Genomic DNA, 56,699 nt, shown 5'->3' on the forward strand with positions numbered 1-56,699 from the left:
GTCGTGGCGCGCACCACGTCCGGCGACATCGGCGTCATGCCCGGTCACCAGCCGCTGCTCGGTGTGCTGGAGTCGGGCCCGGTGACCATCCGTACGAGCGAGGGAACGGTCGTCGCCGCGGTGCACGGCGGTTTCATCTCGTTCGCCGACGACAAGTTGTCGCTGCTGGCGGAGGTCGCCGAGCTGGCGGACGAGATCGACGCCCAGCGTGCCGAGCGCGCGCTGGAGCGTGCAAAGGCCGAGTCGGACGCGGCCGCCGAGCGGCGCGCCGACGTTCGGCTCCGCGCGGTGGCGGTGCGCTGAGCGCACCCGAGCCGATGGACCACCCTCAGCCGCGGCCCTGGCTGGACTTCTCCAGACCGGGTCGCGGCTGAGGCGATGCAGGTGCAGGTTGTATTCCGCTACGGGACGAAGCGAGGAGGTCGGTGAAGATGCTCCTCGCTCTGCTCGTGAGTGGAGTGGTCGTCGCACTGGTGGTGGTCGGGCTCTTCGTCTTCGGACTGCGACGCAGGCTCATCCAGCGTTCCGGCGGGACCTTCGACTGCAGTCTGCGCTGGAACGTCCCGGAAGACAGCGACCACTCCGGCAAGGGGTGGGTGTACGGCGTCGCCCGCTACAGCGGTGACCGGGTGGAGTGGTTCCGCGTCTTCAGCTACGCACCGCGACCGCGTCGCGCTCTGGAGCGTTCGGCGATCGAGGTGCTCTCCCGGCGTACGCCGGAGGGCGAAGAGGAGCTCGCGCTGCTGTCGGACGCGGTCGTCCTGGGTTGTCTGCACCGGGGCACGCGCCTTGAGCTGGCGATGAGCGAGGACGCGTTGACCGGTTTCCTGGCCTGGCTCGAAGCAGCCCCTCCCGGCCAGAGGGTGAACGTGGCCTGAGGGAGGCGCGGCGCACCCGGACGGGGCGGGTAGGCCCGCCCGGTGGTCCGTACACGGCTGAGGGGGCGGTGCATCGCACCGCCCCCTCAGAAGCTGTTTCACATCTTCTTTCCGCAGGTCGCGGCGGGTTGGGTGCTGTGGTGATGTCTTGTGCCGTTCGGTTGGGCGTCGCTGGGGCGGGAGCCGGACGGTGGCGGCGGTCCTGGAGCCGCTGCCCGTGTGAGGCCGGGGCGGTTTTGGGGCGCGGGGGTGGAGACGTGGAGGGCGGCCAGCCGGGAGCAGGCCCTGGAGGAAGCGGTAGCGGCGGGGTTGCCGTCTCGCGGTGGTGGTGTGCCCGTATCCGGTTGCTTCTGCGGGACGGGCCGCCGTCCACTGCAGGGATGCGGTGCCTGCCCGGGACCGGTTGTGCCGCCGGTGTGCGGGTGCGCACCCGTAAGGCGCGGCACAGCGACAATCACCCGCTCGCTCTATCCGTTTTTCACTTTATGTGATGTTTTGACACGTACGGTTGCTCTCCAGCAAGGAGGACCACACCTGACCTTCCATCACGCGACGCACCGCTCAAGGGAGTCGACATGCCCCGAGTACGAGAACCAGCCCCCACCCCGGGTACGCGTGCGGGCGCGCAGCCCGGTACCGCAAAGACCGCCGGGCTCAGCAGGCACTGGAGACTGGCCGTCATCACCGCCGCCGGTCTCGCCACCGTCACCGCCACCACCGCGGCCCTGCCCGCCGCCGACAGCGCCTCCGCCGGAGCGGAAAACGCCCGCGCCCATGCCGCCGCCCGGGTTCCCGCGCAGGCCGCCGCCGCCCGCGCTGGCGCCGGCCCCGCCCAGGACGGAGACAGGGACGAGGAGTACTGGGCCCGGCACGCCGGCAACCCCGACCAGCCCCACACCTCCGACACCGGCAAGCCCCAGCAGGGCAAAGCCGAGGAGGGCAAGGCCGAGGACGGGCAGGGCAAGGGTGACGGGCGCGGGGACGGGCAGGTCACGGACGACCCGGGCAGGGACGAGGAGGACGACGGCCGGGGCGAGGGCCGTGCTTCGGGGCATTCGCGCAGGGACGAGGGCCCGGCCGTACCGGTGGACTGCGACCCGAACGCGCTGATCGCCGCGATCACGGCTGCCAACCAGCAGGGCGGCGGACGCCTCAGCCTTGCTCCCCACTGCACCTACACCCTGACCGCCAACGACGGCGGCAACGGGCTGCCGGTAGTGGTGCAGCACATGGCGATCGACGGCAACGGTGCCACCATCGCGCGGGCCGCCAACGCCGACCAGTTCCGCATCTTCAACATCGGCTCCGGCGGCGACCTGAAACTGCGCCACCTCACCGTCACCCGCGGTAAGACCGCCGAGGACGAGAACGGCGGCGGCGCGTACGTCGGCCCCGCCGGCCGCCTCACACTCGACTGTGTCACCTTCGACCGCAACACCGTCGGCGCCACTGACAGCGACGACGGCGGTGCCATCTACAACGAGGGTGTCACCACCATCCGCGACTCCACGCTGAGCAACAACTCCGCCAACCAAGGCGGCGCCGTCTCCAACGACAACGGCAAACTCGAGATCACCACGTCCAGGATCACCGGCAACACCGCCGCCAACGTCGGCGGTGGCATCGACACCGACGACGGGACCACCACGATCAGCAAGAGCCTGCTCAAGAACAACTACTCCGGCAGCTTCGGTGGTGCCGTCGACGCCGACGGCGGGCAGACGGAGATCGACGACAGCGTCCTCGTCTACAACGTCGCCTCCTCCGGCGGCGGCGCAGTCGACACCGACTCCTCGCTCTTCATCCGCAGGAGCACCATCGCCCACAACACCACCCCCAGGCAGGGGGGCGCCCTCGAACTCGACTCTCCCGCCATGGTGGAGGACAGCAAGATCTACGACAACACCGCCACCGGCAGCACCGGCGGCGGCGGCATCTACACCAGCCCCGGCAGCGGTGACACGGTGTCCATCCGCCGTACCGTGATCAGCGGGAACCAGGCCCCCGGCAACGGCGCCTCCGGCGGAGGCATCTACACCGACTCCCTCGGCATGATCCTCAACCTGACCGACACCAGGATCACCGACAACACCTCCGACGACGCACCCGGTGGTATCGACAACACCGTCGGTGCCACCGTCAACGCCTACGGCACCAACACCATCGTCGACAACGTTCCCACCAACTGCACCGGCGTCGACACCACAATCTGCTTCGGATAACCACCACCCAAACCGCCACACCCCGGAGGGTGCACCGCCCGTACACCCGGCACCGCACCCCCACAGACCGCCCGCCCCCTGCCGCCACCGACTCCCGGCACAGGGGGCGGGCACCACCCCTCAGTGGGGTCGTAGATTGGGGTGTTTCTGAGCAACAGCAAGAGCCGCCGGGCCAAGCTGACCGCAGACAAGCACGCCGCGCTGGCCGGCCTCGGGCTGGAGTGGGGGGCAGCGGAAGGAGCGGCGTGATGACCGCACCCGAGGAAGAACAGCGCGTGCAGGAAGCCGTGCGGCGGCACGCCCGCACCATTTCACGGATGCGGAGGACGTCGTCTCGTTCGTGCTGTCCGATCCGGGGGTGCAGGAAGCGCGGGCCCGGGTGGAGCGTGCAGGACCGGGCCGCGCTGGCGGAGTTCCACGCCGACGGCCTGGAGCTGGCGCTGCTGGTGGGCGAGTTCGGCGCGCTGCTGCTGGCCGACTACATCAGCGTGGTGCCGGATGAGGACCACGACTCCGCCGCCGGGCGCGTCCTCGGGGACCTGGTGGCCGTGACAGTACCTGAGGCGCTGGTGCACGCGGGCGGCGGAGAGCGGGCCTCCTGCCGGCCCGGCTCCGCCGCGAGATGCGGGGCTGGGCCGACAGGGGACGGGCCGGCAGAGAAAGAAGAAAGCAGCTCGCGCCTACCGACCACCGTATCCGCCGTTGGCAGGCCGAAGGCCCGCTGAGAGGCCGCCGGGACTCCCGACGGCCTCCGCCCTTTCATACGGTGTCCGCATGCCCAGGGACGGGGTGCCCCGGCTCAAGCTGGTCGTGGTCACGGACAACGGCACAGGACCGAGACTGTGCCGGGATTGTGGTGGTCCGCTGATGCCTTCGGTGAAGGCATCAGCGGTGTTCGTCGGTGTGCCGGTCGCGGCACTGGCGGCGGATGCGGCGGGCGCGGGCAAGGACCGAGGCGGTGCAGGCCGGTGTGACGTCCACGTGTCCGGGGTGTGGTGCGTCGTGGACGGTCGGGGTCGAACATCCTGCCTCGGCAATGTACTGCTCTCCCGCCTGCCGCAAACGGGCCTGGCACAGGCGGCGCGCGGCAGGCGCAGGGTTGTGAGCCCGCGCATTCGGCGGCTGTCATCGTGCTTCACCGCGGGGCTGTGCGCCCCTGGCAGGTGCCTGGAGTCGGCTGGATGGTGCGGAGTGACGGCCTGCCGGGGCAAGTTGACGGCGTCAAGGTGCCGCACCCGGGTCCGCCGGGGGTGATGTCCGGATGCCCGCGATGATCGGGAGTGTGACCCGGGAACGCTACGACTATACCGGCTGCTGGAGGACGCGCCGGAGGTGTGGATCGGCTACGAGCGGGCCTTCTTCCACACTGTGCACCACCGCGTCGCCAACTTCATCGCTGGAACCCTCCTCCCGCACCAGACCAAGACCCCCGACGACCCCTATATCCGCACCGTCATGGCCCAGATGGGCGCGATCGAATCCACCCTTCAGCTGCCGGCCAACCTCGAGTGAAGCAGAACAGGAAGGCAGAAGGCGGGCCGCGACCGCACCGCAGTTGGCTCCTGACCCCAAGATCGCGGCCCCAACCCCTGTAATGCTGCCGAACTACCGCTACCCCTCCGACACCAGCGACATGGAATGGTTCCTGCTGGAACCCCTTCTCCCCGTTCCCGCATGCCAGACCGCCAAAGGCGGCGCGCCCGAGAAGTGGCCCCGCCGACGCGTGGTCGACGCCATCCGCTACATCACCGACAACGGCGCGAAGTGGAGAGCACTGCCCGCCGACTTCGGCATCCCCTGGCGCACCGTGTTCGGATACTTCGCCCGCTGGGCGAAGGCCGGCGTCCTCAAGCGGATCCTTGACCAGCTCCGCCGACGGCTGCGACTGCGCCGCCGACGCTGTCCCTGGCCGGTCCGGGTGATCGTGGACTCCCAGTCCGTCAAAGGCGCCGAGACCGTGTCGAACGCGACACGCGGATACGACGCGAACAAGCACATCAACGGGAGGAAGCGGCACCTCATCGTTGACCAGGACGGCCTGCTCGTCGACCTGCTCGTCACCCCCGCCGACGTCCAGGACCGCGACGCAGCCCATATCCTGCTCACCCGCCTCCACGCCGAGCACCCCGAAATCGTCCTGGTCTGGGCGGACAACGGCTACGGCGGAGAAGAGTTCAGCACCGGGGCCCAGGACACCCTGGGCATCACGATCAAAGTCGTCCCCCGGCCCAAGGACGCCAAGGGCTTCGTACTGCTGCCGAAGAGGTGGGTCGTGGAACGCTCGAATTCGTGGACGATGCGGGCCCGGCGCAACGCAAGGGACTACGAACGCCTGATGTCCCACGCGGAAGCCCACATTCAGTGGGCGTTCATCACCCTCATGACCCGCCGCCTGGCCCGCCCCCGCCGTCAGCCCGAGCTGGCCCCAACCACCTTCACGGCAGTCGCCTGAAAGCCCTCCTGCTGCCGCTCGGCTGCCCGTCCATCGACGCCCAGCCGAACGGCAGACCGGATCACCCACGCCCCACAACGCCATGACCTGCGGAAAGAGGATGTGACACAGCTTCTCAGCCACGCTCGGTCAGCCCAGCCCGGTACTGATCGCGTTCACCAGCTCACCGTTCGCGGTGTCCCCGCTGAACTCCCAGAAGAACGCACCTCCCAGGCTCTGGTTCTTCGCCCAGCTCATCTTGCCGCCGATGGTGGCGGGGGTGTCGTAGCTCCACCAGTTCGTGCCGCAGTGGGCGTACGCGGTACCGGCGACGGTGCCGTTCGCGGGACAGGAGTTCTTGAGGACCTTGTAGTCCTCGATGCCCTGCTCGTAGGTGCCGGGTGCCGGACCGGTCGCGGTGCCGCCGGGCGCGGCCTGGGTCACGCCCGTCCAGCCGCGGCCGTAGAAGCCGATGCCCAGCAGGAGTTTGGCGGCGGGTACGCCCTTCGCCTTGAGCTTGGCGATCGCCTCGGCCGCGTTGAAGCCGGCCTGCGGGATGCCCGTGTACGAGGTGAGCGGGGAGTGCGGGGCGGTGGGGCCCTGCGCCGCCCAGGCGCCGAAGAAGTCGTACGTCATCACGTTGTACCAGTCGGTGTACTGTGCGGCGCCGGCGTAGTCAGCCGCGTCGATCTTGCCGCCGTTGCCGGCGTCCGCCGTGATGGCGGCCGTGACCAGGTTGTTCGTACCGAACTTCGCCCGCACGGCCTGCAGCAGGTTCTTGAACGCCGCCGGGCCGCTGGTGTCGCACGACAGGCCGCAGGCGTTCGGGTACTCCCAGTCCAGGTCGATGCCGTCGAAGACGTCCGCCCAGCGGGGGTCCTCGACCAGCTGGTAGCAGGACTCGGCGAAGGCGGTCGGGTTCGCCGCTGCCTGCGGGAAGCCGCCCGACCAGGTCCATCCGCCGAAGGACCAGAGCACCTTGATGTGCGGGTATGCCTTCTTCAGCTTGCGCAGTTGGTTGAAGTTGCCGCGCAGCGGCTGGTCCCAGGTGTCGGCGACGCCGTCGACCGACTGGTCGGCGGTGTAGGCCTTGTCGTAGTCGGCGTAGGAGTCACCGATGGTGCAGCGGCCTCCCTGGACGTTGCCGAAGGCGTAGTTGATGTGGGTGATCTTCGATGCGGAACCCGAGGTGACCAGGTTCTTGACGTGGTAGTTGCGACCGTAGACGCCCCACTCGGTGAAGTACCCGAGTTTGACCTTCCCGCCGGGTCCCGGGCCGGGGCCGGGCCCCGGGTCGTCCCCGGCGGTCCGCACGGCGCGGGTGCCGCTGACCGGCCCCGTCTGGCCCGCGGTGTCACGGGCCTGCACGGTGTACGCGTAGTCGGTGCCCGCGGTCAGTCCGGTGTCGGCGTAGCCGAGGCCGGTGACCGTGGCGACCTTCGTGCCGTTCCGCAACACGTCGTAGTTCTTGATTCCGTGGTCGTCGGTGGCCGGGGTCCAGCTCAAGGTCACCGAGGTGCCGGTGATGCCGCTGGCCGACGGGGTGCCCGGGGCGGAGGGCGGGGCGTCGCCCGGGACGGTGTCCCCGTCACAGGGGCCGCCGTTGAGCCTGCAGCCCCCGGGGGAGCCGGAGCCCGTGCCGTTGAAGCCGAAGGAGACCGAGGCGCCCGGTGCGAGCGTGCCGTTCCAGCTCTTGTTCTTCGCGGTCCAGTGGGTGCCGGAGCTGGTGACGTCGGCGTCCCAGGCCGAAGTGACCGCGGTGCCGGAGGGGAAGTCCCACTCGACGGTCCAGGAGGCGATCGAGGTGGTGCCGGTGTTCTTCACCGTCCACTTGCCCTCGAAGCCGCTGCCCCAGTCCTGGACCTTCGTGTACGTGGCGGTGGCGGCGGCCGCCGCCACCGCCGGTGTGGCGAGACCGACCAGGGCTGCGAGGGGGAGCAACAGGGCGGTGAGACCCGCCGTCGCTCGGAATCTGAATCTGCTTCTGACGCGGGGGGTACTCGTGCTCAAGGGAGGCTCCTCGAGAGGCGGACGGACAAGTCGGGGGATCGGTCCGTGCGGGAGCACTCCGCGGGGCTCACCGCGGCGTGCCGTGCGGCGAGCGTAGGAAGGTCTGGACCAATCGTCAATAGGTCCAGACCAAAGCGGGATTGCTGGTGTGCTCGCCCCTCAGGCGCGCAACTCCTGGGCCAGCACTGCGGCTTGGACCCTGCTGCGCAACTCGAGCTTCCCGAGCAACCGGCTCACGTGCGTCTTCACCGTCGCCTCGGCCATCGTGAGCCGAGCGGCGATCTCCGCGTTCGACAGACCCTCGCCGATACAGACGAGCACTTCACGTTCCCGTCGGGTGAGGACGTCCAGCACGGCGGGATCCGCTGCCTCGGGTCGCGGCGCCGGCGCCGCGAACTGTGCGATCAGTCTGCGCGTCACGGCCGGGGCGATCAGACCTTCGCCGCGGGCCACCGTCCGCACCGCCTCGACCAGGTCCTTCGCCTCGGTGTTCTTCAGCAAGAACCCCGCCGCGCCGGCGCGCAGTGCTCCGAAGACGTACTCGTCGAGGTCGAAGGTGGTCAGGACGAGGACGTCGGCGAGCCCTTCGACGACCACTTGCCGGGTCGCCGACACCCCGTCCAGCCGCGGCATCTGCACGTCCATGAGCACGAGGTCCGGACGCAACTCCCGGGCGAGGTGCACCGCCTCCTCGCCGTCCCGGGCCTCCCCGACCACCTCGATGTCGGCGGCGCTGCCCAGGATCAGTACGAGCCCGGCCCGCACCGCACCCTGGTCCTCCGCCACCACTACCCGAATCATGCAGAGGGCTCCTTGTCGTCCACCATGGGCAGCACGGCCCGTACCCGCCAGATCTCTCCCCGGCCGCCGTGATCCGGACCCGATCCGGTCTCCGGGCCCGCCTCGAACACCCCGCCCAGCAGCGCCACGCGTTCCCGCATCCCCACCAACCCGGTTCCGGAGCCCGGGGCGCGCGGCCCCCGCTCACCGCCGTACGAGCTGGTCACCGTCACCGTCATGGCGTCCCCCGCCGCGCCGGAGAGGTGCACTGCGACATCGCCCGCGGCCGCGTGCTTCAGCGTGTTCGTGAGGGACTCCTGCACGATCCGGTACGCGGCGAGCGCCACCGGAGCCGGTATCGGGTGCTGCCGGTCCAAGGCGTCGTCCAGCGTGAAGCGCAGGCCGCTCGCCTCCCCGTTCGTGCGCGCCTGTGCGACGAGTGCCCCGAGACCGTCGAGGGTGGGGGCAGCGGCCGGTGCCGCGTCGCCGCTGCTGTCCCTGAGCAGCCCGATCAGCCGCCGCATCTCCGCGAGGCCCGCCACGCTGTTCTCCCGGATGACGGTGAGCGCCTTCCTGGTCGTGACGTCGTCGTCGAGCGAGAGCGCGGCGGTGGAGTGGATGGCGATCGCCGAGAGGTGGTTGGCGACCATGTCGTGCAGTTCGCGGGCCATCCGCGCGCGCTCGGCGACGACGGCCTGCGCACGGTCCATCTCGGCGAGCAGTGCGGTCTGCTCGGCTCGCAGCCGCGCGGTGTCGGCTGCCTGACGGTGGTCGCGCACCAGGACGCCGGTGATGGCGGGGGCGAACGTGACGAGCCCGACGAGCAGCCCGATCTGCAGCGCCTCCGGTTTCCGCAGCCAGGCCAGGAAGCCGATGGTCGCCGCGACGGTGACCAGTGTGGACCAGTAGTGGATGCGGCGGGCCGAGGCCGGTGTGCCGTACACCACCGACGCGTAGACGATGTCCGTGAACATCAACAGGGTCACGATGTTGCCCGGCGTCATGAGGTCGACCAGGACGGCGAGCGTCCCCACCAGGAGGGCCGCGCGCGGTGCGGACCGGCGCAGCAGCTCCGTCCCGGAGACCACGACGAGCGGTGCCAGCGCCGCCTCGGGGACGGCGAACGGACGGAGGCCGTCGTTCGTGTGCAGCCCGAGCGACCACAGGAGGAGGCCGCCGGCGAGCCCGGCGGCGGCGATGAAGACATCGTCGCGGTGGGGGCGGGGGAGGTTCACCACTCCATCAAACACTCGCAGGAGGTCGCTCGGCCTCCTCGCCCGGACTGAGCTGCCGCTACATCGAAGGATGTATCCACGGTTCGTCGCTGACGACGACGACCGGGCGCGGTGCGGCCGACAGGCTGGATCCGAACGAGAGGGGGCCCGTCGTGATCGTCACGCTGATCGTGGTCTGCGAGGTCGGTTTCTGGGTGCTGTTGTGCGCCGGCCTCGGCGTCCGATACCTGCTCCGTATGCGGCGTACGGGCATGGCCATCCTGCTGTGCGAGCCACTACTGGAACTCGTCCTGCTGGTCGCCACCGCCGTCGACCTCAAGAACGGCGCCGACCCGAGCTGGACGCACGGACTGGCCGCGCTGTACATCGGCTACACCGTCGGTCACGGCCACCGGACCATCCGGTGGCTCGACGGACGGGCCGCCCACCGCCTCGCGGGCGCCGCGCCGCCGGTCGAGCCCCCGGCCCACGGTATGGCACGCGCCCGGCACGAGGGCGCAGTGTGGCTCGGCACGCTGGTCGCCGCGGGCGTCGCCACCGCGCTGCTCCAGATCGCCGTCTGGTACGTGGGCGATCCGGCACGGACCGTCCCGCTCGCCGACTGGACGGCCACCGCCTGGAAGGCTGCGGGCGTCCACGGCGTGATCGTGCTCAGCTACGTGATCTGGCCGAAGAAGGCCCCGGGCGAGCGGGGCCGCGAAGCGGTCCGGGCGGAGCGCTGACCCCGGCGCCCGGGGGGCCTGGGTGCCGGTCCGCCGCGTCAGCGCTCCCCACCGGGGACCCAGAGCACGTCCCCGACCTCCTTGTTCGCGGTCCTCGCCAGGATGAACAGGAGATCGGACAGCCGGTTCAGATACGTCGCCGTCAGGGGGTTCATGGTTTCGCCGTGCACCTCCAGGGCCGCCCAGGTGGACCGCTCGGCCCGGCGCACCACCGTGCACGCCTGGTGCAGCAGCGCGGCGCCGGGGGTGCCGCCCGGCAGGATGAAGGACCGGAGCTTCTCCAGGCCGGCCAGGAACCGGTCGCAGTCGGCCTCCAGCTTGTCGACGTAGCCCTGCTCCACCCGCAGCGGCGGGTACTCGGGGTCCTCCACGACCGGCGTGGAGAGGTCCGCCCCCACGTCGAAGAGGTCGTTCTGGATCCGCATGAGAACCTTCACGACCTCCTCCGGCAGCTGTCCGAGTGCGATGGCCGTGCCGATGGCCGCGTTGGCCTCGTTGGCGTCCGCGTAGGCGGAGATCCGCACATCGGTCTTCGCGGTGCGGCTCATGTCGCCGAGCGCGGTGGTGCCCTTGTCGCCGGTGCGCGTGTAGATGCGCGTGAGATTGACCATGTGGCCAGCCTAGTTACGCGCCCGCCCGGCGGAAGACCCGAGTGCCCATGGTCACCCCGAGCCGTGCGAACCCGACCGTGACGAGGGACCCGTACAGCATGGAACCGGTGGTGTACGCCCCGGTGCAGGCGTCCCGCACGGCGTCCACGGCGTAGCGGAACGGCGCGAGGTGCGACAAGGCGTCGAGCCGGTGCAGAGCCAGTGCCATCGGCAGAACCAGCCCGGAGAGCAGCATGGACGGCATCGCCAGACCGTTGATCACGGGGCCGAACTCCTGGGGCGTCGCGACCCTGAGCGCCAGTGCGTACGGCAGCGAGGCGAGTGCGACGCTCAGCAGCGCGACGATGGCGAATCCGACCAGGACGCCGCCGAGGGGCGCCCGCAGGCCCATGGCCACGGCGACCAGCACCCGTAGTGCGGCCTGGAAGACGAACAGCGCCGCGTCGCGCAGCACTCGCCCGAGCAGCAGGGCCAGCCGGCTCACGGGGGTCACGCGCATCCGTTCCACCACCCCTGTCTGCTTCTCGACGATGAGCGCGAACCCGGCGTACGACGCTCCGAAGAGCGGCCAGCTCGCCGGGGTCCACAGCACCTTGATGGGGTGTATCGGGCGTGAGATGTGCGCCGGCCACGATGCGGTCACCGTCTCGCGGGAAGCCCTGGATCTGCTCGACGATATGGAGGAACTACTGGGGCGGAAGGTGCTGGAGTACGCGGTACGGCCGGCGGAGTGACCGCGTCCGGTGTGATGTCCGTCATCTGAGACGTGACGCGCATCTCTTCGCGGCCACACGGCCCCTCACGGGCGATAACCTCCGCCGGAGAGCCTGAAGATAAACGTCTGTTAAGGGGTGCAGCAGTGGCCAGGAAGCTCGCCGTCATCGGGGCCGGACTCATGGGGTCCGGAATCGCGCAGGTCTCCGCCCAGGCGGGCTGGGACGTCGTGCTGCGTGACGTCACCGACGCGGCCCTGACCCGCGGTCTGGACGGCATCAAGGCCTCGTACGACAAGTTCGTCTCCAAGGGCAAGCTCGAAGCCGCCGACGCGGAGGCGGCGTTGGCGCGCATCACCACGACCACCGACCTCGACGCCGCTGCCGACGTGGACATCGTGGTCGAGGCCGTCTTCGAGAAGCTCGAGGTCAAGCACGAGATCTTCCGCACCCTCGACAAGCTCGTGCGCGACGACGCGGTGCTCGCCTCCAACACGTCCGCCATCCCGATCACCAAGATCGCGGCCGTGACGGAGCGGCCGGAGCGCGTCGTCGGTGCGCACTTCTTCTCTCCCGTCCCGATGATGCAGCTCTGCGAGCTCGTCCGCGGCTACAAGACCAGTGACGAAACGCTGGCCACCGCGCGCGAGTTCGCCGAGTCGGTCGGCAAGACCTGCATCGTGGTGAACCGGGACGTGGCCGGCTTCGTCACCACCCGTCTCATCTCTGCGCTGATCGTCGAGGCCGCAAAGCTGTACGAGTCGGGCGTCGCGACCGCCGAGGACATCGACACCGCCTGCAAGCTCGGCTTCGGTCACGCCATGGGGCCGCTCGCCACCGCGGACCTGACCGGTGTCGACATCCTGCTGCACGCCACCGGCAACATCTACACCGAGTCCCAGGACGAGAAGTTCGCCCCGCCGGAGCTGATGCGCCGGATGGTGGACGCGGGTGACATCGGCCGCAAGAGCGGGCAGGGGTTCTACAAGCACTGACGGGGCATGGGCCGCACATGCCTGCACACCCTCACCCTTGCGGGTGAATTGGGTATCGGTTCGCTTACAGGCGGCAACTTCTATGTCCGTACGGCAGTCAGTTGTTGCAACAGAACGCATGTAGACAGAGCAGGCACAGAACAGACCTGACGGACAAAAGCACTCTGGGGAGCGCATATGCACATCAGGGGCGACCACGCCGAGCTGGTCGTCGGGGGCCGCCTCGACGTCCGGAGCGCGGCGGACGCCCGCACGGTCCTGCATTCGGCCGTTGATGACGGCGTCGGCGACCTGGTGCTCGACCTCTCCGGGCTCGACTCCTGGGACGCCACCGGGCTCGGGGTCATCATGGGGGCGCACCGACGAGCGGGCCGCTGCGGCCGACGGCTCGTCCTGCGCGGCGTACCACCGCAGATGCAGCGCCTCCTGGTGGCCACCCGACTTCACCGGATCCTGGCCATCGAGGGCGGGATCGCGGCGGAGTCGCTGCCCAGGGTCTGATGGGGCAGGGGCACGCGGTAGGTACCTACGATCCCCACGAGACGTGACGTCCCGGACGGTCCGGCACCCCGCCTGTTCCCCGATGCCCGGCGAAGGTCTAGGGTTCGGACGCCCGCCGATTGACACCCACCCGGCGGGCACCGGACCGGAAGCGAAGCGGATCGTGCAGACAGGCCGGGAGGGACTTCCGCACGAGACGCCATCTGGGGGCTTGAACCATGGACCCTAAGAGCCAGGGGCCGGAAGAGCACGGCCACGACGACGACCGCACCGAGGAGGCGGCGGGCGCAGCGCGTCCGGCGCGCGAACTGGTGGTATCCGACTTCGGGCAGCAGGCACCAGCGCTCGCCAGAACCGTCCGGCTGGTCTCCGGCGAGTTCCTGCTCACCGTGAATCCCGTCGACGGCAGCGAGATCGAGCCGTGCCGGCCCGGTCAGCAACCGGACGCACCACTGCGGCACACCGCCGGTCAGCGTGAGGAACTGCGACGTGCCGCGCGGCCGCCGGTCCCGCCCGGCCCCGCCGCCCTGGCGCTGCCCCTGCTGGAACGCGACGAGGAGCGCGGGCGGCTGGTCCGACTGCTCGGACGGGGGCGTTCGGTCCGGCTCAGCGGGCCGGCCGGCTCGGGCCGTTCGGCCCTGCTCGACGCCGTCGCCGCGGACTGCGCGGACGTCGCACCCGACGGGGTCGTACGCCTCTCCGGGTACCACCGTACGCCGATCGAGCTCCTGTACGACCTCTTCGCCGCCGTCCACAGCGCCCCGCAGCACCGCCCCGACCGGGCCGAACTGCTCGCACACGTCCGCGAGATCGGAGCCATCGTCGTTCTCGACGACCTGGAGTTCGGCGGCAGCGCGTTGGACGAGTTCCTGGACGCCACTCCCGAGTGCGCCTTCCTGCTGGCCGCGACCCCCGACGTCCAAGCGCCCTCCGCGGACTCTGCGCTCGAGGAGGTGTTCCTCTCCGGGCTCAGCCGCAGCACAGCGCTGGAACTGCTGGAGCGGGCAGTGGACCGGCCGCTCACCGACGACGAGGCGAACTGGGCGGGCGACCTCTGGTTCGAGTCCGAGGGCCTGCCGTTGCGGTTCGTTCAGGCCGGTGCGCTGTTGCGCCAGCGGGACGCGCTGCGGATCGGATCCGGCACGGAGGACGATGACGTCGACATCGACGACGTCTTCGCCGACGGGCGGGAGGTGCCCCTCCCGACCCTGGGGGAGGGCGCGGCGCCCGTCGCCCTGCTCGTCTCGCGTCTCGGTGAATCCGTCCGTGAGACCCTGCGCTTCGCCGTGGCGCTCGGCGGCGAGGTCCCCCACCAGGCACACCTCCCGGCGCTCATCGGGGACACCCACGCGGACGCCGCCGTCGGTGAACTCGCCGGTTGTGCGCTGCTCACCCCGATCGGCTCCCGCTACCGGCTGGCCGCGGGCGTCACGACCCAGCTGGAGGCCATCGGCTACGCGGAGGGCGCGGTCGCGCGCGCCCAGACCGCAGCCCAGCACTACGCCTGGTGGACCGCCCACCCCTCGGTGTCCCCGGAACGCGCCGCCGCGGAGGCCGACGCGATCCTCGCCGCGATGGGCGCGCTCGTTCCGGGCGGAGAGTCGGCGCACGCCAGCGCCGCCGTCCTCCTGGCCCGCAGCGCCGCACCCGCGTTCGCCGCGGGACTGCACTGGGGGGCCTGGGAGCGGACGCTGCGGATGGGGCAGGAAGCGGCACGGATCTCCGGCGAAGTCGCGGAAGAGGCGTACTTCCACCACGAGCTGGGCGTGCTCGCACTCTGCTCGGGCAACCTGGACCGGGCCCGCGCCGAACTCGAGGCGTCGATCGCGCTACGCGGCGCCCTCGCCGACAAGCGCGGCACGGTCGCCGGGCGGCGGGCGCTCGCCCTCGTCGGCGACCGGGAGAACGGACTCCTGCCGGGTGGACGCTCTCCCGCGGCCGAGGAGACCCCGACGGCACGGCACGAGGAGTCCGAGTCCCCGCTCAGAGGGGGCCCGGCCGGTACGCCGCCGCCCGAGACGCTGGTCACCCGGCGGGGCAGTCCGTCGGAGCCCGTGGCGGACGGACCGCGGCGCACCGTCCTCGCCGGCACGCGCCGCAACCTCGTCGCAGCAGGGGCCGGCGCCCTTCTGGCCGCCGTCCTCGGCACGGTGGTGACCCTAGGGGCCGCGTCCCACGACGACGAGCCCGCGAACCGGGTGAGGAACGAGCAGTCGGCGGCCGAGGACGCCGGCAACGACGGCCTGAACGCGGACGAGCCCACGGCCGATTCGACCCACCGCCCCGACGACACCGCCGGGGACGCCAGCCCGGGTGCTCCCGCCGGCGCCCAGCCGGGGGAGAGCCGCTCGGCGGGGCGGCCCTCGGCCGTACCGAGCCAGGGGGCCTCGACCGCGGCGGGCGGTTCCGGGACGACGGGACCCAGTGGTTCGCCGACGACCGGCGGCACGACGACGGGTTCCGGCGGCGGCACGACCACGGGCAGTACGTCGACGGGGTCGAGCGGTTCGTCGACGACCGGGGGCACGACCACGGGCTCCGGTGGTTCGCCGACGACCGGGGGCACGACGACGGGTTCCGATGGCGGTACGACCACGGGCGATACCACTTCCGGGTCCAGCGGCGGTGCGACCACGGGCGATACCACCACCGGGTCCAGTGGTTCGCCGACGACCGGCGGCACGAGCACGGGCTCCGGCGACACCGCGTCAGGCGGCAGCACCACCACGAGCGGCGGCACCAGTGCCGACGGTGGCACATCGACCGGAAGCCCCAGCGGCTCCGCGGCGAGCAGCTCGGTGGCCTGAACGGGCTGCAGCACTCCGTCCGCCTCCCGGCCGGGGCGTGCACGAGGGAAGCAGCCGTCCGCCCCGAGGCTGCGGGCGGTACCACGGGTGGTGGACCGTGCACCCGCCGGTCCACCACCCGTGGTGCCCGGCGGGGGCACTGGCGAATCGCGGGGCTCTGGTGCCCACCCGTCGACGGCGGAGGGCTCCCGCCCCGCCGGTGCCGGCTCGTACCGCCGGCTCGTACCGCCACGGAGGGGCTGCTTCGCCCGGCGGCCCAGCGGCCCGCCGGGCCGTGAACGGCCAGCGCCGCGGGGACCGCGAGGCGCCGGGCAGGGCCAAACCCGCGCCGGCGGGCTCGCGCGCCGCGGTGCCCTTCGACCGTGCAGCTCACGCCATGGCCGATTTGCGTCGCAGGGACGACCCGGGTGGCCGGCCGTTCCGCCCGTGGGACACGCGACGGACCGGGCCGTCGAGGCGTGGCCTCCGGGGCATCGGACGCCCGGCCCGCCCGCGCTTCGAAGGACGCCGTGGCCCTCAGAACAGGCGGAGCTTGTCGTCCTCGATGCCGCGCAGCGCGTCGTAGTCCAGCACCACGCACCCGATGCCGCGGTCTGTCGCCAGCACCCGGGCCTGCGGTTTGATTTCCTGGGCCGCGAAGACACCGCGGACCGGGGCCAGGTGCGGATCGCGGTTCAGGAGCTCCAGGTAGCGGGTGAGCTGCTCGACGCCGTCGATCTCGCCGCGCCGCTTGATCTCCACCGCCACCGTCGCGCCGTCCGAGTCCCGGCACAGGATGTCCACCGGGCCGATGGCCGTGGGGTATTCCCGCCTGATCAGGCTGTAGCCGTCGCCCAGGGTCTCGATCCGGTCTGCGAGGAGCTCCTGGAGGTGAGCTTCCACGCCGTCCTTGATGAGGCCCGGGTCGACGCCCAGTTCGTGCGACGAGTCGTGGAGGATCTCCTCCATCGTGATGATCAGTTTCTCGCCCGCCTTGTTGACGACCGTCCAGACGTCGTCGGCCTCCTTCAAGGTGCAGGGAGGGGACATCCAGTTGAGCGGTTTGTACGCCCGGTCGTCAGCGTGGATGGAGACGCTGCCGTCTGCCTTGACCAGGATCAGACGGGGAGCGGTTGGCAGGTGGGCGGTGAGCCGGCCCGCGTAGTCCACGGAACAGCGGGCGATGACGAGACGCATGGTCGGCAACGCTACTCGACCGACCTCCTCCTGCGCGATTCTCCCTCCCGGCGCCCGTGCACCACGCATGGCCGAGACCCTTCGGACCGCCCTTCTTGTCCCCTTCGTTATTGGCCGGTTGTGTTCGCATTCTCCTGGTGCCGACCAGACGGCGCGCTTACCGTGGAAGCAGGAGGTCGCCGGTCGTGCACGCAGTGTCGTCGTGATCGCCGTACTCGGCATGCGCCGTTGCCTTCTTCCCTGCCCGTAAGACCCCCCACCCCGGGGTCGCGAGAGGAGAACCCATGTCGCTCGACGTCTCACCGGCGCTGTTGGAACAGGCCGAGCGAGGCGAGGTCGACGAAGCTGCATTCGTCGACTGCGTCCGGACCTCCCTGCCCTACGCATGGGAGATGATCAGCTCTCTGGTGGCCCAGCTGAAGGTGGACGGCGGCGAGTTCGCTGACAACCAGACGCCCCCGCCGGACGAGCAGGCACGTGGTCAGCTGCTGCGCGCGCTCGCGAGCGACGCCATACGGGGAGCGCTGCAGCGGCACTTCGGAGTACGACTCGCCTTCCAGAACTGCCACCGCGTCGCGGTGTTCGCGCTGGACCCCTCGGCGGACGAGCGGATCGCCCGCTTCACCTCCGTACGGGCCCAGTTGCTCAACCAGTCGGCCGAACTGCGCGACTGCTGACGCTTATTGCTGCCGCTCCGCATCGCGGGAGAGTGCATGCGTAACGGAGCGGCAGCCCCGCTGGCGCGGCGGGGCTGCACGGTGCGGCCGTACGGGGTCGCACGGGTGCCGCCCGCAAGTCCCGCCGGGCCGACGGAATCTCAGCGGAGCAGGGGCAGCACCTCGGAGCCGAGCCGCTGCACGTTCTCCTCGGTGGCGGCCAGGTCTCCGGATCCCTCGACGAGCAGCGCGAAGCGCGAGATCCCGGTGCGGTCCCGGGTGGCCGCGAGACGGTCGGCCGCCACCTTCGGCGGACCCACGGGATGGATCCCGCACAGGAACTCGGTGTACGCCACCGGATCCCGCATCGCCCGCCTACGGCCGTCGACCGTGACATGGGCGTCGAGTCCCCGCTTCATCCAGCCGGGCACGGCTTTCATCAGCGTCTCCTCGGCCGCGTCACTGCTGTCCGCGATCTGTGCCACACCCGCCGACACATGGCTGACCCGTGCGATCGCGTCGGGCGTGTGGCCCGACGCGAGGGCGTGGCGGCGCCAGAGGGCCACCATGTCCGTCTTCTCCTCGTCGCCCGTGTGCATCCCGAGGAGCATGGGAAGTCCGCGCTCCGCGGCAAGCCGCACAGTCGCCGGGGAGGTGCACGCCACGACCACCTCGGGGCCCTGTGCGTCGACGCTCCCGTCGCCGTCGATCAGGTCGTCCGGCCGCGGTACGACGGGGACTTCACGGAACGCGAAGCGTTCGCCCGCGGCCGACACCCGGGGCTCGCGCAGCCAGCGCAGCAGCAACTCGAGCGACTCGGGGAAGCCCTCCTCGTACGCCGCGAGGCCGGACCCGAAGACCTCCAGGTCGACCCAGGGGCCGCCGCGCCCCACCCCGAGGGAAAACCTCCCCCCGGAGACGAGGTGCAGCAGCGCCGCCTGCTCGCCGAGCGCCACTGGATGGGCCGTCGGTAGCACGCTCACCGCCGTACCCACCCGGATGCGCTCCGTGCGCCCCAGCAGCAGGGCGGCCAGTGTCACCGCCGACGGGCACACCCCGTACGGAACGAAGTGGTGCTCGGCAAGCCAGACCGAATCGAGTCCGGCCGTCTCCGCGGCCTCTGCCGACCGCACCGCCCGGTGCAGTGCCTCCCCATGGCCCTGGCCCGGGAACTGGGCGGCCAGTACAAAAGCTCCAACGCGCATCGCCTTCTGCCTCCTTGCGGCCGACGCGGCATTCCCCCCACACAGGCAACAACGTCTGACACGTGCCAAAGGCACGGCCCCGCGCGAAGTTGTTGCGATTTTCCGGTAACTGATCCCTCCGGGTGTCGCGGTCGCCGGCCGGAGCGGCCCCGGAGCGGGCTCCCCGGCCCGTAGGCTGGAGGCGAACTGTCCGGTCTGCCCGTGAGGTGTCAGGTGTCCCCGCGTCGAAACCGTCCCCCCGGAGGCGAGAAGCCGACCGACCGCGCGAGCGACATGGGCGATCGCTACGGCGGGGTGCAGCGGACCGAGAGCTGGCAGGGCGAGGAGTGGTCGGTCCGGCACGTGGCGGGAGCGAGTGCCGTGGGCAAGCGCTACCGCTGCCCTGGGTGCGAGCAGGAGATCCCGTCCGGGATGCCGCACGTGGTGGCCTGGCCCGAGTACGGCGGTGTGGACGACCGGCGGCACTGGCACAAGGCCTGCTGGAACGCGAAGGACCGCCGCACCTCGCGGGTGCAGCGGTCCCGCAACGCGCCGCGCCACTGATCCGGGGCCCGGATGCGGGCGCGTCGTGCGGCGGCTCCCCTCCGGGCGGTGCCGTGCGCGTCTGTCTACACGTCGCGCCGCGAGAGGGAGAAGTAGGCCCCCGTCATCGTCACGGCCGTGACTCCCAGCAGGATCCACAGAGGGTCCCACCCGGACGGACCGGAGTCGGTCACCGGGGCGCTGTACAGCACGCCGAGCTGGTTCGGGATCGAGTACTCGAAGAGCGCCTGCTGCACGTCCCGCAACGACTCCGCGAACATGAACAGCGCCAGCACCAGCGGCAGCAGGAACACTCCGATCATGATGGTGATGGATCCGGCGGAATGCCGGATCAGGGCACCGACCGAGAGCGACAGCAGCCCGAGCAGGGCGACGTACAGGCCCACGCCGACCGTCGCGCGGAACCAGGCCTCCCCCGAACTCTCGCCCGAGTCCACGATCGCGGACTGCAGAGCGCCGACGATCGCCGCGGTGATCGTGGTGATCACGAAGACGAGACCGAAGAAGACGAGGGCCTTCGCCGCGAGCACCCGCCCGCGGCTGGGGCAGGCGGTCAGGGTCGTGCGGATCATGCCCGTGCCGTACTCGGACGCGATGGTGAGCACGCCCAGCGTGATCACGCAGATCGAGCCGAGCAGCACCCCGAAGAAGCCGAGGCTGAGGATGGACGCCTCGCCGAGGTCGGCGTCGGTGCCGGCGACCGCGAACGCGGAGAGCAGACCGATGCCGACCATCAGCACGACCATCACGCCGAGCGTCCACATCGTGGAGCGCACGGAGCGGATCTTCGTCCACTCGGAAGCGAGCGCGTCTCCCAGGTGGGCGGCCCGCACCGGGATGGGCGAGGCGTAGGTGCCCTGCGGGTGTGCGCCCTGCTGCTGGTACGGGGTCGTCATCGGGCGTCCTCGTCGTTGCTCTTGGTCAGGTCTGCGGGTGCGGGTGCCGCCGCTGCCGGGGGAGAGGCGGGCGACTGCGACGCCTGGGGCCCGTGCGGCGCTCCGCCCGGGACCTCGCCCGCGGCGGCGTACGGGTTCTGCCCGGGCGGCGGCGGGGCGTACCACCCCTGCTGAGGCACCTCGGGGATGACCGGCTGCGGCGGCGCGTAGCCCATCGGCTGCTGCATCAGCCCGGCCTTCTGGTCGTTGGCCGAGCGGTAGTCCACGGCGGCCTGGGTCATCCGCATGTACGCCTCCTCCAGCGAGGCCTGGTGCGGCGAGAGCTCCCACAGCCGGACGTCGGAATCGTGGGCCAGGTCGCTGATCGCGGGCAGCGCCAGACCGGTCACCCGAAGCGCGCCGTCCGGCTCCGGCATGACCTGCCCGCCGGCCTCGGTGAGGACGCTCGTCAACTTCTCCCGCTGCTGCGGCTCGGTGTGCGGGGTACGGACCCGCGCGAAGCCCGCCGAGTTGTGCGCGATGAAGTCCTTGACGCTCATGTCGGCGAGCAGCTGCCCCCGGCCGATCACGATCAGGTGGTCGGCGGTGAGGGCCATCTCGCTCATCAGGTGCGACGAGACGAAGACCGTCCGGCCCTCGGCCGCCAGCTGCTTCATCAGATTGCGCACCCAGAGGATGCCCTCGGGGTCGAGGCCGTTGACGGGCTCGTCGAACAGCAGCACCTGCGGGTCGCCGAGCAGTGCGGCCGCAATGCCGAGTCGCTGTCCCATGCCCAGTGAGAAGCCGTTGGAGCGCCGTTTGGCGACGTCCTGCAGACCGACGACGCCGAGCACCTCGTCCACCCGGCGGGAGGGGATGCCCGAGAGCTGGGCCAGTGACAGCAAGTGGTTGCGCGCGCTGCGTCCGCCGTGCACCGCCTTGGCGTCGAGCAGGGCGCCGACCTGACGCGGTGCGTTGGGCAGCTTTCGGAAGGGATAGCCGCCGATCGTGACATGGCCGGAAGTCGGCTGGTCCAGCCCGAGGATCATGCGCATCGTCGTCGACTTGCCGGAACCGTTGGGTCCGAGGAAGCCGGTGACGGCGCCGGGCCGCACCTGGAAGGAAAGGTTGTACACGGCCGTCTTGGCGCCGTAGCGCTTCGTCAGGCCGACTGCCTCGATCATTCTCCAGCCCCATCGACAGGTCAGGTCGTCGGGGCACGGGCCAGGCGCGGCCGCAAGCCCCCGTAAGAGTTAGGAGGATATCCAGGCCTTGACGGTTCCAGCCAAGACTCAAACGGCGGTGAATCCCCCGATCGCGCTTCCCCGGCCGACCGTCGAGGAAGCGCGTCCTCCCGGCGGTGGGGCACCCTGGTCCGCGCTCGTAGGGGCCGGGATCAGGCGTCCCGGTGCTTGAGGACCAGGAAGCCGCCCAGCAGCACTGCAGCGACCCACAGCACCATCACGCCAAGACCGCCCCACGGGCCGTAGGGGGCCGCTTCGCTGTTCATCGCCTGGGGCACCACTTGCATGATCTTCGAACCCGCTTGGTCCGGGAACCAGCGGGCCACGTCCTTCGCGTACGGAACGGCCGACAGGATCTGGGAGACCAGGAAGAAGAACGGCATGAGGATGCCCAGCGACAGCAGCGAACTCCGCAGCATCGCCGCCACGCCCATCGAGAACACCGCGATGAGACCCATGTAGAGGCCACCGCCGATCACCGCGCGCAGGACGTTCTCCGCGCCGAGGGAGGTGCGGTGCTCCCCGAGCAGGGACTGGCCGAGGAAGAACGCCAGGAAGCTCGTCGCCATGCCGATCCCCAGCGCCAGCGCGCCGGCCACCAGGATCTTGCCGAAGAGGAACGTGGCGCGCTGCGGCACGGCGGCCAACGAAGTGCGGATCATGCCCGAGCTGTACTCCGTGCTGACGACGAGGACGCCGAAGACGACCATCGCGAGCTGCCCCAGCACCATCCCGGAGAAGCTGACCAGGGTTGGGTCGAAGGTGGCCCGCTCGGCGTCCGGAAGGTCGTCGAAGGTCGTGGCCAGGAGCGCGCAGAGGAGCCCGCCCACGGCGACCGTCACGACCAGTGCGCTCGCGAGGGTCCAGGTGGTCGAGGCCACCGTGCGGATCTTGGTCCACTCGGACCGGAGTACGGCAGGTACCGATGCCATGGATCAGGCTCCCTCGTCGCGCGGGGCCCAGCGGGGGCCGTGGTCCCGGGTGGAGTGGGCGTGGTACTCCACCGTGGCCGCCGTCATCTGCATGAACGCCTCTTCCAGCGAGGCCCGCTGCGCGCTCAGTTCGTGCAGGACGACGCGGTGCTGCGCCGCCAGCTCGCCGAGTTGCTCCGTGGTGGCGCCGTCGATCTCCAGGGTGCCGTTGCCCGCCTCGACGGCCGGGATGCCCGCAGTGTGGAGTATGTCCCGCAACCGCTCCTGCTGAGGTGAGCGGACCCGCACATAACTGCGCGAGTTCTGGTGAATGAAATCAGCCATCGATGTATCGGCGAGCAGTCGGCCCTGGCCGATGACGATCAAGTGATCCGCGGTGAGGGCCATTTCACTCATCAGGTGTGAGGAAACGAAGATCGTGCGACCTTCGGACGCGAGGGTCTTCATGAGATTGCGGATCCAGTGAATTCCCTCGGGGTCGAGGCCGTTGACGGGTTCGTCGAACATGAGAATCTCCGGATCGCCGAGCAGTGCGGAGGCGATTCCCAGTCGCTGGCCCATGCCGAGCGAAAATCCTTTGGACTTCTTGTTCGCCACTGCCGTCAGCCCCACGACATCGAGCACTTCCGCCACCCTGCTCGCCGGGATCCGGTTCGCCTGGGCGAGGCACAGCAGGTTGTTGTAGGCGGTGCGGCCCCCGTGCATGGCCTTGGCGTCCAGCAGCGCTCCGACGTGCCTGAGGGGTTCCTGAAGGTCCCGGTAGTGCTTGCCGTCGATCCGGACCGTCCCGCTGGTCGGGTTGTCCAGATCGAGCACCATGCGCATCGTCGTCGACTTGCCCGCGCCGTTCGGCCCCAGGAAGCCGGTCACCATGCCCGGCCTGACCGTGAACGAGAGGTGGTCCACGGCGAGCGTGCTGCCGAAGCGCTTGGTGAGGCCTTCGAGCTCGATCATGCGTTCACGCTACGGGCGCCGTCGGTCGAGCGCCACCACATCAAGCGAACAGAAACAGGATATTTCCCCATCGCACGGATGGCCGGAACACGACGGAGGAGCCCTGCAACGCGCCCGCGCCCGGCACCTGTGAAAGGCGCCGGGCGCGGGCGATGCGCATGCGCTGCCAGGTCCCACCGGACGGCAGGACCGGGGATCAGCGGGACTGCTGGGCGGGAACACCCCGGGAGATCGGCTCGTCCTCCGCAGGCGCTCCCGTCGCGGCCACCGCCGCACCCGTCAGCGTGGCCAGCATCTCGCGGACGTTGGTCAGCTGGGCGTTGATGGAGTCGCGGCGGTTCGTCAGAGCGGCCAGCTCGCGCTCGGATTCGCTGCGGATGCGGTCCGCCTTCGCGTTGGCGTCGGCCACGATGTCCTCGGCCTGGCGCTGGGCGGTCTCGACCGTCTGGCGGGCGCGACGCTCCGCGTCCGTACGCAGCTTCTCGGCCTCCAGGCGCAGCTGCTCCGCGCGGTGCTCGATCTCCGCCAGGCGCTTCTCCGCCTTCGCCTGACGCGACGCCAGGTCGCGCTCGGACTGTTCGCGGCGCTTGGCCAGGTTCGTCTCGAAGTCCGCGGCGGCCTGGGCGGCCTTGGCGCGCGTCTCCTCGAAGAGCGCGTCCGCCTCCTCGCGCTTGGACTGCGCGTCCTTCTGCGCATCGGCACGCAGCGAGTTCGCCTCGCTCTGGGCCTTCTCGACGATCCGGACGCCCTCGTCCTCGGCCTTCTGCTTCCGCTCGGACGCGAACGCCTCCGCGTCGTTGCGCACCTGTTGGGCGGCCGACTCGGCGAGCTCGCGGTGCTGCTCGGCGGCGCGACGGGCCTCCTCGCGCAGGTCCTTCGCCTCCTCCTCGGCGAGGCGGAGGATCTTCTCGACACGCGCACCGAGTCCTGCGTACGACGGTTCCGCGTCGTTGACCTGGGCCTGGGCATTCTGCGTCTCGAGGTGGAGCTCCTCGATGCGCTTTTCCAGCGAAGTGATCCGTGAGAGTGCACTGTCACGATCGGCGACGAGTTTGGTAATGCGGTCGTCCACCTGACCGCGGTCGTACCCACGCCGCACGAGCTCGAAGCCGAAGGGGGAGGATGTGTCGCTCATGGGGTTCCTGTCGAATGAGACCGGTGAGGTGTTAGGAGGAATCCTAGGGGCCAGAGCGGCGTGTCATCGAGCAGATGCCCGTTTGATATGGAGAATGTCCAGCCTTTTGAGTGGCTAGCCGTCGGACGACTTGCCACTCGAACGGGTAACTCCCGCACTGGCGCCCGCCTTGACGCCGCCGTCCTTGCCGGTTGACGGCGCCTCGAACGACTCCAGCGCCTCCAGCACGTCCTGGACCCGGGAGATCTCCGCCTGGATGTCCTCGCGCCTGCGCACGAGCACGTCGAGCTCCCGCTGGCCCTCCTTGAGCATCCGCTCCGCCTCGTGCTCCGCGTCGGTCTTGATCTTCGCCGCCTCGCGGATCAGTTCGGCCTTCTTCTGCTCGGCCTCCTTGAGGAGCGCCTCGGCCTTCTTGACCGCGGCGATCCGGACCTTGCCGGCTTCCGAATTGGCCTCCGAGACCAGTTCCTTGGCCTTCGCCTGGGCCTCGGACTGCTGCTCGGTGGCGACCTTCAGCAGCTGGTCGCAGCGCTCGCCCGCAGCCTTCATCTGCTCGGCCGACTCCCGGCGCGCCCGCTCGTGCAGCTCCTCGACCTCGCCCTCGGCTCGGGTACGCAGTTCCTCCGCGCGCTCCCGGACGGACGTCGCGTCCCGGCGCGCACCCACCAGCAGATCGTCGGCGTCCGTACGGGCCTTCTCCACCAACGAGTTGCCCTCGACGGTCGCCTCCGCGACCAGCCGCTCCGCCTCCTTGCGAGCCGCACCAACCATGGTGTCGGCCTGCTCCTCCGCCTCGGCGGTGGCGCGCAGCGCCTCCTCCTGGGCCTTGCCGATGAGCTGGTCCGCCTGTTCGGCGGCGTCCGCCCGGCGCTTCGCCGCGTCCTTGCGTGCGGCGTCCAGGATCCGGTCGGCCTCTTCGCGCGCCTCGCTCTGCATCCGCTCGGCGGCGATCTCGGCGTCGGCCCGCACCTGGTCCGACTCGTCCCTGATGCGCTCAGCGGCCTGCTGCGCCGAGCCGACGGCCTCGGCGGCCTCGGCGCGCAGCCGCTCGGCCTCACCGGACGCCTCGGCGACGAGCTGGTCGACCTGTTCGGCGGCGTCCGCCCGGCGCTTGTCCGCGGCCTTGCGCGCTTCGTCCAGGACCTTCTCGCCGTCGGCCCGTGCCGCGGCCCGCAACTCCTCGGCCTGCGCCTCGCCGTCCGCCTTGACCTGCTTGGCCTCGGTCCGCAGTCGAGCCGCGTCCTGCTCCGCGAGCGACAGCAGCTCCGACGCCTCGGTGGTGATCCGGTCGGCCTCGCTCGTCGCCTCGCCGACCAGCCGGTCCGCCTGCGCCGCGGCCTCGGACCGGATCCGGTTCGCGTCCTCGCGTGCCTCCGCACGGGAACGCGCAGCGTCCTGCTCGGCGGACGCGAGCGCGTCCGCCGCCTCCGTCCGCATGCGCTGGGCGTACTCCGCGGCGTCCGCGCGCAGCCGCTCCGACTCCGCGATCGCCTCGGACATCGTCCGCTCGGCGAGCGACTTCGCGGCCTCCGTCTCCTCCTCGGCACGCGCCCTGAGGCGCCCCGCGTCCTCGGAGGCACGTTCGCGCTCCGCGTAGGCGTCGGCGCGGACACGGTCCGCCTCCTCCTGCGCCTCCGTCCTGGTGCGGTCCGCCGCGTGCTCCGCGGCACTGCGCAGCCCGGCGATCTCCTGCTCGGCCTGCTCCTGCAGCCCGGAGACGGAATCCCGCACCTGCTGTGCGGTCTGCTCGGCGGCGGTGACCATCTCAAGGGCCCGCCGGTCCGCGTCCTCGACGAGCCGCTGCGCCTCGGCCTGGGCCTCCTCGACCCGCTTGCGGGCCGCGGCCAGCAGCTCCTCGCTCTGCTCCCGGGCGTGCTCGCGCTCCTGACCGGCCTCGGAGCGGGCCGCGGTCAGCGTCTCCTCGGCCTCCCTGCGGCGCCGGTTCGCCTCCTCCTGTGCGGCGGCCAGCGCCTCGGTGGCCTCCTGACCGACCCGCTCGGCGGCCGCGGCAGCTTCGCTGCGGACCCGGTCGGCGGTCTCCTGCGCCTCCGTCTTCAGTCGCTCGGCCTCGCTGGCGGCCTCGGTGCGCAGCCGCACCGCCACGGCCTCGCCCTCGGCGCGCGAGGCAGAGGCGTCGGACGCGGCTTCGGTGCGCAGCCGCTCGGCCTCCTCCTCGGCCTGCGCCTGGAGCGTACGGATCCGCTCGGCGGCCTCGGTGCGCAGCCGCTCGGTCTCCTCCGCGGTCTCCCGGCGCAGCCGCTCGGCCTCCACCCGGGCCTCGGACAGTGCCTGCTCCGCGGCTTCGCTGCGCTCCTGCGCCTCGGTGTGCAGCCGGGTCAGCTCCTCGTCGGCCTCCCGGCGGCGGGCCACGGCGGCACGTGCCGCCTCCTCGCGGACCTCGGCGGCGGCACGCTCGGCGGTGGCCCTGGCCTCGTCCGCCTGTTCCTCGGCCTCGGCGCGCAGCCGCTCCGCCTCGGTGCGGGTGCGGTCCAGCGTCTCCTCGGCCTGCCGGCGCAGGGCGGTAGCCCGCTCGATCGCTTCCGTGCGCACCCGCTCGCTGTCCGCGGTGGCGCTGGACCGCACCTCGTCGGCGTCGGCCTTCGCCTTCGTGAGCAGTTCCTCGGCGGACTTCGCCGCCTCCTCGATCTGCTGGACGGCCTCCCGGCGGGCTTCGCTGCGGATCCGCTCGCCCTCGGCGACGGCCTCGGCGCGCAGGTGCTCCGCCTCGCCGCGCAGCCGGCGGGCCTCCTCCTGCAGCTCGACCGTCTTGGCGCGGTACTCCTTGGTGTCGTCCTTCGCCGCGCCCTTGAGTTCCTCGGCCGTGTCGTGGGCCTCGGCGCGCAGCCGGTCCGCCTCGGTCTCGGCCTCGCGGCGGATCCGCTCGGCCTCCTCGGCGGCCTTGCGCGTGGTCGCCTTGGCGTCGTCCGAAGCCTTGTTCAGGACTTCCTCGGCGGTCCTGGCAGCCTTGGCGAGCTGGGCGGCGGAGTCTTCGGCCGCGACGGTCCTCGCCTTCTCGGCGGCCTCGGAGACCAGCTTCTCCGACTCGCCGCGGGCGTCCGCGAGGGCCTGCTCGGCCTCCGCCTTGATCGCCTCGGCCTGCTTGGTGGCCTCCCCGACCAGACGGGCGATCTCGGACTTCGCGGTACGGGCCCGCTGCTCGTTCGCCGATTCGGCGTTCGCAAGGGTCTTGCCCGCGCTCTCCTTGGCCTCGGCGACCAGCTTCTCCGCCTCGGCACGGGCCTCGCGGAGCTTCTCCTCGGCCTCCTGCAGCCTTTGCTCCGCGGTGCGGCTGAGCTCCGCGGCCTGTTGGCGGGCCTGATCGGACTCGGCGGAGGTGGTCGACCGCAGGTGCTCCGCGTGACTGGTGGCCTCCTGCGCCTGGGTGGAGGCCGCGTTGAGGAGTCGCTCGGCGTCCTTCCGGGCGCGCAGCAGGATCGCCTCGGCCTCGGAGCGGGCGGCCTCGGCCTCGGAGCCGAGGCGCTGCCGGGTCTGCTCCGCGAGCCTCGCGGCCTCGGCGCGGGCGGTGGCCACGGCCTGGTCGGCCTCCGTGCGTGACTCGTCGAGGAGGCGGCGGGCCTGGGCCTCGGTGCGGGCGCGCAGCTGCTCGGCCCACGCCACGTTCTCGTTGACGTGCGCCTCGACGGTCTGGCGGCGTTCCGCCAGCTCCTGGTCGAGTCGCTGGCGGCGCTGGTTGGCCTCCGCGTGCAACTCGGCCTGGAGGCGGGCCTGGTGCTCGGCGTGCTCCTGGAGGATGCGCTGGGTCTGCGCACGGACCTCGCGCAGCTCCCGCTCGGCGTCGGAGCGCATCTGGTCGGCCTGGATCTGGGCATTGCGGAGCAGCTGCTCTGCCTGGTAGCCGATGTCGGCGCTGTCGTACGCGGGACGGGACGCGAGACTGCGCCGCGCCTCGTGGAGCTTGGCGCGCAACACCTCGACCTGGTATCCGAGGTCCTCGGCGTGCTGGACGGCCTTCTCCCGCTCGGTCTTCAGCCGGTCCATCTCGGCTTCGAACCGCGAGAGGTGGTCGTCGTCAGCTCGGTGGCTCTCCTGGCGTTCGTAGCCCCGCACTACGCGGTCCCATCCGTCCCCTGGTCGCAACTCTGTACAGACGAGCACCGTTCGCTGGGAACGGCCCCCCGGGGAATGGTGTCAGACTCACCGGGGACGCGGCTCGCCCCCGGCCCGGCCCCGGCCCGGAGCGGCCCACTCTACCGGGCCGGGAATCCGGAGGTCAGTGGTCCGCGGAGGACGGGTCGGCCGAGGTGACGAGTTCGGTGAGGACCCCGTGGCAGTCCTTGGGGTGCAGGAAAGTGATACGGGACCCCATGGAGCCGATACGCGGTTCGTCGTAGAGGACCCGGACGCCCTTGTCCCGGATGGACTGCGCATCCCCGTCGACGTCCGCCGTGCCGAAGGCGATGTGGTGGACGCCTTCACCGTTCTTCGCCAGCCACTTGCCGACCGCGGAGTCCTCGCGGGTCGGCTCCAGGAGCTGGAGGTAGGAGGCGCCGCCGTCCGAGGTCTCGTTGATCTTGAGCATGGCCTCGCGCACGCCCTGCTCCTCGTTGACCTCGGTGTGGAACACCTCGAAGCCGTACGTGGCCCGGTAGAACTCGACGGTCTCGTCGAGGTCGAAACAGGCGATCCCGATGTGGTCGATTCGCGTCAGCATGGGTCCAGTGGAGCGCTCCTGCCTGTGGTTACGCAACGTGCGCGCGATCACACCGGATGGCCGGTGACCCGACTGGGTACCGCTCAGTACAGTGCGAGTAAACCCTCGTTCACTCCTCAGCCGCCGCGCTGGAAGGGGATCCCCTCTCATGTCTGGAACGAACAGCACCACATCCGTGATCGTCGCCGGCGCCCGTACCCCCATGGGGCGGCTGCTCGGCTCGCTGAAGTCCTTCTCCGGAGCCGACCTGGGCGGGTTCGCGATCAAGGCCGCGCTGGACCGGGCCGGTATCGGTGGCGACCAGGTGCAGTACGTGATCATGGGCCAGGTGCTCCAGGCCGGGGCGGGGCAGATTCCGGCCCGGCAGGCCGCGGTCAAGGCCGGAATCCCCATGAACGTGCCCGCGCTGACCGTCAACAAGGTGTGCCTCTCCGGACTGGACGCGATCGCGCTCGCCGACCAGCTGATCCGCGCCGGCGAGTTCGACGTGGTCGTCGCCGGTGGCCAGGAGTCGATGACCAACGCCCCGCACCTGCTGCCGAAGTCCCGCGAGGGCTTCAAGTACGGGGCGGTCGAGATGCTCGACGCGATGGCGTACGACGGCCTCACCGACTCGCTCGAGGGCATCGCGATGGGCGAGTCCACGGAGAAGCACAACACCCGCCTCGGCATCGCTCGCCCCGAGCAGGACGAGATCGCCGCGCTGTCCCACCAGCGCGCCGCAGCCGCACAGAAGAACGGCCTGTTCGAGGCCGAGATCACGCCCGTGGAGATCCCGCAGCGCAAGGGCGAGCCCGTCCTCTTCAGCAAGGACGAGGGCATCCGTGCGGAGACCACCGCCGAGTCGCTCGGGAAGCTGCGCCCGGCGTTCGCCAAGGACGGCACGATCACGGCCGGCACCTCGTCGCAGATCTCCGACGGTGCCGCCGCCGTCGTCGTCATGAGCAAGGCCAAGGCCGAGGAGCTCGGCCTGGAGTGGATCGCCGAGATCGGTGCCCACGGCAACGTGGCGGGCCCGGACAACTCGCTCCAGTCGCAGCCCTCCAACGCCATCCAGCACGCCATCAAGAAGGAGGGGCTGGAGGTCTCCGACCTGGACCTGATCGAGATCAACGAAGCGTTCGCGGCCGTCTCGGTGCAGTCAATGAAGGACCTGGGGGTGTCCCCGGAAAAGGTGAACGTCAACGGTGGTGCGATTGCCCTCGGGCACCCGATCGGCATGTCGGGCGCGCGGATCGTGCTGCACCTCGCGCTGGAGCTGAAGCGGCGCGGCGGTGGGGTCGGCGCGGCCGCCCTCTGCGGCGGCGGCGGTCAGGGCGACGCGCTGATCGTCCGCGTACCGGCCAAGTAAGTCCTGCGACGAACGGAGTGCGCACGATGGTGGACGTCCCCGGGCTGGTCGCCCAGGCGCGGGAGGGTCGGCCGCGGGCCGTGGCCCGGCTGATCTCACTCGTCGAGGGGGCGTCCCCGCAGTTGCGCGAGGTCATGGCGGCGTTGGCGCCACTGACCGGCGGCGCTTACGTGGTGGGTCTGACCGGCTCGCCGGGGGTCGGCAAGTCCACGTCCACCTCCGCTCTGGTGACGGCCTACCGGCGGGCTGGGAAGCGGGTGGGCGTCCTGGCCGTCGACCCGTCGTCGCCGTTCTCCGGAGGCGCGCTCCTCGGCGATCGGGTCCGTATGTCGGACCACGCCTCCGACCCCGGCGTCTACATCCGTTCGATGGCCACCCGCGGCCATCTGGGCGGACTCGCCTGGGCCGCTCCGCAGGCCATCCGGGTGCTGGACGCCGCGGGTTGCGACGTGGTGCTCGTGGAGACGGTCGGGGTCGGCCAGTCGGAGGTCGAGATCGCCTCCCAGGCTGACACCTCGGTGGTGCTGCTCGCACCCGGAATGGGTGACGGCATCCAGGCCGCGAAGGCGGGCATCCTGGAGATCGGCGACGTGTACGTGGTCAACAAGGCGGACCGCGACGGCGCCGACGCGACCGCCCGCGAGCTCAACCACATGCTCGGCCTCGGCGAATCCAGGGCACCGGGTGACTGGCGGCCCCCGATCGTGAAGACGGTCGCCGCACGGGCGGAAGGCATCGACGAGGTCGTCGAGGCACTGGAGAAGCACCGCGCATGGATGGAGGAGCACGGCGTGCTCGCCCAGCGGCGCAGTCGCCGCGCGGCGCACGAGGTGGAGACCATCGCGCTCACCGCCCTGCGTGAACGCATCGGTGACCTGCACGGTGACCGCCGGCTCGAAGCGCTCGCTGCCAGGATCGTGGCGGGCGAACTCGACCCGTACGCGGCGGCTGACGAACTCGTGGCGGGCCTCACGGGCGAGTAGCCCGCGGGCAGGTGCGGGCCGCGGCCCGGTGGCGGAGGTACGGTCTCCGCGGCCGGGCCCTGCTCGCGCCGAGGGTGTTCCCGCTGCCGGGCCGGGCAGCCGCGCGCGCCACGGGAGACGGGCGCGCCACGGGGCGCCACGACCGCGCACCGGCCCGTGGTCGTACACCCTTTCGGGCGTGCGGGCGCGGGGCAGAAGCCGGGCGTTCCCGGGGTCGTGCCCGCCGCCCTGGACGCCCGCGTGACGGCGCGCCTCCGCGGTATCGGGGCGGGCCGACGGGCGGGCCGGGCGCCCAGGGGGCCGTCAGACCCTGCCGCGCCGCCCGCGCAGATGCTCGGCAACCGGCTTCAGCGATTCGTGGAGGTCGGCGAGCGCCTCCGGGGAGAGCATGTCGATGAAGTGCTGGCGCACCGACTCGACGTGGTGCGGGGCCACCTTCTTCATGGTCTCCATCCCCTGGTCGGTGAGGACGGCGTACAACCCCCTGCGGTCGGACTCGCAGTTCTCCCGCCGGACCAGGCCCGCGTTCTCCATGCGGGTGATCTGGTGGGAGAGTCGGCTCTTGGACTGGAGCGTGGCCGCTGCCAGATCGCTCATCCGCATGCGCAGGTCCGTGGACTCCGAGAGGTTGACGAGGATCTCGTAGTCGTTGTTGGTCAGGCCGAACGGTTGCAGGTCCTTCTCCATCTGGTACGTCAACAGTCTGTTGACATCCAGATAGGTGCGCCAAGCGCACTGCTCCGTATCGCTCAGCCAGCGCGTGGCCGTCTCGGTCTCCATATATGGATACTACCCTAAGAAGTTGAAAGACGGACGAAGTGGTGGATAGTGGCGTCCTGCACCCCGATCCCCCTATCAGGGGTGCAGACGTTCGACGTCACACTCCGCAGCCTACCGCTCACAAGCCGAAGCGACGTTGGAGGTCCCCAAGCTGGCCGGGAAGGCGGGGTGTGGACGCGTGTTGACCGAGAGGACCACCGTGGCCTCCGCCCGGCACCCCCGGCTCGTGCGGCACCGTGCCCGTCGCCTGCTCCGCCATCAGCGTCTCGGTCGACTGCAGCAGCACGGTCCCGGCGCCCACGAACTCGAACTGGTGCTCCTCGCCCGAGGCCCCGCCGATCCCGGTGAGCTGGCGCAGTCCGCCCATCACGCCGCTCATGTAGCCGTGGTCGTAGTGGTGGCACGGGGACGGGCAGTCCGCCCAGCCCACCAGGGCCTGTGGGTCGACGCGGATCGGAGGCTCCATGAACACCACCGGGCCGTTCGAGGCCGCGACGAACTTGCCCGTGCCGATCAGCGTCAGGAAGCCCGGCACGATCGACTGCTTCAGTGCCAGCGAGGGCTGGTACGCCAGCAGGTTCCCGGCCCTGATCGTCAGGTTGCCGTCGTCCAGGTCGTAGGAATTGACGTCGAAGGCCCGGTCCGCGAGCAGCATCTTGCCGCTGCCCTCGGCCACCACCCAGTCGCTCGCGTGCAGCGGGGAGTGGAAGCTCGTCCGCATCAGGCGGTCCAGTCGACCGTGGCCGATCCCGTTGAACTCGATCTGGCCGTAGTAGGCGATCATCTTGCCCTTCTGCAGGAACCACTGGGAGCCCTTGAGCTCCACGCAGAAGGTGTAGGCGTTGACGTTGTCGTCGCTCGGCAGCGTCATCGGGTCATGGGTCACGGGCGTGCTCACAGTTTCTCCTCCGACGCCTGGACGTACACGGCACCACTGCCGCTCAGCTCCAGCTGGAATGCCTCGCCCGAGCCGCGCCCCACCATGTCGCGCCAGCCGAGCGCCGTGGAGAGCTTGTTGCGTACGTCGCCGTGGTGGGCGACGTACGCCTGGGGGTCGACGTGGACCGGCCGGCCGGGGCTGATCGGCAGCTCGATCACACCGCCGTGGGCCATGACCGCGACGGCGCCGTGGCCCTTGAGGGTCGTCGTGAACAACCCCTGGCCCGTGACCTGGCCGCGCACCATGCCCATGATCCCGCCCTGCGAGCCCATGAACATCGTTCCCTGCTGGAGGGAGCCGTCGAAGGCCAGGAGCCGGTCGGCCTCGACGTAGAGGGTGTCGCCGGTGAGGTTGATGACGTGGATGTGGTGGCCGCCGTGGCCGAACATCACGGTGCCGTTCCCCTCGACCGTCATCAGCGGCGTGGCCTCGTCGGCCACCCGTCGTCCGATCATCGACATCAGGCCGCCCTGCCCGCCCGTCACGTTGGGGGTGAAGGACACCTGGCCCCGGTACGCGAGCATCGCGCCGCGCTGGCTGTACATCGTCTGGCCGGGCACCACCGTGGCCTCGACCATCTTCGAATTGATCTCGCGGAACGGCATCAGACGTCCCCTCCGATGGTGTTCCGCTCGCTCGGCTGCACGTAGACGAGCCCGTCGCCCTCGAACCGGATCTGGAAGGCCTCGCCGCCGCCCTCGCCCATGAGCGTGCGGAAGGTGACGCCCGACTGGAAGTTCTGCTGGAGGTTCCCCTGGTGCGCGATGTACGCGCCGGGGTCGACGGAGAGTGGGTACTGGCGCGTCACCCGGAGCACCACGGCCGGGCCGTCGGACATGATCGCCGCCTGACCCGTGCCCTCGACGGTCGTCGTGAACAGGCCGTTGCCGGTCGCGCCGCCGCGTAGCCCGGTGAAGCTCGTGCCCGTGCGCAGCCCGCTGTCGGTGCAGAGGAGGTTGCTCGACTCGACGTAGAGCTTGTCGCCGTGCAGCGAGACGAGGTTGATCTCGGACGCGCGGTCGGCGAAGTAACAGGTGCCCTGGCCCTTCACCTCCATCATGGTCATCTGCTCGCCGGTGAGGCGGCGGGTCACCATGCCGCGGATGCCCTCACCCCCGCCGGACAGTTTCTTGAACGCCATCTGGCCGTCGTACGCGACCATCGAGCCGTTCTTCGCCTTGACGGCGTCCCCGGTCATGTCGACGGCGAGCACCTTGCTGCCGTGAAGTCGAAACATTGCCACGGAGGTGAAGGTACTGGGCGGCGTACGTTCCGGGACAGGCCCCTCGGAATGAACGCGACCCCGACCACACCCTGAACCCACCCGGGCAAACCGCGGGAAAGGGGCAATGCCACAATGGGCGTGCTTGTGCGTGCGTTCACAAGATTGACCGCCTCCTTTCGAACCCCACCGAAGGTGCCTTTCGTGGACATCAAGACCGCCTCCGCCCTCCACCGCCTGCGACTCGTCTCCGCGCCCGAGGCCGTGTCCTTCCTCCTGCTGCTCGTGTGCTCGGTGCTCAAGCGCACGACGGAGTTCAACGCCGTCCCGGTCATGGGTGCGATCCACGGTGTGCTGTTCATCCTGTACGTGATCTTCTGGCTCGACGCCTGGAACCGTGCGAAGTGGGACGTCAAGACGGCTGCGGTCTACTTCGTCCTGTCGGTGCTGCCCTTCGGCGGCTTCTACGCCGAGCGCAAGCTCAGGAGGGCCGCCGAGGACGCCGTCATCGCCTCCCGGGCCCGCCGCGAGATGAAGGTGGGCTCGTGATCGTCGCCTTCTCCGTGACCCCGTTGGGCGTGGGCGAGGACGTCGGGGAGTACGTCGCCGACGCGGTCCGGGTCGTCCGGGAGTCCGGCCTGCCCAACCGCACGGATGCCATGTTCACCTGCGTCGAGGGGGAGTGGGACGAGGTCATGGACGTGGTCAAGCGTGCCGTCGCCGCCGTCGAGGAGCGGGCACCGCGCGTTTCCCTCGTGCTCAAGGCCGACCTCAGGCCGGGTGTGACGGACGGGCTGACCGGCAAGGTCGAGACGGTGGAGCGGCACCTGTCGGCCTGACTCGCCGGCGGACGGCCAAGCCCCCGGGAGCGGACGAACGCATCCGGGGGCTCTGCGTGCGGCGCCGGCCGCACCCGCGTGCTGCCGGAGGGCCGGGCGGGGGACGCGGTCGTCGGCGTCCGAACTTCGGAACCGGGCTGACCAGCATGTGACCAGTGGGTATGGTCGGTGCCGTGCCGAAGCCGCTCAGTCTCCCCTTCGATCCCATCGCCCGAGCCGATGAGCTCTGGCAGAAGCGCTGGGGTCCCGTGCCCTCGATGGCCGCGATCACCTCGATCATGCGCGCGCACCAGATCCTGCTCGCCGAGGTGGATGCCGTCGTCAAACCGTACGGACTGACCTTCGCGCGCTACGAGGCGCTGGTGCTGCTGACCTTCTCCAAGGCCGGTGAGCTGCCGATGTCCAAGATCGGTGAACGTCTGATGGTGCACCCGACGTCGGTGACCAACACCGTCGACCGCCTGGTGGCGTCGGGTCTGGTCGCCAAGCGCCCCAACCCCAACGACGGGCGCGGGACGCTCGCCTCCATCACGGAGAAGGGCCGGGAGGTCGTGGAGGCGGCCACCCGCGACCTCATGGCGATGGACTTCGGGCTCGGCGCCTACGACGCGGAGGAGTGCGCGGAGATCTTCGCGCTCTTGCGGCCGCTGAGGGTCTCGGCACACGACTTCGACGAGACGTGACCGCCCGGGTGGGTCGCGACCGGCGCCGCCCCACCCGCCCGAAGATCTCCCAAAGCGGGCGGTTACGCTCCTCCCATGAAGAAGAGCGTGCTGACCCGCTACCGGGTGATGGCCTACGTCACCGCCGTCATGCTGCTGATCCTGTGCGGCTGCATGGTGGCGAAGTACGGGTTCGGCGAGGGAGAGGACCTGACCCTCATGGTCTCCCAGGTCCACGGGGTCCTCTTCATCATCTATCTGATCTTCGCCTTCGATCTGGGCTCCAAGGCGAAGTGGCCCTTCGGCAAGCTGCTGTGGGTGCTGGTCTCCGGCACCATTCCCACGGCCGCCTTCTTCGTCGAGCGCAAGGTCGTCCGCGAGGTCGAGCCGCTGGTCGACGGGCCGGCGCCGGTCGCTGCCGAAGCCTGATCCCCGACCGGCCGCACCGCCGTACGGAGTGTTGCGCCGGTCTGCCATCGACATTTACTAGGACGTCCTAGTAAATTCGAAGGTATGGACGCTGACGCCATCGAGGAGGGCCGCCGCCGCTGGCAGGCCCGGTACGACTCCGCAAAGAAGCGGGACGCCGACTTCACCACGCTTTCCGGGGACCCGGTCGAGCCGGCCTACGGGCCCAGGCCCGGCGACACCTACGAGGGCTTCGAGCGCATCGGTTGGCCCGGGGAGTACCCGTACACCCGCGGGCTGTACCCGACGGGCTACCGGGGCCGCACCTGGACCATCCGCCAGTTCGCCGGCTTCGGCAACGCCGAGCAGACCAACGAGCGGTACAAGATGATCCTGGCCGCCGGCGGCGGCGGGCTCTCGGTCGCGTTCGACATGCCCACCCTCATGGGCCGTGACTCCGACGATCCGCGCTCGCTCGGCGAGGTCGGACACTGCGGCGTCGCCATCGACTCCGCCGCCGACATGGAGGTCCTCTTCAAGGACATCCCGCTCGGCGACGTCACGACCTCCATGACGATCAGCGGACCTGCCGTACCCGCCTTCTGCATGTACCTCGTCGCTGCCGAGCGGCAGGGCGTCGACCCGGGCGTGCTCAACGGCACGCTCCAGACCGACATCTTCAAGGAGTACATCGCGCAGAAGGAGTGGCTCTTCGAGCCCGAACCGCATCTGCGCCTCATCGGCGACCTGATGGAGTACTGCGCCCGCACCATTCCCGCCTACAAGCCGCTGTCCGTCTCCGGGTACCACATCCGCGAGGCCGGGGCGACGGCGGCGCAGGAACTCGCGTACACCCTCGCGGACGGTTTCGGATACGTCGAGCTCGGCCTCAGCCGCGGCCTGGACGTCGACCTCTTCGCCCCCGGGTTGTCCTTCTTCTTCGACGCACACGTCGACTTCTTCGAGGAGATCGCCAAGTTCCGCGCGGCCCGGCGCATCTGGGCCCGCTGGATGAAGGAGGTCTACGGCGCGAAGACCGACAAGGCTCAGTGGCTGCGTTTCCACACGCAGACCGCCGGTGTGTCGCTCACCGCCCAGCAGCCGTACAACAACGTCGTCCGCACGGCGGTGGAGGCCCTCGCCGCCGTCCTCGGCGGGACCAACTCGCTGCACACCAACGCACTCGACGAGACCCTGGCCCTCCCCTCCGAGCAGGCCGCGGAGATCGCGCTGCGCACCCAGCAGGTGCTGATGGAGGAGACCGGCGTCGCCAACGTCGCCGACCCGCTGGGCGGCTCCTGGTACGTCGAGCAGCTCACGGACCGCATCGAGGCCGACGCCGAGAAGATCTTCGACCGGATCAAGGAGCGCGGCCTGCGGGCCCATCCGGACGGCAAGCACCCCATCGGGCCCGTCACCTCGGGCATCCTGCGCGGCATCGAGGACGGCTGGTTCACCGGCGAGATCGCCGAGTCGGCCTTCCGCTACCAGCAGGCACTGGAGAAGGGCGACAAGCGCGTCGTCGGTGTCAACGCCCACCACGGCTCGGTCACCGGCGACCTGGAGATCCTCCGCGTCAGCCACGAGGTCGAGAAGGAGCAGGTCCGCATCCTCGACGAGCGCAAGTCCCGTCGGGACGACGCACGTGTCAAGGCTTCGCTGGCCGCCATGCTGGCCGCCGCCCGTGACGGTTCGAACATGATCGAGTCCATGCTCGACGCGGTACGCGCCGAGGCGACCCTCGGTGAGATCTGCAACGCACTGCGGGACGAATGGGGCACGTACACGGAGCCGGCCGGCTTCTGAGCCCGGCTCCCGACCCCGATCCGCACGACCCCGATCCGCACGACCCCGATCCGCACGGCCGCGGTGCGCACGACGACCGTGCACGAAGGCCGCCGGTGGGTCCGGCCGTCGCCCCCACCGTGGCGCGACGGCCGGCCCGCCCGTTCCCGCGTGCGGCACGCATGCCCGTCCGCCTCCGCCACATCGAGGCTGTGGGCCCTTCGCGGACGGTCAACGGGGACGCGAACCTCCCGCCGACGGCGGTGAGCCGGGGACGCGTGACCGCCGTGCCGGAGGACCGGCCGCCGAGGGAGGCACGCCGCCTCGCTCCGGGTGGGCGTCGCGGACGGGCTCGACAGCGCCGTCGCGGCCCTCCTGATCGCCGCGACGCCGCCACGCCGCGGTCCGCCGTCGCAGGACGCGTGGGCCCGTGCAACACGCGTCCGCCACCGGGCGGCTGCCGTCCGAGGAACGCGCACCTGCCGTCCACGGGGACCCGGCCGGACAGCCCACGGCTCAGGGAGAGCTCACCACGGTGCCCGCGAACGTGAGCCGGAACAACGCACCGCCGCCCGGTGCGTGCTCCGCCGTCAGCTCGGCGCCATGGGCACGGGCGATCTGGCGGGCCATCGCCAGGCCCAGCCCCGAGCCGGGCAGTGCCCGTGCGCTCTCCGCCCGGTAGAAGCGGTCGAAGACGTAGGGCAGGTCCTCCGGCGAGATCCCGGGACCGTGGTCGCGCACGGTCAGATCGGTGGTCGTCAGCGCGATCTCGACCGGAGCGCCGGGCGGGCTGAACTTGGCCGCGTTGTCGAGCAGGTTCGTCAGCAACCGGGACAGTCGGGCGGGCACACCCGGCAGGGTGAGGTCCACGGTGGCCCCGTCCGTCCAGAAGGTGAAGTCCGTCTCCGGCCAGTGGGCCCGTGCGGTGTTCACCGCGTGCTCGGTCAGCTGCTCCAGTCGCACGGTCTCCAGCAGGGGGTGCGGTTCCTCGTCCCTCGCCAGCTCGATCAGGTCGTTCACCAGCCCCGTGACCTCGCGCAGCTGCCGCGCCAGCGCGCCGGACGCCCGGTCGCGCTGCGCCCCCGTGAGGCGGTCCGCGCGAGCCAGCAACTCGGCATTGGTGCGCAGCGCGGTGAGCGGTGTGCGCAGTTCGTGCGAGGCGTCCGCCACCAACCGCCGCTGTGCCGTGACCGACTGCTCCAGCTCACCCAGCATGGTGTTGAACGTGGCGGCGAGCCGGGTCACCTCGTCCTCGCGCCCGGGCGGGCCCGGCGGCAACTCGATGCGGTGCCGGGGGTCGCGGGTCGCCGCGATGCGCTCGGCGGTCGCCGTCAGCCGGGCCACCGGAGCCAGACCGGTGCGGGAGACGGCGTACCCGAGTGCCCAGGCCAGGATGATCCCGGAGGTCCCGACCAGCGAAAGCAGCCAGGCCGCCTGCCGTACGCCCCGTTCCACGGTGTCCGCACGCAGCGCCACCTGCAGCGCCGCGTCCTTGCCGAACGGGGTCGTGAGCATCCGCGCGGGACGGCCCGCGACCGTGGTGTTGCTGAAGTACGGCGGCCGGTCACCGGCCGCGACCTGCCGCACGGGCGCGGAGACGGGCAGCGGGTACGGCTTGTCCGCATCGGCCGACGGATCCACGGGGACGACTTGGGCGCAGGCGGGAGCTGCGAGGAAGCGGCACTCGCCCGCGAAGACGTCAGGACCCGCCCCGCGGTTCTGCTGGATCACCTGTGTCGCCGACTGGGTCAGGTTCAGGTCGAGCTGGTGGTACATCTCGTAGCGCAGGACGACGAACGCCGCGGCACACACCCCCACGGCCACCAGGGCGACCGCGGCCGACGCGGCGAGGGCGAGCCTGGTGCGCACCGGGCGACGCCGCCGCCAGCGCGCGCCCAGCCGGCGGCCGCCGGTCACGGGACGTCCAGCCGGTAGCCCACCCCGTGCACCGTGTGGACCAGTCGTACCTCGCCCGCCGCCTCCAGCTTGCGCCGCAGGTAGCCCACGTACACCGCAAGCGAGTTGGATCCCGGGCCGAAGTCGCGTCCCCAGACCCGCTCGTGGATCAGCTCACGGGTCAACACCTGGCGCGGATGGCACAGCAGCAGCTCGAGCAGCGCGCATTCGGTGCGGCTGAACTCCAGTGGACGTCCGCCGCGGCTGCCGGTGCGGGTCACCGGATCCACTTCCAGGTCGGCGAACGTCAACCGTGCGGTGTCCCCGTCCGGGCCGGGGGGAGCGGCCCGGCGCAGCAGGGCGCGCATCCTCGCGGTCAGCTCGTCCAGCGCGAAGGGCTTCACCAGGTAGTCGTCGGCACCCGCGTCCAGCCCGTCGACGCGTTCACTCACGGAGTCCAGGGCGGTGAGCACGAGTACGGGGGTGCGGTCCTCCAGCGCGCGCAGCCTCCTGCACACGGCCAGCCCGTCCAGCACCGGCATCATGACGTCGAGCACGAGCGCGTCCGGTTGCCAGGCGGCCACCTCGGAGAGCGCGGCCAGACCGTCCGCCGCCTCCCTGACCTCATACCCCTCGACACAGAGGCCGTCGGCCACCGCGGCCCGCACCTCCGGATCGTCATCGACCACCAGGATCCTTGCTGCTCCCATGGCACCCAAGCCTGCCAAACCGGCTTCTTAGATCCCTCTTAAAGCGCTTCGCCAGCGTGGCCACCATGCGCACACCACACCTTGCCCGAGCGGCGGAACGGCCGGAGCCCGGCCCGTGGGCCGCCCGGGAACCGCTGTCCGTCGTGATCGGCGCCGGGGGCACCGGCGGCCACATCTATCCCGGCCTCGCGCTCGCCGAGGCACTGCGCCGCGCCGTGCCCGAGGCAGTGATCTCCTTCGTGGGCACCACGCGGGGGCTGGAGACCGAACTGATACCAGCAGCGGGGCACCGGCTGCACACCGTCGACATGATCCCCTTCGACCCGTCGCTCGGTGCGCGGCGCTACCTGCTGCCGGCCGCCCTGCTGAGGTCCGCGGCCCAGTGCCGGGCGATCCTCCGCGACCAGCGGGCCCACATCGCCGTCGGCATGGGCGGCTATCCGAGCGCCCCGGTCATCCTCGGCGCGCGGCTGTCCGGACTGCCGAGCCTCATCCACGAGTCCAACGCCGTTCCGGGACGGGCCAACCAGTTCGCTGCCCGGCTGACGCCGCACCTCGCAGTCGCCTTCGACCGCAGCCGGGCCCACCTCGCCGGCGGTGAGAACGCCCTGACCACCGGCATGCCCGTGGCCGCTTCGCTGGCCCGGCTCGACCGTGCGGCGCTGCGCAGCGCCGCACGCCGCGAGCTGGCCGTGCCGGAGCGGGCGCGGATGCTGCTGGTCAACGGCGGCAGCCTCGGCGCGGCCCGGCTCACCGAGGCAGCCATCGGGCTCGCGGACGCCTGGGGTGACCGCACCGACGTCCACCTGCTGATCAAGACCGGGCCCGCGGCTCTGGAGGAGACGCGTCGCAGGCTCGGCGACTCACCCGTCGCACGGGCCGTCGCGTACCTCGACCGGATGGACCTCGCCTACGCAGCCGCCGACCTCGTCGTGTGCCGCGCCGGGGCGGCGACCGTCGCCGAGCTGGCCACGACCGGGGTACCGGCCGTCCTCGTCCCGTACCCCCATGCACCGGGCGACCACCAGACGCACAACGCCCGGGTGCTGACCGATGCCGGAGCAGGACTGTTGCTCCCGGACGCGGAAACCACCGCCGGCCGCCTCGCCGCGCTCGTCGGACCGCTGCTGGCGGACCCACGGCGGCTGGCCGACATGGGGGCGGCCGCCGTCGCGGGACCCCACGCCCGAGCGGCCGAGCTGCTGGCCGCCCGTGTCCTCACGATCGCCTCCACCACCGTTTCGAACCGCAAGGAGAACTCCTCATGACCACCTGGGAGAACCGCACCGTCCTCGTCACCGGCGCCGAGGGCTTCATCGGATCGACGCTCGTCGACCTGCTCGTGGAGCAGGGCGCCCGCGTCCGTGCCTTCGTGCACTACAAGCCCTACGCGGAGCGTGGGCACCTGGCCCACCTCATGGGAGACGTCGAGATGATCGCGGGTGACGTGCGCGACGCGGGGCGGGTGATGGACGCCGTCTCGGGCTGTGACACGGTCTTCCACCTCGCCGCGCTGATCGGCATCCCGTACAGCTACGACTCTCCCGGCGCCTACGTGCAGACGAACGTGAACGGTACCGAGAACGTCGCGGAGGCCTGCCGCAGGCACGGCGTGCGCCGTCTCGTCCACACCTCGACCAGCGAGGTGTACGGCACGGCCCGCACCGTGCCGATCTCCGAGGACCATCCGCTCCAGCCGCAGTCCCCGTACTCCGCCTCGAAGATCGGCGCGGACATGATGGCCCTGTCGCACGGGCACGCCTTCGAACTGCCGGTCACGGTGGTGCGCCCGTTCAACACCTACGGGCCGAGGCAGTCCGCGCGGGCCGTGATTCCCACGATCCTCGCCCAACTCCACGCGGGTGCACGGGAGATCCGGCTCGGATCGCTGACGCCGACGCGCGACTTCACGTACGTCACGGACACGGCCCGCGGGTTCATGGCGCTGGCCGACTGCGACCGGGCCCTCGGACAGGTCGTCAACCTCGGTACGGGACAGGAGATCTCGGTCGGCGACCTGGCCGTCACATTGATCGCCGCGTCCGGCCGCACGGCGGAGGTCGTGGTGGAACCGACGCGCCTGCGGCCGAAGGGCAGCGAGGTGGAGCGGCTGCTTTCGGACAACCGCCGGGCGCGGGAGTGGGCGGGGTGGGAGCCCGAAGTCCCGTTGGAGGAGGGGCTGAAGCGCACGTCGGAGTGGGTCGCCGACCATCTGCACCTGTTCGCGGCCGACCGCTATCAGGTCTGAGGGGGCTGGCGGGCGCCCGCCTCGCCCGCCAGCCCGTTCCGGGCGTTCGGCATATCCGTTGGGGCGGGCACCGGTCATGGCCGGTGCCCGCCCAGTCCGCCAGAGGGGCTGCGCGGCCCGCCCCGGCCGCGCACCGCCGCTTCCGGTCAGTCTCGCGCTGCCATTTCCGTCCCGGCCGGCTACGTCTGGGCCGCCGCACCGAGACCGCCCAGCAGCAGCGCGGTGAAGCGCTGCACCCAGTCGGCGTCGACGGGTTCGGCACTCACCAGTGCACGGTGCACCACCGCACCCGCGATCACATCGAAGATCAGGTCCGCGGTACGTGCCGCAGCGGCGGGGTCGGACTCCACGGGCAGTTCGCCGCGCTCCTGGGCGCGGGCACGGCCCTGGAGGACGAGCCGCTTCTGCCGGTCCACGATGGAGACCCGGATCCGCTCGCGCAGCGGTGCGTCGGTGGTCGACTCCGCGACCACCGCCATCAGCGCGGTCTTCGCCTCGGGCTGTTCGAGCAGCGCGGCGAACTGCAGCACGACGCCCTCGATGTCCGCGGCGAGGTTGCCGCGATCGGGAAGTTCGAGCTCGTCGAAGAGGACGGCCACCGCATCCACGACGAGTTCGCTCTTGCCCGCCCAGCGCCGGTACAGGGTGGTTTTGGCCACTCCGGCCCGTGTCGCCACGTCGCCCATGGTCAGCCGTGACCAGCCCAGCTCGACGAGCGCCGCCCTGGTGGCGTCCAGGATGGCGGCGTCCGCCTCGGCGCTGCGGGGGCGGCCGGTGCGGATCGTTCTCGGACGACTGCGACTGCACATGCCCGCGACCATACCGGCCGGTAAGTGAATCGCTGTGAGTCAGCTCACCAGAGGAATTCACCCGGATCCGTGATACACGAGTTACGCTACGACCCGTAGCGAAAGCGGCAATCACGGCCGCCGGGTGGGGACCCGGCGCACAGTACGCGGAGCGAGCACCGAAGGGTGGCCCGACGACTTTTCACTCGCACGGCGCGGAAGGGGGAGGATGTACCCATGCAGCCTAGGAACATGTCCATGAGCGGCGTCGTCGACCTCGCCGCGTTGAAGGCGGCCGGTGAGGCCAAGGCCAAGGCGGAGCAGGCCCGTGCGGAGGCCGCCCGGCGTGGCGACGACGGCGCCGTCCCCCCCTCCAGCCTGGTGATCGATGTCGACGAGGCCGGCTTCGAGCGCGATGTCCTCCAGCGCTCCGCGGAAGTCCCGGTCGTCCTCGACTTCTGGGCCGAGTGGTGCGAGCCCTGCAAGCAGTTGAGCCCCCTCCTGGAGCGGCTGGCGCGCGAGTACAACGGCCGTTTCGTGCTGGCCAAGGTCGACGTCGAGGCCAACCAGATCCTCGGTCAACAATTCGGGATCCAGAGCATCCCTGCCGTGTTCGCGGTGGTCGCCGGGCAGGCGCTGCCCCTCTTCCAGGGCGCTGCGCCCGAGCCTCAGATCCGGCAGACCCTGGATCAGCTGATCAAGGTCGGCGAGGAGCGCTTCGGGCTCACCGGTCTCGCCGTCGACGCGGACGCCGAAGAAGCCGCCGAGGAGCGCGCCCCGGTCCCGGCGGGCCCTTACGACGCGCTGCTCGAAGCCGCCGTGGCGGCGTTGGACTCCGGTGACCTCAGTGGCGCCGTGCAGGCGTACAAGAACGTCCTCGCGGATGATCCGGGCAACGCCGAGGCGAAGCTCGGTCTCGCCCAGGCCGAACTCTTGTCCCGGGTGCGGGGCATGGACCCGCAGGCGGTGCGCAAGGACGCCGCGGACAAACCGGACGACGTACCGGCGCAGATCGCGGCCGCGGACCTCGACCTCGTCGGCGGTCACGTCGAGGACGCCTTCGGCAGGCTCGTCGAGACCGTCGGGCGCACGTCGGGCGATGACCGCAACGCCGCCCGGCTCCACCTGTTGGACCTGTTCGAGGTCATCGGCTCCGACGACCCGCGTGTGACGGCCGCCCGGACCGCGCTGGCACGGGTGCTGTTCTGATCACGGAACGCCCTGGCCCGGGTGCCGTTCCGACCGTGGAACGCCCGGTCCGGTCGTCGCCGATTTAGCGACACAGTGACAAGGCGCGGCCGCGCTTTACCAAAACTTGGTAAAGCGCGGCCGCTGTTACTCGCAGTAAATCGAGCCTATGGTTCTGTCCCGTTTTCCCTCTCAATATCCGCCCCCGATGGCGCGCTCCGAGGCACCCTGTGTGGCCGGGCGGCAGCTCCCGGTCGTGGCGTGGTTATCGGTCCGTTACTAGTGAGTAACGAACCCCCTTGTGCCCCGGCGTTTAATGCACCACGATCGGCCACGCTCGGTCCATCACCGCACCAGCCCGGCAGCCAGCCGCGTCCACGCGGTTCTGGGTCCCCACCGAGTGGGTCGGCGGCGCTGTCCGCCGGCCGCGGACAGGGGGGTTCCTGCCCGGGCGGCAGGGCCTGTCCATTGCGGTTGCGCGAAGGCGTGGCCAGTGGTTGTCGCTCGGGGGTGATCGCCGGTGATTAGGACGCGGCCAGCGCCTGATACACGGGCGCTCTCCTTCCCGAGGACGTAGCACTTCTCCCATCCCAGGGCGGACCTCCCCGGTCCGTACCGGAGATGTACGTCCGAGAAGGAGGAACAGTTATGTCCCAGGTACGTGGTGGGACCAGATGGAAGCGGTTCGCGGTCGTCATGGTTCCGGCCGTGGCCGCCACGGCCGCGATCGGCGTCGGCCTCGCACAGGGTGCGCTCGCGGCGTCGTTCGCCGTCAGCGGCCAGGAGTTCAAGGTCAAGGCAGGTCACCTCGACGGCCGTGGGTTCGCCCAGTACGGCGGGGTCGACCTGGGGTACGCCGATCTGAAGGGTGACGCGAAGACCGCCCACCCGGTGGCGATCTCGACCTTCAAGAACGCCACGATCAACAACATGTGCCAGTCGGTGGTCACGGATGTGCCGCTGATCGGCAAGATCACCCTCCAGTTGAAGGCCGGCGAGGGTAAGACGCCGGTCTCGGCGGAGAACCTGTATCTGGATGTGTCGGAGCTCAAGGCGGATGCCGAGTTCACGAACATCGACATCGGCGTCGCCACCAAGAACGTCGGCGACCCGAAGACCGGTGGCAAGGGCCCTGCCGTCAAGGATGGTTCGGTCCTCGAGAACGGCTTCGCCCAACAGGCCGACCGTGCCGTCCTCGACAACGTCGAGCAGAAGGCGTGGGCGACCACCGCCGGCACGTTCAAGCTGAGCGGACTGCAGATGAAGCTGCTCAAGGGCTCCGGTGCCGGAGTCGAGTGCTACTGACGGATGCTCCGTCCGGGCGGGCGGTGGAGACTAGCGGCTTCGCCGCCCGCCCAACTCTTCGCACAGCAACACCAGTTCCAGGGAGCTGTTTTCCATGAACGCCGAGTCCACGGGGCAGAACGAGCATTTCCTCCGCGTCTTTCGCCGGCGATTCCGTGACTGGAGGGGGCAGCGGCCTTTCTGGGCCGGTCTGTTCACGCTGCTCGGTGGCATACCGATCGCCTACTTCCCGTACGCCAGCTTCAAGCTCGGCCACATGACGCTCTCGATGTCGACGACCGCGGGTGCAGGCTCGCTGATCATCGGCGTCCTCCTGGTCACCCTGGGTTTGACCATGTGGTTCCAGCCCCTCGTCAGGGTCTTCGCGGGAGTCGCCGCGATCCTGCTGGCGCTGGTCTCCATCCCGGTGGCCAATCTGGGCGGCTTCGTGGTCGGCTTCCTGCTCTCCCTGATCGGAGGCGCGCTCTCGGTCTCCTGGGCGCCGGGCAAGCCAGCGGCCGCGGAGCCCACGGCAACGGCCGATCCGGAGCCGTGGGGACCGTACGACGCGCAAGCCGAGACCACCATCGACGCAAACGGCGGGAGGAACAGTGCCGGGTGATGTCACACCGCTGAACACGGCGGGGGGTGACGAGGCACGGGTCAGAAAGGGGCCGCGCCACGCGGCCCCGAGGAAGTCGCTCCTGACCAAGCTTCAGATGCCCGCCGGCAAGGCCATGGCCCTGGCAGCGATGCCCACCGCGGTCTTCGTGGGGATGGGCCTCACTCCCAAGCTCGCACTCGCCGACGACAAGGACATACCCTTCGCGCCCGGCCCGTGCGTGACCCGCTCGGACGAACCGTCCGAGTCGCCCTCCGCGTCGGAGTCCGCGAAGCCGTCGGAGGAGCCGTCCGACGACGCCTCCGGGAAGCCGTCCGAGGAACTGTCGGACGGGCCCACCGAGGAGCCTTCGGAGAAGCCGTCCGCCGATGCGCGGCAGCAGCCGAAGCCGAGCGCGTCCCCGTCGGCCTCCGATACGGCGTCCGCGCCGCAGGGCCAGGCGGACCCGGCCCCCGCACCGACCGAGACCAAGAACCCGCTCGATCCGCTGGGACTGGGGTCGGCGATCAAGGACCTCTTCGACGGGCCCGACAAGGAGCCGGCGGCCACGCCGACTCCGAGCGACACGGCGAAGCCGACCGAGGAGCCCTCCGAGCCGGCCGCCGACACTCCGGCCGAGCCGGAGGAGCCGGCGAAGGAGACGTCCGAGCCGGCGGCCAAGGCCGAAGCGGACGCCGCCGGTTCGGCCGCGTCGAAGACCGAGAAGGCCATCAGGGAGGCCGCCGAGAAGGCCGGCGCCACGGTGGAGGAGCTGGACGAGCAGACCAAGGGGCTCGATCCGGTCAAGGACGACGACATCCCCGAGGGCGCCGACGGCAAGCCCCGCTTCCCGTGCCCGACCGCGGACCCGGAGGCGCTGGCCGCAGCGGAGCAGGAGCCGGGCGTCCCGACGCTCCCGGACGACCCCTGGATCCTGGAGAGCTCGTTGCTCACCCTGACCGGGCTCGACTACAAGGGCATCGTCGAGGTCAGGACCGGCAGCGGGAAGACCAAGAAGGTCCTGAAGTTCACCGCTTCCAAAGTGGACATCAAGGACCTCCACCAGCTCGTGGTCGGCCCCAACGGCACGACGGCGCACGTCCAGGCCGAGAAGGGTTCCACCTCGAAGATCCGCAACGGCACGGTGACGATGTACACGGAGGAACTGAAGGGCCACCTCTTCGGGCTGATCCCCGTGACCTTCAGTCCCAAGACGCCGCCGCCGCTGAACGTCCCCTTCGCCTTCTTCACCCACGTGAAGGTGACCCAGGCCGGCCAGTTCGGCGGAACCCTCAGCGTGCCCGGGTTGCACAACTACTTCACCGGTGGCAAGAACTGACTTTTCCGGGAGCCGCAACGGGTTGTGGGCCGTACCTCGAACGGGGTGCGGCCCACAGCCCGTTCGCGTTCGACCGGCCGGCGCGTCTCCAGGGTTCCCTCTGAGGCATGTCCGGCAGGGCATCAGCGATGTGCCGGCGGAGTACGTGGCGGTCCACGGGGGGCATCCCCAAGCCGGGAACCGCGCTGGACGGCAACCGTCGGCCTTCCCGGCGCCCGTTGCTGTCGCCCGCTTCCCGATCCGGCGGAGGTCCCAAGCTCCGGAGCCCGCCTTCGACGACGCGTGCCTGACGGGCCTACCCCTGCCCCAGGTGACGACGTTCCGTGCGTCGATCCCGACGGCGTCCAACTGAGGAACGATCGAGGCCCCCGGCGGAAGGGAGAACCTTCCGCCAGGGGCCCGGTGGGGCGAGTACCAGGGTCAGCCGTCCTCGTCCTCGCTGTCCTCCTCGTCGTCGGGGAGGCGCGGCAGGACGTCTATGTTCATGCCGTACTGACTGAAAACGTCGATCAGAGCACTGGTCATGGCGTCCAGGCCGACTTCGCGGACGATCACGAGGTCGGGTACCCGGAAGTACAGGCCGTTGGCGCATTCCCCGGTGACGGAGCGGCGCTCCAGCACCTCGGCGATCTTCCGGAGCGTCATGAGGCTCGCGCTCCACTCCCTGCCGTCATGGGCGCGGATGACGGCGTCGACGTCCTCGACGGTCTCGGCGTCGTCATCCAGACCGAGCGTGTACGTGATGGAGAAGTCGGCTGTCTTCACGACCACGAAGGGGTTATGAGCCATAGATCTTCATCAGTTCCTCGATGACCTTCTGCTCGAGCTTCTTGTCCGACTTCCCGACGATCTCGTAGCCGTCCTTGACCTCACGGAAGAACAGGCGTGCGCCGTCGTCACCCCGGAGGTAGCGGATGCCGTGCGACAGCGCCTTGGAGCCCTTGCCCGGCTGGTCGTTGCCGTCGATGAGCTTGTTGATGAGCTGGTTCATCTCCGACTGTACCTTCTCGTTCTTGGTGGACTTCTCGGCGAGCTTGGCGAGCCTGCTGTTCTTGCCGAGTGCCGAGGTCACGCAGCCCTTCGGCTTGCTGCCGGAGGCGGCAGCAGCGGCGGACACGCCGGCGGGCACGAAGGCGAGTGCTCCGGCCTTCGCCGAAGCTCCGTGGAACGCGGTCCGCGTGGCGGCGGCGCCCTGTACGAGAGGCGCCAGGCAGGCGATGGCGCTCTGGCCCTTCTTGACGCGGTCCAGGACCGTGCGCATCCGGTCCAAGGTGTCCTTGGCCTTGTCCAGGCGCTCCCAGAAGGAGTGGATGCCCTTGCTGACCCGGTAGATCGCCCTGCCGACTGAGGGGATCTTCGTGACGGCCGCTCCGACGAGGATGACGTTGGCCAGCGTCCACAGGCAGCTTTCCACGTCGCGCTGGGCGAAGCACTTCTTCGCGTCGGTGTAGCCGAGCTCGTCGAGGAGGATCTGGCCGCCGTTGGCGACGACCCAGTCGATGACGTCCATGGCCAGGATCTGCTTGGCCTCGCGGAAGTCGTCCACGCAGGACTGGCCGCACTGGGCGAGGAGCAGGGCTTCCTCGTCCTGGGTGAGGTCCGGCCCGGTGTCGGGCTTGGGAGCGTCCAGGGCGGCCTTGCGCCTCGCCTCCTCCTCCTTGCGGAACTCCTCCTCGGCACGGTCTGCCGCCTCGTCGGCTGCCTTTGCTTCCTCATTGGCGTTGGCCGCGGACTTCTCGGCGGCGACGGCGTCCGTCTCCGCCCGGGTGGCCGCCGTGTCCGCGGCACCGGCGTCGCGCGTGGCGGCGTCGGCCGACGCGCGGGCGTTCGCAGCACTCTTCTCGGCCTCGGTGGCCTCGTTGTTCGCCGCTGCGGCCTCGCTGGACGCGTCGCGGGCGGCGCCGTCGGCGTAGAACCAGTCCGTGCCGGCCTGGGTGACGTACTCCTTGGTCTTGGCGTCGGCCTTCTTCGCCGCCTCTGCAGCCTTGGCCGCCTCCGCCGCCGATGCCCTTGCTGAGGCCAAGGACTTGAGCGCAGCCGCTGCGTCGGCGGCTGCTGCCGCTGCCGCCTGCGCGGCGACCTTGGCGTCGCCGGCGGCCTTGGCCGCCAGCGACTTGGCGGCGGCGGCCGCCTTGGCCGCCTCGTTGGCCTTTGCGGTGGCCGCGACGGCCTGCTGCTCGGACAGCGACAGGGCCGACTGGCCGACCAGGACCGCGAAGGCGGCCGCCGAGTCCGACTCCCGGTACGGAGTGCCCAGCGTGATGGCCGTGTTGGCCGGCTTGATCGCCTCGCTCGCCGCGTCGCGGGCCGCGGAGGCGGCTTGGCCGGCCGCGTACGCGCGTCCGGCCGTTACGGCTGCCCAGGCCTTGGTCTTGGCGGCCTCGATGCGGGCCGCCTCGGCCTCCTGGCTCGCCTTGAGGGCTGCGGTCTGCGCCTTCTTGGCTTCCTGTTCGGCCTTGGCGGCGTTCGCCGACGCGGCTTCGGAGGCGTCGATGGCCTCCGCGGCCGCGGCATGCGCGACCGCGCCCGCGGCGGCGGCCGTCTGGTAAGCCGCCCACGCCTTGTCGGCCGCGGCACGCGAGCGCTGCGCTGCGGCTTCGGAACGGGTGGCGGCGGCGCGGGCGCTTTGCGCCGCGCCACTCGCCTCGCCGGCGGCGATGTGCGCTCGGCCGGCCGCGGCTGCGGCGTCGTTGGCTGCGGTACGAGCGGCGGTGGCTGCCTCCCGGGTCTCGCCTGCGGCGCTGGTGCCGACAGCGGCAGCGGCGGCCGACTCCAGGGCTGCGGCACGGGAGGCGGTGGCGTTCTTGTTGCGCTCCGCCTCCTCGGCCTGCTGGCGCGCGGCAGCGGCCTTGCCCTCGGCGAGGAGCGCCACGGTGAGCTGCTCGTCGGCGGTCTTGGCGGCACCCTCGGCCTGGGTACGGGCGCGCCCGGCCGTCTCGCGCTCGTTGGCCGCGCGCTGCTCGGCTGCCTGGGCCTTGGCACGCTCGCTGGCTGCGGTCTGGCGTTCCTTCGCAGCGAGGGCCTTCTCGTGCTCGGCTCTGGCACGCTGCGTCTTGGCAGTGGCCGCCGCGACGCGCGCAGTCTCCTGCGCACGCTCGGCAGTGGTCTGCGCGTCCTTCGCCTTGGTGGCGTTGTCCGCGGCCTCCTTGGCCTGGGCTGCGGCCGCCGTTGCCGCAGCCTTCGCCTGCGCCGCTGCCTCCAGCGCCGCCGCCTTGCGGAACTCGGTCTGCAAGGCGTGCGATTGGGTCTTGGCCAGGGCCAGCAGCGCCTGGCTGTCAGCGGCTGTGGCTTTCGCCGCGTTTGCCGCGGTCAGCGCGGTCTTCGAGGCCGCTTGCGCAGCGGCGTACGACGCTTTCGCGACCTGGACCGACTGCTGGGCGTACATCAGGCCGCGGCCTCGCGGCGTCTTGGCCGCATCGGCGATGGCCCAGGCGGCCTTCTGTGCTGCGTCCGCCTTCTCGGCGGCTGCCTTGGCCGCGGCGACAGCCTTCTCCGCGATCGGAACCTGGGCGGCGGCGGCCTTGCGCGCTATCTGCAGGTCCTTCGCGGCCTTCGCGAACACGGCCGGCTTCGGCTTCAGGATGCTTTTTGGCCGTGCCGCCCAGTACTTCTGGAAGAAGAGGATCTGGTCGGCCTGCCATGCCTGCCGGATGGACTCGACCATCGCCACCGATGCTGCCCGGACCTCCTTGGAGGTGACGCCCTCGGCGGCGACGATCTCCGCACGCTGCTTCTTCTGGGAGGCGTATTCCGCCTCCCACTCCGTGTAGGCGTCGAGGACGACACCGGTGAGCGCGCGGTAGTGGTCGATGGGGTTGTTACTGTCACAGCCCGCCCAGGCTGCCTTCAGGAACTCCACCTCGGTCCGGTGCTCCGACGAGTCCGGCGACGGAGCGGTCTTGAGGAACCCGCCGAAGCGGAGGAAGGTGGCTACGTCATTGGCTGAACCGGGCGCCCCGTTCCGGCCGTTGTTCCTGCCGACCACCTCGTCGCCGGCGATCGGCTTGTATGCCGATCCCCAGTCGTCACCGGTGGTGTCGAACGCGGCGAGAACCTCCTTCGCCTTCTCCACCGCGGCCTTCCCCGGCCTGGGTGTGGGGTCGTCCCCGACCTTGAAGGCGAGCTCGCGCTCGACCCTGGCGAAGGCGCGGATGTCTGCGCCGAACTCCGGCGCGTGGTAGTCGCGCCCACCGGAGTGGTTCGTTGCCGCGTAGGGCTTGTTGGTCTCGTTGAGTTTGTCCTGTCGGGCGACGAAGGCGGTGCCGCTGGCGCTCTGAGCCGTCTCGTCCCGCTCGTGCGCGGCACCCAGGGGCGTTCCGAGTCCCCCGAAGGGGCCCCAGGCCGCCGCCACGTCCGCATCCGTACCGGACAGTGCGGCGTTGGCAGTCGTCTTCATGTCCGGACCGCCGTAGTGCACTGCACGTGCCACCTGGCAGCGGTCCTTGCGCGCCTGCGCTCCGAGACTGATCCGCAGGGTCCTCTTCCACGGATCGGTCGGGTTGTCACCCGGCTCCTCCGCGTGTGCCGGGACCGCGTACACCAGTCCCACCAGGATCGACGAAGCGGTCGCCAGTGCGGTTCCCGCGATGCCCCGTGTCAGCGCCGCGCGCCGCGCGCGCGGGTTTCTTCGAAATGTTCTCAGCACTGCTCAGCCTGTTCTTCTGGGTACAGGTCATGCCCGGGAAGAAGCAGGCGTCACGGCAGCGCGGCGGGCACCTATCCGGTGGTCAGTCGGATGGCCGCTGCGGAAGAGATGTCAGTCGTCCCCTCGGCGTGCCGGTCGAGCACGCCGCCCCCTGCCTTCCCCCGAAGGCAGGGCAGATCTTCTCATGCTGACCGCAGCGGGGGATGGGTCTTACTAATCGTTAAATATGGGGAGATCATCCGAAATGGTTGCGGCGAATCTGTGAAAATCAAGTCCGAGTTGGTCGTTCAACTGTCATAACAATCTTCACAGTTGGAAGTTTCTGTCTAAGAATGCTCGGATCGTGGCTTGAATGCCCCACCGACGCGGGGCACCAGAGAGGGGAGCCGAGGGGCGCGGTCTCGCCGGTCTCCCCGGACGCGCGCTGCTGCCGTGAGCGGTGCACACCGCGGCAGCGGGATCCCCGGCTGTCGTCGCCGACGGGGCGGCGAGTAGGTGCGCTGTGTCATTCCGCGGGTGATCGACTGCGTCGCTTCGGATCTGGCGCGCCGACTCCGGGGTCCCATGCCGGCCTCGCGTGAGACATCGAGGGGCGGTACACCGGTCCGTAGACCGGTGTACCGCCCCTCGTCGTCGGTCACACGCGCCTCATGTGTACGGATGGGTCATCCGTGGTCGCCCGTGCGGGCGTGCCCTTTTCGCGCGAGCGTATCGTCAGACCTTCTTCTCTCCGCCCAGGTGGTGCACCCGCACCATGTTCGTCGTGCCCGGGACGCCGGGGGGCGAGCCCGCCGTGATGATCATGGTGTCGCCCTTGTTGAAGCGCTGCAGCTTCAGCAGCTCCGCGTCGACCAGGTCCACCATCGCGTCCGTGGTCTCCACGAAGGGTGCGAGAAAGGGCTCGACGCCCCAGCTCAGGGTGAGCTGGTTGCGGGTGTTCTCGTCCGTCGTGAAGGCCAGGATCTGCTGCTCCGCGCGGTAGCGGGACAGTCGGCGGGCCGTGTCGCCGGACTGGGTGAAGGCCACGAGGGCCTTGCCGCCGAGGAAGTCGGCGATCTCGCAGGCCGCGCGGGCCACGGAGCCGCCCTGGGTGCGCGGCTTCTTGCCCGGGACCAGGGGCTGGAGACCCTTGGAGAGCAGTTCTTCCTCCGCGGCCGTGACGATCTTGGACATCGTCTTGACCGTCTCGATCGGGTACGCACCCACCGACGACTCCGCGGACAGCATGACCGCGTCGGCGCCGTCCAGGATCGCGTTCGCCACGTCCGACGCCTCGGCGCGGGTCGGGCGGGAGTTGGTGATCATCGACTCCATCATCTGGGTCGCCACGATCACCGGCTTGGCGTTGCGGCGGCACAGCTCGATGAGGCGCTTCTGGACCATCGGGACCCGCTCGAGCGGGTACTCGACGGCCAGGTCGCCGCGGGCCACCATGACACCGTCGAAGGCCATGACGACATCCGCCATGTTGTCCACGGCCTGCGGCTTCTCCACCTTGGCGATGACCGGGACCCGGCGGCCCTCCTCGTCCATCACCTTGTGGACGTCCTTGACGTCGTCGGCGTCCCGCACGAAGGACAGCGCCACCAGGTCGCAGCCCATCCGCAGGGCGAAGCGCAGGTCCTCGATGTCCTTGTCGGAGAGCGCGGGGACGTTGACCGCCGCACCGGGCAAGTTGATGCCCTTGTGGTCGGAGATGACACCGCCCTCGACGACGATCGTCTTCACTCGCGGGCCCTCGACCTCGACGACCCGCAGCTCGACGTTGCCGTCGTTGATCAGGACCTGGTCGCCCTTGGACACGTCACCGGGCAGGCCCTTGTAGGTCGTGCCGCAGGCGGACTTGTCGCCGGGGACGTCCTCCGTGGTGATGGTGAACTCGTCCCCGCGGACCAGCTCGACCGGTCCCTCGGCGAAGGTCTCCAGGCGGATCTTCGGACCCTGCAGGTCGGCGAGCACGCCCACGGGGCGGCCGGTGTCGGCCACCGCCCTGCGGAGGCGGTCGTACCGCTCCTGGTGCTCTGCCTGGGTCCCGTGGCTCATGTTGAATCGGGCCACGTTCATGCCGGCTTCGATGAGCGCTTTCAGCTGCTCGTAGGAGTCGACGGCGGGGCCCAGTGTGCAGACGATTTTGGAACGGCGCATAAGGCGGATCCTATCGGTTTGTTTCGCCTCGGAATATTCCGGCTGGTGGAATGTACAAATGGGCGGGTGCCTGCTCAGGTGTATTCCGTCAGGCCCGTCCTTCGCCGACCAGGGCGAAGGTCTGCCGTGCGATCTCCAATTCCTCGTCCGTCGGCACCACGGCGACCGCCACCCGCGCGTACTCCGGCGAAATGATCCGCGGTTCGCCCGACCGGACGGCGTTCAGGTCCGCATCCACCGCGAGTCCCAGCTCTTCCAGGCCCGCGACGGCAGCCGCCCGCACCGGGGCCGCGTTCTCACCGACGCCCGCGGTGAAGACCACGGCGTCCACCCGGCCGAGAACCGCGTAGTAGGCGCCGATGTACTTCTTGAGCCGGTGGACGTAGATCTCGAAGGCGAGCAGTGCCTGCCGGTCGCCCTCGTCGATCCGCCGCCGGATCTCCCGCATGTCATTGTCCCCGCACAGCCCCACCAGACCGCTCTTCTTGTTGAGCAGGGCGTCGATCTCGTCCACGTCCATTCCCGCCACCCGCTTGAGGTGGAAGGTGACCGCGGGATCGACGTCACCGGAGCGCGTACCCATGACGAGCCCCTCCAAGGGGGTCAGTCCCATGGAGGTGTCCACGCACCTGCCGCCCGCGACCGCCGAGGCAGAGGCACCGTTCCCCAGGTGCAGCACGATGACGTTGACGTCCTGCGGCGCCTTGCCCAGCAGTTCGGCGGCCCTGCGGGAAACATACGCGTGCGAGGTGCCGTGGAATCCGTACCGGCGGATCCGGTGGGCGTCCGCGGTCTCCACGTCGATCGCGTACCGCGCCGCGTACTCCGGCATCGTCGTGTGGAACGCGGTGTCGAAGACGGCGACCTGGGGGAGGTCCGGGCGCATCGACTGAGCGGTCCGGATGCCGGTGATGTTCGCGGGGTTGTGCAGCGGGGCCACCGGAACGAGGCGCTCGATCTCCGCCAGCACGTCGTCGTCGATCACCGTGGGTGCGGAGAACCTCAGGCCTCCGTGCACCACCCGATGGCCGATGGCGGCGAGTTCGGGGGATTCCAGGCCGAGGCCGTCCTGCGCCAGCTCCTCCGCCACGGCCTTCAGGGCCGCGTCGTGGTCCGGGATCGGGCTCGTACGTTCCCGCTTCGCGGGGTCCGTGGCGGTCAGCGGCGTGTGGACCACCCGGGACGTCTGCTCGCCGATCCGCTCGACGAGACCGACCGCGAGCCTGGAGCCGTCGCTCATGTCGAGCAGCTGGTACTTCACCGACGAGGAGCCGGAGTTGAGGACGAGGACACGAGTGGCGGCAGCCGTTGGGGTCATGCGGGCAGCTCCTGCTCCTGGGACTGGATCGCGGTGATCGCGACCGTGTTGACGATGTCGCTCACCAGTGCACCGCGCGAAAGGTCGTTGACCGGCTTGCGCAGGCCCTGCAGCACCGGACCGACGGCCACCGCGCCGGCCGAGCGCTGCACGGCCTTGTACGTGTTGTTGCCGGTGTTCAGATCGGGGAAGATCAGCACGGTCGCCTGGCCGGCCACCTCGGAGTCCGGCAGCTTGGTGGCGGCGACGGACGGGGCGACCGCCGCGTCG

Annotated in this window: 51 protein-coding genes and 1 pseudogene (2 of these 52 cut by a window edge); 26 read left to right on the forward strand and 26 right to left on the reverse strand. The window is 70.5% G+C overall.

From position 1 onward, the window contains the following. From ACFXOM_RS13050 to ACFXOM_RS13075, 6 genes are all read left to right on the forward strand, one after another. Window positions 1-303, forward strand: the 3' portion of a protein-coding gene (locus tag ACFXOM_RS13050; RefSeq protein ID WP_384938776.1) for a F0F1 ATP synthase subunit epsilon. The gene continues 69 nt to the left of window position 1, outside the view; only the last 303 of its 372 coding nucleotides appear in the window; its start codon lies off the left edge, out of view; it ends in the stop codon at window positions 301-303. A gap of 128 nt (window positions 304-431) precedes the next feature. Continuing rightward, window positions 432-878 (forward strand): DUF2550 domain-containing protein, encoded by a 447-nt coding sequence (locus ACFXOM_RS13055; RefSeq protein WP_384938869.1) that lies wholly within the window; start codon window positions 432-434, stop codon window positions 876-878. 575 nt (window positions 879-1,453) lie between these two features. Next, the gene (locus tag ACFXOM_RS13060) at window positions 1,454-3,100 is read left to right on the forward strand and encodes a hypothetical protein (protein ID WP_385037923.1); all 1,647 of its coding nucleotides are present in this window, start codon (window positions 1,454-1,456) and stop codon (window positions 3,098-3,100) included. 248 nt (window positions 3,101-3,348) lie between these two features. After that, window positions 3,349-3,825, forward strand: a complete 477-nt coding sequence (locus ACFXOM_RS13065) for a hypothetical protein (protein WP_384938772.1) — start codon at window positions 3,349-3,351, stop codon at window positions 3,823-3,825. Window positions 3,826-4,432: 607 nt separating this feature from the next. Then, on the forward strand, window positions 4,433-4,612 hold the full coding sequence (locus tag ACFXOM_RS13070; protein WP_384938770.1) for a hypothetical protein: 180 nt from the start codon (window positions 4,433-4,435) through the stop codon (window positions 4,610-4,612). An 82-nt stretch (window positions 4,613-4,694) separates the two neighbouring features. Then, window positions 4,695-5,552 carry an IS5 family transposase gene (locus ACFXOM_RS13075; protein WP_384938768.1) on the forward strand — a complete coding sequence of 286 codons (858 nt, stop codon included), beginning with the start codon at window positions 4,695-4,697 and terminating at the stop codon, window positions 5,550-5,552. 129 nt (window positions 5,553-5,681) lie between these two features. Here the strand turns inward: ACFXOM_RS13075 and ACFXOM_RS13080 are convergent, their stop codons facing one another. The 3 genes from ACFXOM_RS13080 to ACFXOM_RS13090 form a co-directional block, all read right to left on the reverse strand. Continuing rightward, window positions 5,682-7,541 carry a glycosyl hydrolase family 18 protein gene (locus tag ACFXOM_RS13080; RefSeq protein ID WP_385037926.1) on the reverse strand — a complete coding sequence of 620 codons (1,860 nt, stop codon included), beginning with the start codon at window positions 7,539-7,541 and terminating at the stop codon, window positions 5,682-5,684. A gap of 159 nt (window positions 7,542-7,700) precedes the next feature. Then, window positions 7,701-8,342, reverse strand: coding sequence for a response regulator (locus ACFXOM_RS13085; RefSeq protein WP_384938764.1), 642 nt, complete (start codon window positions 8,340-8,342; stop codon window positions 7,701-7,703). Then, complete coding sequence (locus ACFXOM_RS13090) at window positions 8,339-9,559, reverse strand: sensor histidine kinase (RefSeq protein WP_384946883.1); 1,221 nt, start codon at window positions 9,557-9,559, stop codon at window positions 8,339-8,341. Before ACFXOM_RS13090 ends, ACFXOM_RS13085 begins: the two co-directional genes overlap by 4 nt. 149 nt (window positions 9,560-9,708) lie before the next feature. Here ACFXOM_RS13090 and ACFXOM_RS13095 point away from each other — a divergent pair, with 149 nt between their 5' ends. After that, window positions 9,709-10,278, forward strand: a complete 570-nt coding sequence (locus ACFXOM_RS13095; protein WP_384938760.1) for a hypothetical protein — start codon at window positions 9,709-9,711, stop codon at window positions 10,276-10,278. 38 nt (window positions 10,279-10,316) lie between these two features. On the opposite strand, the gene ACFXOM_RS13100 is transcribed toward ACFXOM_RS13095, so the two are convergent. Continuing rightward, on the reverse strand, window positions 10,317-10,889 hold the full coding sequence (locus tag ACFXOM_RS13100; protein WP_384938758.1) for a cob(I)yrinic acid a,c-diamide adenosyltransferase: 573 nt from the start codon (window positions 10,887-10,889) through the stop codon (window positions 10,317-10,319). A 13-nt stretch (window positions 10,890-10,902) separates the two neighbouring features. Then, window positions 10,903-11,454, reverse strand: a pseudogene (locus ACFXOM_RS13105) (ABC transporter permease); the annotation flags it as partial. Here ACFXOM_RS13105 and ACFXOM_RS13110 point away from each other — a divergent pair. From ACFXOM_RS13110 to ACFXOM_RS13125, 4 genes are all read left to right on the forward strand, one after another. Next, window positions 11,420-11,623: a hypothetical protein gene (locus ACFXOM_RS13110; RefSeq protein ID WP_384946940.1), complete on the forward strand. Its 204-nt coding sequence runs from the start codon at window positions 11,420-11,422 to the stop codon at window positions 11,621-11,623. The pseudogene ACFXOM_RS13105 and the gene ACFXOM_RS13110 sit on opposite strands and share 35 nt — an antisense overlap. Before the next feature lie 125 nt (window positions 11,624-11,748). Continuing rightward, window positions 11,749-12,597, forward strand: a complete 849-nt coding sequence (locus ACFXOM_RS13115) for a 3-hydroxyacyl-CoA dehydrogenase family protein (protein ID WP_384938756.1) — start codon at window positions 11,749-11,751, stop codon at window positions 12,595-12,597. A 177-nt stretch (window positions 12,598-12,774) separates the two neighbouring features. After that, window positions 12,775-13,098: an STAS domain-containing protein gene (locus tag ACFXOM_RS13120; protein ID WP_384938754.1), complete on the forward strand. Its 324-nt coding sequence runs from the start codon at window positions 12,775-12,777 to the stop codon at window positions 13,096-13,098. A gap of 218 nt (window positions 13,099-13,316) precedes the next feature. Beyond that, window positions 13,317-15,905, forward strand: a complete 2,589-nt coding sequence (locus tag ACFXOM_RS13125) for an ATP-binding protein (protein ID WP_384938752.1) — start codon at window positions 13,317-13,319, stop codon at window positions 15,903-15,905. 516 nt (window positions 15,906-16,421) lie between these two features. Here the strand turns inward: ACFXOM_RS13125 and nucS are convergent. Next, entirely contained in the window at window positions 16,422-17,081 is a 660-nt protein-coding gene (gene nucS / locus ACFXOM_RS13130; RefSeq protein WP_384938750.1) for an endonuclease NucS, read from the reverse strand. A 284-nt stretch (window positions 17,082-17,365) separates the two neighbouring features. Between nucS and ACFXOM_RS13135 the strand changes: the two genes are divergently transcribed. Beyond that, the gene (locus tag ACFXOM_RS13135) at window positions 17,366-17,758 is read left to right on the forward strand and encodes an SCO5389 family protein (protein WP_384938748.1); all 393 of its coding nucleotides are present in this window, start codon (window positions 17,366-17,368) and stop codon (window positions 17,756-17,758) included. Between the two features lie 140 nt (window positions 17,759-17,898). On the opposite strand, the gene ACFXOM_RS13140 is transcribed toward ACFXOM_RS13135, so the two are convergent. Further along, on the reverse strand, window positions 17,899-18,942 hold the full coding sequence (locus tag ACFXOM_RS13140) for an LLM class flavin-dependent oxidoreductase (protein ID WP_384938746.1): 1,044 nt from the start codon (window positions 18,940-18,942) through the stop codon (window positions 17,899-17,901). A 213-nt stretch (window positions 18,943-19,155) separates the two neighbouring features. Here ACFXOM_RS13140 and ACFXOM_RS13145 point away from each other — a divergent pair, with 213 nt between their 5' ends. Further along, a complete protein-coding gene (locus ACFXOM_RS13145) occupies window positions 19,156-19,485 on the forward strand; it encodes an ATP/GTP-binding protein (protein WP_384938744.1) in 330 nt (109 codons plus the stop codon). Between the two features lie 65 nt (window positions 19,486-19,550). Here ACFXOM_RS13145 and ACFXOM_RS13150 read toward each other — a convergent pair whose 3' ends face one another. From ACFXOM_RS13150 to mce, 7 genes are all read right to left on the reverse strand, one after another. Beyond that, entirely contained in the window at window positions 19,551-20,381 is an 831-nt protein-coding gene (locus ACFXOM_RS13150; protein WP_384938742.1) for an ABC transporter permease, read from the reverse strand. Beyond that, window positions 20,378-21,544 (reverse strand): ABC transporter ATP-binding protein, encoded by a 1,167-nt coding sequence (locus tag ACFXOM_RS13155; protein ID WP_385037929.1) that lies wholly within the window; start codon window positions 21,542-21,544, stop codon window positions 20,378-20,380. The genes ACFXOM_RS13150 and ACFXOM_RS13155 overlap by 4 nt, the downstream gene beginning before the upstream one ends. 212 nt (window positions 21,545-21,756) lie before the next feature. Next, window positions 21,757-22,536 (reverse strand): ABC transporter permease, encoded by a 780-nt coding sequence (locus tag ACFXOM_RS13160; protein ID WP_384938738.1) that lies wholly within the window; start codon window positions 22,534-22,536, stop codon window positions 21,757-21,759. Between the two features lie 3 nt (window positions 22,537-22,539). Next, window positions 22,540-23,490, reverse strand: coding sequence for an ABC transporter ATP-binding protein (locus ACFXOM_RS13165; protein WP_384938736.1), 951 nt, complete (start codon window positions 23,488-23,490; stop codon window positions 22,540-22,542). Between the two features lie 196 nt (window positions 23,491-23,686). Then, window positions 23,687-24,625 carry a cellulose-binding protein gene (locus tag ACFXOM_RS13170; RefSeq protein WP_384938734.1) on the reverse strand — a complete coding sequence of 313 codons (939 nt, stop codon included), beginning with the start codon at window positions 24,623-24,625 and terminating at the stop codon, window positions 23,687-23,689. A 114-nt stretch (window positions 24,626-24,739) separates the two neighbouring features. Further along, window positions 24,740-28,693, reverse strand: coding sequence for a polarized growth protein Scy (scy, locus tag ACFXOM_RS13175; RefSeq protein ID WP_384938732.1), 3,954 nt, complete (start codon window positions 28,691-28,693; stop codon window positions 24,740-24,742). 163 nt (window positions 28,694-28,856) lie between these two features. Further along, complete coding sequence (gene mce / locus ACFXOM_RS13180) at window positions 28,857-29,297, reverse strand: methylmalonyl-CoA epimerase (protein WP_384938730.1); 441 nt, start codon at window positions 29,295-29,297, stop codon at window positions 28,857-28,859. A gap of 148 nt (window positions 29,298-29,445) precedes the next feature. Here mce and ACFXOM_RS13185 point away from each other — a divergent pair, with 148 nt between their 5' ends. Both ACFXOM_RS13185 and meaB read left to right on the forward strand, forming a co-directional pair. Then, a complete protein-coding gene (locus ACFXOM_RS13185) occupies window positions 29,446-30,648 on the forward strand; it encodes an acetyl-CoA C-acetyltransferase (RefSeq protein ID WP_384938729.1) in 1,203 nt (400 codons plus the stop codon). Window positions 30,649-30,674: 26 nt separating this feature from the next. Next, a complete protein-coding gene (meaB, locus tag ACFXOM_RS13190; protein ID WP_384938727.1) occupies window positions 30,675-31,631 on the forward strand; it encodes a methylmalonyl Co-A mutase-associated GTPase MeaB in 957 nt (318 codons plus the stop codon). 303 nt (window positions 31,632-31,934) lie between these two features. Here meaB and ACFXOM_RS13195 read toward each other — a convergent pair whose 3' ends face one another. The 4 genes from ACFXOM_RS13195 to ACFXOM_RS13210 all read right to left on the reverse strand — a co-directional run bounded on the left by ACFXOM_RS13195 (window position 31,935) and on the right by ACFXOM_RS13210 (window position 34,588). Further along, complete coding sequence (locus ACFXOM_RS13195; RefSeq protein WP_384938725.1) at window positions 31,935-32,411, reverse strand: MarR family winged helix-turn-helix transcriptional regulator; 477 nt, start codon at window positions 32,409-32,411, stop codon at window positions 31,935-31,937. Window positions 32,412-32,529: 118 nt separating this feature from the next. Beyond that, window positions 32,530-33,309 (reverse strand): AIM24 family protein, encoded by a 780-nt coding sequence (locus tag ACFXOM_RS13200; RefSeq protein ID WP_384938723.1) that lies wholly within the window; start codon window positions 33,307-33,309, stop codon window positions 32,530-32,532. Beyond that, complete coding sequence (locus ACFXOM_RS13205) at window positions 33,306-33,956, reverse strand: AIM24 family protein (protein ID WP_384938721.1); 651 nt, start codon at window positions 33,954-33,956, stop codon at window positions 33,306-33,308. The genes ACFXOM_RS13200 and ACFXOM_RS13205 overlap by 4 nt, the downstream gene beginning before the upstream one ends. Beyond that, on the reverse strand, window positions 33,956-34,588 hold the full coding sequence (locus tag ACFXOM_RS13210; protein WP_384938867.1) for an AIM24 family protein: 633 nt from the start codon (window positions 34,586-34,588) through the stop codon (window positions 33,956-33,958). Before ACFXOM_RS13210 ends, ACFXOM_RS13205 begins: the two co-directional genes overlap by 1 nt. Before the next feature lie 189 nt (window positions 34,589-34,777). Here ACFXOM_RS13210 and ACFXOM_RS13215 point away from each other — a divergent pair, with 189 nt between their 5' ends. The 5 genes from ACFXOM_RS13215 (at window position 34,778) to ACFXOM_RS13235 (ending at window position 38,288) form a co-directional block, all read left to right on the forward strand. Further along, complete coding sequence (locus ACFXOM_RS13215) at window positions 34,778-35,122, forward strand: DUF3817 domain-containing protein (RefSeq protein WP_384938719.1); 345 nt, start codon at window positions 34,778-34,780, stop codon at window positions 35,120-35,122. Further along, the gene (locus ACFXOM_RS13220; protein WP_384938717.1) at window positions 35,119-35,412 is read left to right on the forward strand and encodes an MTH1187 family thiamine-binding protein; all 294 of its coding nucleotides are present in this window, start codon (window positions 35,119-35,121) and stop codon (window positions 35,410-35,412) included. Before ACFXOM_RS13215 ends, ACFXOM_RS13220 begins: the two co-directional genes overlap by 4 nt. A gap of 173 nt (window positions 35,413-35,585) precedes the next feature. Next, on the forward strand, window positions 35,586-36,095 hold the full coding sequence (locus ACFXOM_RS13225; RefSeq protein WP_384938715.1) for a MarR family winged helix-turn-helix transcriptional regulator: 510 nt from the start codon (window positions 35,586-35,588) through the stop codon (window positions 36,093-36,095). Between the two features lie 75 nt (window positions 36,096-36,170). Next, window positions 36,171-36,503, forward strand: coding sequence for a DUF3817 domain-containing protein (locus tag ACFXOM_RS13230; RefSeq protein ID WP_384938713.1), 333 nt, complete (start codon window positions 36,171-36,173; stop codon window positions 36,501-36,503). 84 nt (window positions 36,504-36,587) lie between these two features. After that, on the forward strand, window positions 36,588-38,288 hold the full coding sequence (locus ACFXOM_RS13235; RefSeq protein ID WP_385037932.1) for a methylmalonyl-CoA mutase: 1,701 nt from the start codon (window positions 36,588-36,590) through the stop codon (window positions 38,286-38,288). A 495-nt stretch (window positions 38,289-38,783) separates the two neighbouring features. On the opposite strand, the gene ACFXOM_RS13240 is transcribed toward ACFXOM_RS13235, so the two are convergent. Beyond that, the gene (locus ACFXOM_RS13240; protein ID WP_384938710.1) at window positions 38,784-40,184 is read right to left on the reverse strand and encodes a sensor histidine kinase; all 1,401 of its coding nucleotides are present in this window, start codon (window positions 40,182-40,184) and stop codon (window positions 38,784-38,786) included. After that, window positions 40,181-40,873, reverse strand: a complete 693-nt coding sequence (locus ACFXOM_RS13245) for a response regulator transcription factor (protein WP_384938708.1) — start codon at window positions 40,871-40,873, stop codon at window positions 40,181-40,183. The genes ACFXOM_RS13240 and ACFXOM_RS13245 overlap by 4 nt, the downstream gene beginning before the upstream one ends. A gap of 65 nt (window positions 40,874-40,938) precedes the next feature. On the opposite strand from ACFXOM_RS13245, the gene ACFXOM_RS13250 reads away from it, so the two are divergent. After that, the gene (locus tag ACFXOM_RS13250; protein ID WP_384946910.1) at window positions 40,939-42,141 is read left to right on the forward strand and encodes a glycosyltransferase; all 1,203 of its coding nucleotides are present in this window, start codon (window positions 40,939-40,941) and stop codon (window positions 42,139-42,141) included. After that, complete coding sequence (locus ACFXOM_RS13255) at window positions 42,138-43,121, forward strand: GDP-mannose 4,6-dehydratase (RefSeq protein WP_384946913.1); 984 nt, start codon at window positions 42,138-42,140, stop codon at window positions 43,119-43,121. The genes ACFXOM_RS13250 and ACFXOM_RS13255 overlap by 4 nt, the downstream gene beginning before the upstream one ends. 179 nt (window positions 43,122-43,300) lie before the next feature. On the opposite strand, the gene ACFXOM_RS13260 is transcribed toward ACFXOM_RS13255, so the two are convergent. After that, window positions 43,301-43,930, reverse strand: coding sequence for a TetR/AcrR family transcriptional regulator (locus tag ACFXOM_RS13260; protein WP_384938702.1), 630 nt, complete (start codon window positions 43,928-43,930; stop codon window positions 43,301-43,303). A 216-nt stretch (window positions 43,931-44,146) separates the two neighbouring features. On the opposite strand from ACFXOM_RS13260, the gene ACFXOM_RS13265 reads away from it, so the two are divergent. The 4 genes from ACFXOM_RS13265 to ACFXOM_RS13280 all read left to right on the forward strand — a co-directional run bounded on the left by ACFXOM_RS13265 (window position 44,147) and on the right by ACFXOM_RS13280 (window position 48,321). Then, a complete protein-coding gene (locus ACFXOM_RS13265; protein WP_384938700.1) occupies window positions 44,147-45,118 on the forward strand; it encodes a tetratricopeptide repeat protein in 972 nt (323 codons plus the stop codon). A 627-nt stretch (window positions 45,119-45,745) separates the two neighbouring features. After that, a complete protein-coding gene (locus tag ACFXOM_RS13270; RefSeq protein WP_384938699.1) occupies window positions 45,746-46,402 on the forward strand; it encodes a DUF6230 family protein in 657 nt (218 codons plus the stop codon). Window positions 46,403-46,496: 94 nt separating this feature from the next. Further along, entirely contained in the window at window positions 46,497-47,003 is a 507-nt protein-coding gene (locus ACFXOM_RS13275) for a DUF6114 domain-containing protein (protein ID WP_384938697.1), read from the forward strand. Continuing rightward, the gene (locus ACFXOM_RS13280) at window positions 46,993-48,321 is read left to right on the forward strand and encodes a hypothetical protein (RefSeq protein WP_384946916.1); all 1,329 of its coding nucleotides are present in this window, start codon (window positions 46,993-46,995) and stop codon (window positions 48,319-48,321) included. The genes ACFXOM_RS13275 and ACFXOM_RS13280 overlap by 11 nt, the downstream gene beginning before the upstream one ends. A 420-nt stretch (window positions 48,322-48,741) precedes the next feature. On the opposite strand, the gene ACFXOM_RS13285 is transcribed toward ACFXOM_RS13280, so the two are convergent. From ACFXOM_RS13285 to pta, 5 genes are all read right to left on the reverse strand, one after another. Next, window positions 48,742-49,110, reverse strand: a complete 369-nt coding sequence (locus ACFXOM_RS13285) for a hypothetical protein (RefSeq protein WP_384938693.1) — start codon at window positions 49,108-49,110, stop codon at window positions 48,742-48,744. After that, a complete protein-coding gene (locus ACFXOM_RS13290) occupies window positions 49,100-52,966 on the reverse strand; it encodes a hypothetical protein (RefSeq protein WP_385037935.1) in 3,867 nt (1,288 codons plus the stop codon). The genes ACFXOM_RS13285 and ACFXOM_RS13290 overlap by 11 nt, the downstream gene beginning before the upstream one ends. A gap of 714 nt (window positions 52,967-53,680) precedes the next feature. Next, window positions 53,681-55,111 (reverse strand): pyruvate kinase, encoded by a 1,431-nt coding sequence (pyk, locus tag ACFXOM_RS13295; protein WP_384946921.1) that lies wholly within the window; start codon window positions 55,109-55,111, stop codon window positions 53,681-53,683. An 88-nt stretch (window positions 55,112-55,199) separates the two neighbouring features. Continuing rightward, window positions 55,200-56,429, reverse strand: a complete 1,230-nt coding sequence (locus tag ACFXOM_RS13300; protein WP_384938687.1) for an acetate kinase — start codon at window positions 56,427-56,429, stop codon at window positions 55,200-55,202. Beyond that, window positions 56,426-56,699, reverse strand: the 3' end of a protein-coding gene (pta, locus tag ACFXOM_RS13305; protein ID WP_384938685.1) for a phosphate acetyltransferase. It continues 1,808 nt past the right edge of the window; the window shows 274 of its 2,082 coding nt (coding positions 1,809-2,082); the start codon falls outside the window, past its right edge; it ends in the stop codon at window positions 56,426-56,428. Before pta ends, ACFXOM_RS13300 begins: the two co-directional genes overlap by 4 nt.

Origin of the sequence: Streptomyces sp. NPDC059169 (assembly GCF_042755225.1) — a bacterium.
GTDB lineage: Bacteria > Actinomycetota > Actinomycetes > Streptomycetales > Streptomycetaceae > Streptomyces.

Bases quoted from the DNA above. Each gene is read 5' to 3' on its own strand.
- ACFXOM_RS13055 (WP_384938869.1), top strand. From the start codon at position 432: ATGCTCCTCGCTCTGCTCGTGAGTGGAGTGGTCGTCGCACTGGTGGTG.
- ACFXOM_RS13060 (WP_385037923.1), top strand. From the start codon at position 1,454: ATGCCCCGAGTACGAGAACCAGCCCCCACCCCGGGTACGCGTGCGGGC.
- ACFXOM_RS13065 (WP_384938772.1), top strand. From the start codon at position 3,349: ATGACCGCACCCGAGGAAGAACAGCGCGTGCAGGAAGCCGTGCGGCGG.
- ACFXOM_RS13075 (WP_384938768.1), top strand. From the start codon at position 4,695: ATGCTGCCGAACTACCGCTACCCCTCCGACACCAGCGACATGGAATGG.
- ACFXOM_RS13085 (WP_384938764.1), bottom strand. From the start codon at position 8,342: ATGATTCGGGTAGTGGTGGCGGAGGACCAGGGTGCGGTGCGGGCCGGG.
- ACFXOM_RS13100 (WP_384938758.1), bottom strand. From the start codon at position 10,889: ATGGTCAATCTCACGCGCATCTACACGCGCACCGGCGACAAGGGCACC.
- ACFXOM_RS13110 (WP_384946940.1), top strand. From the start codon at position 11,420: ATGAGCGCGAACCCGGCGTACGACGCTCCGAAGAGCGGCCAGCTCGCC.
- ACFXOM_RS13120 (WP_384938754.1), top strand. From the start codon at position 12,775: ATGCACATCAGGGGCGACCACGCCGAGCTGGTCGTCGGGGGCCGCCTC.
- ACFXOM_RS13125 (WP_384938752.1), top strand. From the start codon at position 13,317: ATGGACCCTAAGAGCCAGGGGCCGGAAGAGCACGGCCACGACGACGAC.
- nucS (WP_384938750.1), bottom strand. From the start codon at position 17,081: ATGCGTCTCGTCATCGCCCGCTGTTCCGTGGACTACGCGGGCCGGCTC.
- ACFXOM_RS13135 (WP_384938748.1), top strand. From the start codon at position 17,366: ATGTCGCTCGACGTCTCACCGGCGCTGTTGGAACAGGCCGAGCGAGGC.
- ACFXOM_RS13140 (WP_384938746.1), bottom strand. From the start codon at position 18,942: ATGCGCGTTGGAGCTTTTGTACTGGCCGCCCAGTTCCCGGGCCAGGGC.
- ACFXOM_RS13150 (WP_384938742.1), bottom strand. From the start codon at position 20,381: ATGACGACCCCGTACCAGCAGCAGGGCGCACACCCGCAGGGCACCTAC.
- ACFXOM_RS13155 (WP_385037929.1), bottom strand. From the start codon at position 21,544: ATGATCGAGGCAGTCGGCCTGACGAAGCGCTACGGCGCCAAGACGGCC.
- ACFXOM_RS13160 (WP_384938738.1), bottom strand. From the start codon at position 22,536: ATGGCATCGGTACCTGCCGTACTCCGGTCCGAGTGGACCAAGATCCGC.
- ACFXOM_RS13165 (WP_384938736.1), bottom strand. From the start codon at position 23,490: ATGATCGAGCTCGAAGGCCTCACCAAGCGCTTCGGCAGCACGCTCGCC.
- ACFXOM_RS13170 (WP_384938734.1), bottom strand. From the start codon at position 24,625: ATGAGCGACACATCCTCCCCCTTCGGCTTCGAGCTCGTGCGGCGTGGG.
- mce (WP_384938730.1), bottom strand. From the start codon at position 29,297: ATGCTGACGCGAATCGACCACATCGGGATCGCCTGTTTCGACCTCGAC.
- ACFXOM_RS13185 (WP_384938729.1), top strand. From the start codon at position 29,446: ATGTCTGGAACGAACAGCACCACATCCGTGATCGTCGCCGGCGCCCGT.
- meaB (WP_384938727.1), top strand. From the start codon at position 30,675: ATGGTGGACGTCCCCGGGCTGGTCGCCCAGGCGCGGGAGGGTCGGCCG.
- ACFXOM_RS13195 (WP_384938725.1), bottom strand. From the start codon at position 32,411: ATGGAGACCGAGACGGCCACGCGCTGGCTGAGCGATACGGAGCAGTGC.
- ACFXOM_RS13205 (WP_384938721.1), bottom strand. From the start codon at position 33,956: ATGCCGTTCCGCGAGATCAATTCGAAGATGGTCGAGGCCACGGTGGTG.
- ACFXOM_RS13210 (WP_384938867.1), bottom strand. From the start codon at position 34,588: ATGTTTCGACTTCACGGCAGCAAGGTGCTCGCCGTCGACATGACCGGG.
- ACFXOM_RS13230 (WP_384938713.1), top strand. From the start codon at position 36,171: ATGAAGAAGAGCGTGCTGACCCGCTACCGGGTGATGGCCTACGTCACC.
- ACFXOM_RS13235 (WP_385037932.1), top strand. From the start codon at position 36,588: ATGGACGCTGACGCCATCGAGGAGGGCCGCCGCCGCTGGCAGGCCCGG.
- ACFXOM_RS13245 (WP_384938708.1), bottom strand. From the start codon at position 40,873: ATGGGAGCAGCAAGGATCCTGGTGGTCGATGACGATCCGGAGGTGCGG.
- ACFXOM_RS13250 (WP_384946910.1), top strand. From the start codon at position 40,939: ATGCGCACACCACACCTTGCCCGAGCGGCGGAACGGCCGGAGCCCGGC.
- ACFXOM_RS13255 (WP_384946913.1), top strand. From the start codon at position 42,138: ATGACCACCTGGGAGAACCGCACCGTCCTCGTCACCGGCGCCGAGGGC.
- ACFXOM_RS13260 (WP_384938702.1), bottom strand. From the start codon at position 43,930: ATGTGCAGTCGCAGTCGTCCGAGAACGATCCGCACCGGCCGCCCCCGC.
- ACFXOM_RS13265 (WP_384938700.1), top strand. From the start codon at position 44,147: ATGCAGCCTAGGAACATGTCCATGAGCGGCGTCGTCGACCTCGCCGCG.
- ACFXOM_RS13270 (WP_384938699.1), top strand. From the start codon at position 45,746: ATGTCCCAGGTACGTGGTGGGACCAGATGGAAGCGGTTCGCGGTCGTC.
- ACFXOM_RS13275 (WP_384938697.1), top strand. From the start codon at position 46,497: ATGAACGCCGAGTCCACGGGGCAGAACGAGCATTTCCTCCGCGTCTTT.
- ACFXOM_RS13285 (WP_384938693.1), bottom strand. From the start codon at position 49,110: ATGGCTCATAACCCCTTCGTGGTCGTGAAGACAGCCGACTTCTCCATC.
- pyk (WP_384946921.1), bottom strand. From the start codon at position 55,111: ATGCGCCGTTCCAAAATCGTCTGCACACTGGGCCCCGCCGTCGACTCC.
- ACFXOM_RS13300 (WP_384938687.1), bottom strand. From the start codon at position 56,429: ATGACCCCAACGGCTGCCGCCACTCGTGTCCTCGTCCTCAACTCCGGC.